This is a genomic window from Fibrobacter sp. (assembly GCF_017551775.1).
Taxonomy (GTDB): domain Bacteria; phylum Fibrobacterota; class Fibrobacteria; order Fibrobacterales; family Fibrobacteraceae; genus Fibrobacter.
In genome coordinates, this window is sequence record NZ_JAFZKX010000110.1 from 1 (window position 1) to 57,059 (window position 57,059).

The window sequence follows — 57,059 nt, forward strand, 5'->3', positions numbered from 1 at the left end:
CGAATACGACAACTACAAGGCTGCCGTTTCCAAGGCTCCGAACGGCTCTTCGGGCGACTACCCGTGGGCAAAGTTCAAGCAGGGTGGCTGGGGCAAGACTGTTGACCAGGAAACCGTCCTCCAGTCTACTGCCGCCATCAAGCTGAAGTTCGAAGGCACCGCCGGTACTTCCGGTGACTTCAACATCAGGCAGGTCGGTTCTCTCGGCAAGTGCAGTAGCTGCGGTAGCGCATGCGGTATCGGGGACGTCAAGACTGTTGTCGCTTCTTCCGTCAAGGCTCAACTCTCTGACCGCGTCCTCCACTTCCATGGCATCTCTTCTGCCAAGGCCGAAGTGACTAACCTTCAGGGCGAAGTCGTGAAGTCCGCCATCGTCAGTTCCACCATGGATCTCTCCGGCCTCGACGCTGGCATCTACATGGTCCGCATCGCTGGCAAGAACGTGAACTTCGCTCAGAAGATTGTTCTCAAGTAATAATCTGCTGATTGTAGAAATTCGGCATCCCGGTCTTTGAACCGGGATGTTTTTTGTATGTAAAATAAAATTTCTTTTCGCAATAAATGAATGTATATTCTTGCTAGGGAAAAATCTTTTTTTTTAAGGGGAGGTTCATTATGAACAAACGAAGAGCACTTGGCGTTTTTGCCTGTGCAGCCACGGCGGCTTTTGCCGCAGGCAATGTTTCCAATGTACTTTATTGGAATGGTGCAACAGATACCGAAAGTAGGGTTGAGACGGGTTCACCCAATCCTCATGCCGGCTATTGGTATGAATACAATGATTCAAATGACGGCGGAACGTCTAAATTTACATTCCCGTCAGATGTTGAAGAGAATGCCTACGGCAATTTCTTCGGCCCGCTTGTCGAGGCGTATGGGGGTGTCAAGGCCCATGTGGAGCTTGGTGAGGGTTACGATTATCCGTATGCCGGCCTTGGCTTCAACATCTGGAACGAAGAGCAGGATGGCGCGGACATTTCGTCTTGGGGCGGAATCGTGATTGGATATGAATCCACTCTTAGTTTCTCTGCCGAGCTCCAGGTCGAAAATGATAAGCTCGTGACCGAATACGACAATTTCAAGGCGCGACTTCCCAAGGCGCCTTCCGGTACTGAATATAGGCTTGATTGGTCAAAGTTCAAACAGGGTGGCTGGGGCAAGACTGCGCGTTTGAATTACGTTCTTGGTCACACCGCTGCTGTCAGGCTGGTGTTTGAAGGGAGCCCCGGCACGAGTGGCGACTTCCGTATAACCAGCATCAGGTCTATCAGGGGGAATGTCGATACGGTGATTACTCCGCGGCCCGATACAACTGTCATTGTGCCCGATACGACGGTTACTCCGCCCGATACGGGTTCCCATGTGGCGACTCGGTCCTCCGATACGCTCTATTGGGATGGCACTGTCGATACCGAAGGCAGGGTCTACACGGGTTCTGAAGATTTGACGGCCGGCTACTGGTACGGATTTGGCGATGCTAATGAATTTGGTTCTAGTTACTGGAGCCGAAATGACTCGTCCAAAATTACATACCCGTCGGATGTCGAAGAGAATGTCTACGGCAATTTCTTCGGACCGCTTATCGAGGCGTATGGCGGCATCAAGGGTAGTGTGATGCTTGGTGACGGCTATGACTATCCGTATGTCGGTGTCGGTTTCAACATCTGGAGCGAAAACCAGGAAGGCGTGGATATTTCGTCCTGGGGCGGCATCGCTCTTAAATATGAATCCACCCTCGGTTTTAGCGTAGAACTCGCGGTTGAAGATGAAAAGAACTATGTCCAATACGACAATTATATGGCGTCTATTCGCAAGTCTCCTACCGCTAGCGAAATTGTGCTTCCTTGGTCTAAGTTCAAGCAGGGAGGCTGGGGCACGGAAGTTAATAGGGATTCTGTCCTTGCCCGCGTGGCTGGTGTCAGGATCCGATTTGAAGGCACCGCTGGCACTTCTGGCGATTTCCGTATCATCGGCATCAGGTCGTTAGGGAAAGGTGCGGTTGTTCCGCCTGCTCCCGATACGACTGTCCATCCTGATCCTCACGTGACGGCACGCGTTTCCAATACGCTTTATTGGGATGGTGCTGTCGATACCGAAGGTCGTGTAGCAACTGGTTCGGGTGAATTGACTGCCGGTTACTGGTACGATTTCAGCGATTCTGAAGAAAATAATACTGTTTACTGTTACACACCTGACGGCACGTCCAAAATTACATACCCGTCGGATGTCCATGAGAATGTCTACGGCAATTTCTTCGGCCCGCTCGTTGAGGCGTATGGCGGTGTCAAGGGCCATGTGGCGCTTGGTGAAGGCTGTGATTATCCGCATGCCGGTGTCGGCTTCAATATCTGGAGCGAAAACCAGGAAGGCGTGAATGTTTCGTCTTGGGGCGGCCTTGTGGTTAAATATGAATCCACCCTCGGTTTTAACCTAGAACTCGCGGTTGAAGATGAAAAGGAGTATGTCGATTACGACAATTACATGGCGTATCTTCCCAAGTCTCCTGCCGTTAGCGAAATTGTGCTTCCTTGGTCTAAGTTCAAGCAGGGAGGCTGGGGCACGTTGGTTGATAGGGATTCTGCCCTTGCTCGCATAGCTGCTGTCAGGTTCAGATTTGAAGGCACCGCAGGCACTTCTGGCGATTTCCGTATCATCAGCGTCAGGGCGATTGGGGGAGGAACGGTTGTTCCGCCGGCACCCGATACGACTATCCATGTGTCGTCTTTGACTTCCTATGAGCTTTATTGGGATGGCACTGTTGATACCGAAGGCCGCGTGGAAACCGGTTCTGAAGAAAGGACCTCTGGTTACTGGTACGAATACGACGATGCAAATGACGGTGGTTCGTCCAAGATGATTTGGCCTTCCGATGTCGAAGAGAATGCTTACGGCAATTTCTTTGGCCCGCTTGTCGAAACGTATAACGGTGTCAAGGGTAGTGTGGTGCTCGGTGAAGGCTATGACTATCCGTATGCCGGTGTCGGCTTCAATATCTGGAGCGAAAACCAGGAAGGCGTGGATATCTCGTCTTGGGAAGGCATCGTGATTAAGTATGAATCCACCATAGGATTCCAAGTTGAACTTGGTGTCGAAAACCCAAGGGATATGACCGAATATGACGAATTCAAGGCTTATCTTCCCAAGTCTCCTACCGTTAGCGAAATTGTGCTTCCCTGGTCTAAGTTCAAGCAGGGTGGCTGGGGCAAGATTGCTGATATAAACAGTGTCCTTGGCAATACCGCTACGATCAGGTTCAAATTTGAAGGCACCGCTGGCACTTCTGGCAGTTTCCGCATCATTAGCGTCAGGTCGATTAAGAATGGTCCTAGCACGATTATCCCGCCCACACCGGTGAAGGAATTCGTTTCCAAGGGACTTTACTGGGATGGCGCGAAGGATGAACTGGGCAGGGTCAATACGGGCTCGAACACTGTGACTTACGGTTACTGGTACGAAGAGACCGACGAAAACGAGCATGGTCATTCCAAGTTCGTATGGCCGGCTAATGTCCATGAAAACGTGTACGGCAACTTCTTCGGACCGCTCGTCGAGACCTATCATGGCATCAAGGGCCGTGTGAAGCTGAATCGTGGTGCTCGTAATCCGTATGCAAGCCTCGGCTTCAACGTATGGAGCGAAAACCAGGAAGGTACGGATGTATCTGCTTGGGGTGGCATCGTGATCGAATATGAATCCACTGTCGATTTCTCTGTGGAACTCGTAACCGATGGCAACAAGAAGGACTCCTACTACGGTACCTATGCGGCGTCTGCTCCCAAGTCGTCCCGCCATCATACCCGTCAGTTGGTGCTTCCCTGGTCGAAGTTCAAGCGTTCTACTGGTTGGAACCGCTCGGTTGATAAGACTTCCGCCCTTAAGCACATCGCGGCAATTAAGATCAAGTTCGAAGGCCGTGCGGGCACCGTTGGCGATTTCCGCATAACCAAGATCAGGTCGATCAACAATAGCAGCGCTGTTGCCTTTAACAAGCCGGAACAACACGATATCGCATCTGTAAAGACCGTGGCCAGCCCGAAGGCGAATGCGGATATTACCCTTTCTGACCGCACGCTCTCGCTCCAGGGCATCACTGCCGGCAAGGTCGAGGTGAGAGACCTTAAGGGACATGTCGTGAAGTCTGTTGATGCAGGCTCCGCCGTGGATCTTTCCAGCCTCAAGGCCGGTGTCTACATGGTCCGCGTTGTTGGTCCGGGAATCGGGCTTGCAAAGAAGATTGTGTTGAAATAATCGGGTGATTTCGTTCACATATAGGCCCCGGGATGCGCTCTCGGGGCTTTTTTTTTGTTTATCTTGTAGATAAATCGCGAATAGTAAAGTATATTATGGGGTAAATAGATGAGGACTTTTGAAATGAAGAAAAAACTGGTTTTTTCGGCTCTGACAATCGGTGCCGCAATGTTGTTTTCTGCCTGTGACGAGGAAGGTCCCGTTACTCCGGAACCGGTGCCCCCTCCGGCGAGCAGCGCGACGCTCCCGGTTTCATCTTCGTCCGTTTCCGGCCCTGGAGTAGTGCAGATGCCTTACGGCCTTCTTCCTACTACGGCGAACGTTACTGCTACTGGGGAATGGTATACCGCATGGAAGACTACCTACTATAGGACTTACCAGCAAGAGGCTGCGCTTTATCCGGTGTTGGCGATGGACTGGACTTCTGTTTTCGGTACCTATGTCGCCGCAGGCATGTATCCTGCACGCATTATTTGGGATACCCAGAGCGACTCCTTCTGCGTTATCGACGAAAGTAACGACAACTACAAGAAGCGCGGTTGCACCGTGTCCGAGGCTATCGGTTACGGCATGTTGATTACGTTCTTTGCTAATGACATGGACGCCTTCAACTCCCTGTGGTACTACAGCAAGGGCTTCCGCGAATACCAGGGCGGCCCGAATCTGACCCCGTGGAAGATGGGTACGTATTCCTTTGAATCCCTCGTCATGCCTTCCAACGCCTCTTCGGCGACGGATGCTGACCTGGACATCGCGACTGCCTTGATTCTCGCCTATTACAAGACGGGAAACACCCTGTACCTGAACGACGCCCTCCTGATTGCCGGTGCCATTTGGGACAACGAAATCAGCCCGTCGTTGTTGATCTATTCCGGAAACATGGCTACGTGGAAAAAGGACGGAAGCGCCTACAACCCGAGCTACTTCTCACCGATCGCGCTTAAGCTGTTTGCCCTTATCGACAACACCCATGACTGGACTGGCGTGCTGAACACGATGTACACCTATATGGCGGGCGTGCAGGCGAAGGGCCCCGGACTTCTCCCGGACTGGAGCGATGCAAACGGCAACGCTGTCGACCCGAAGAACGGTTCCGCGACGAACACCTATTACAGGTTCTTCCACGAGGCCGTGCGCGTGCCGTGGCGTATCGCATGGGATTACTACTGGACGCAGGATCCGCGAGCCGTACAGCTGCTTATGGGCATGAACACCTTTATCTCGGGCAAGACGAATGGCAACCCGAGCAAGCTCACTTCAGAAGCCGGTACGCATATCTATTCTGCGGTAGCGGGTAAGGCCGACAGTACGCTCAAGAAGGAAAACCTGCAGCCGCACTTCCATGGCGCATGGTGCCTTACGGGTATGGGCGTGAACCAGGCGTGGATTGACGGCTGTACGACAGAATTCAACGCGAGGACGATTTCTGGCTTCAGCTACTTCCCGCACATCCTCATGACGATGTTCAGTGAGCTGCTGAACGGCTTCTTCATCAAGCCCGCGCTGCTCCCGCTGTAATCCTGGCGCATCATGCCGCGGTTGCATGGCTGCGCAATATGGTACGTCATGCCGCCGCCGGGCTTTGCCCGGCAAGGGCATCCACTGGCTTTTTAACGTCCTGCAACCTCGCAGGGCGTTTTTTTGTATATGGGCTTTGCGCAGCGCCCCCTCGCCGGCAAGCTCAACCCCAGATTGATATCTGGGGCTTCGCTTTTGCCGCGCGAAGTCCTTGCCTGCGACTCTCGGCTTTTGTACATGGGCTTTGCATACGCAAAGCCATGGTTTGGCGCCTCGGTCGCATGTGGGTAAAGAAAGCTCGGGGGCGAAAAAGAGATTGCATTGGCGTAAGTCAGCGCCCCCTCGCCGGCAAGCTCAACCCCAGATTGATATCTGGGGCTTCGCTTTTGCCGCACGAAGTCCTTGCCTGCGACTCTCGGCTTTTGTACATTTTGTACATATGGAAAATGATTCTTTGAATATGGATGCGGCGCAGGATAGCGCTGCAATCGGCGTGCAGGATTCTGCCGCAAACGCTGTGCCGGACTCCGCTCAGGCATCGCAGATAAGCATGCCCACTCCCGAACAGCTGGGCATTTCGGTGAAGGCCGGTCCCGAAGGCGGGATGCCCACGGTGACCGTGGGCGATACGTTCGATTTCCCGATCACGGTGAGTTGGAGCGTGCAGGGTAGCGCGCTCTTGGTGGTGCCTACGGGTTCCGCGAACGCGAAGGGCCTCACGCAGGTGGCCATGTCTCAGGAATCGGCGCGCTCCGTGAAAGACGGCAAGGAAATCGCCTCGATTACGTTTACCTACAAGATTGCGGCGCAGGATACGGGAAACCTGCATATACCCGCCATGCGGTTTGAAATCCCGACGCAAATGGGGCAGCCGCTCGATTTGCGGAGCGAGAGCGTGGATGTGCGTGTGAATGAACCCTTTAACCCGCTTCCGCTCGTGGTTGGCCTGGTTGTGGCCGTTTGCGTGCTTTTAGCGGGCCTGTGGCGCGCCCGCCGCCGTGCAGCGGCTCGTGCAGCCGCCGCCTCCAAAAATGCCGCCGAGAACGCCCTGCGCGAACGCATGATGGTCCTGAAACAGCGCGTGAATTCCGCAGACAGCCGCGAGTGGCTTTTGGAACTGGAAAGTATTTGCAAGGAATACGTTGCCGAAAAATTCGGGATTGCCGGTGAGGGTGCCGGAGATGCCTCCGCCGCCTCCGCTGTGAACCTGGACGCGATGGTTAAGGATGGCAAACTCGAAGGCTGGGAATCGCTGGTCGAAGAATTCGCGCACGCCCGCTACGGCGGCGGCAAGCGCGACGGGTTCGAAAATCGCGAAACCTGGAAGGGCGCCATGAAGCTCATGGGCGTATCCGAAGAAGAATAATCGGGTCCATGAATATCATCCGGGTTACCAAAGAGAGCGAGCGTGCGGGTGCGTATTACGTGCGCATCCAGGCGATGATGCGCAAGCACCAGATCCCGCTCGATGCCGAAATCGACGCGAAGGATGGCGCGGACTGCAACTATGTCCTCGCTCTCGACGATATTTACCCGGTGGCCACATGCCGCTGGTTCGGCATAGACGGCGAATCTGCGGAAGTCGGGCGCGTCGTCGTATTGCCGGAATACCGGGGGCAGCACCTGGGCCGTTCCGTAGTCGCCGAAGCCGAAAAGTGGATGCGCGAAAAGGGCTTCAAAAAAGCCGTAATCTCCAGCCGCGAAGGGGTCGAGAATTTCTACAAAAAAATGGGTTACCGCTTCGAAGAGACCGGTAAACCGCATCATGACACGTTCCAGTGCGTGTACATGGAAAAATCCCTCTAAATTGCCCTTCAGGGCGGAAAAAGGCCTTTTTTTCAATGGTCGTGTATGCAAATTAAATGTTTTTAATAACAAATTGCGTTAAATGTATTGCAAATAAGGTAAACTTTTGTTACCTTTCCCGCAAAAAAAACACATAAACTGCAATTCAAGGGGATTTTTATGAAAAAAATTCTATTAGTGTTGGCTGCGTCGTTGCTCGCGACGTATGCGATGGCGTCTGACTGGGTCCCGGGAGTGGAGGTTCTGACCGGTCATGAACAATACGAGAATAGAATCTTTGCCGATGCGCGCATGGGGGACGATATTGAACCGATTGTCGTGCGTTACACCAATGTTAGGCATCATGAGGAATATGGCTTTGAAGATATTGGCTTGACTGTGCAATGGAATAGGGATACTTGCACGATTTTCGGAAAGCTTAAAAAAAATTTGGATAATCGTAGAAAAGAAGCCGTCATTTTGTTACAGGGACCTAGTGTGACGGATACGGTCACAAGTATCATTACACTATTCTTGACGCCGGCAGGAGAACCGTACGCTAGGCTAGTTTCTGACAATATGGACCAGAGAATGGTCGTCGGTCGAGAAATCGAACCGATATATATTGAATATGGCAACGTCGCGCAGGTTATGCATCACACGGTCCCGTACGGACTCAATGTGGACGACAATCGGGATAAAGGATTAATCACAATCTCTGGAACCCTCCATGCATCGAATTGGCCTCACACGAGGAATTATGGGATTCGCATGCTCACGTGGGAATACGATACGCTTGATGTTTCGGGTAGAGCCTTTATATTTGCGAATAACGATTCCACTGACCTGAGAATTGCAAAAAATGATTCGCAACATGTGGTTGTGGGTGACACCCTGGATATGGTCGAGTTCTTCTTCAACAATATGGTGGGAGAACCTGAAATCCTCTCTCCCATAATTGAACGTTATTATTTGCACGTCGATCGCGAACGTGGGAGCATGTCTCTTCTCGTACTAACCAAGCCCGATCTGGATTATGGGGCCTATGAGATTAAGGTCATTGCCAGGGGCGAAAACAATAACGACACGGCGAGGGTGACAGTTTTCATGAGAGGTCCGCTGGTGCCTACTGAGATTTCCATGACTTCTGATAATGGCGATCAGCATCTAACTGCCGGTGAATCTATCAAGACGATGTATTTCAATACCAAGAACGCAGAAAGGGTGATTGTGGATGGTTTCCCGGGAACGGCCAATGTGAAAATTCAGGACGGCGTGGTGACTTTCAATGGAACCGTTGACCGCTCCGCCAATGGAAGGTACGCTGTCAGGGTTATTGCTGACGGCCCGGATATTGACGATACCGTCACGGTGTTTGTCACTGCAGATCCGTTGCCCATGATATTTGAACATGTCAGCGGTCCGGAAAGGCAGATGGTTATGCCCGGCGGTACTGTTGAACCTCTTGTGTTCCGCTATGACAACATTGCCTGGAACATTATTGAGAGTGATGGCCTCGGACTTGACGTTTCGATCGATACGGTGAATAATCTTCTCACGCTTTACGGCAATGCGAACCTCGATATTCCGTACGGGGAATACACCTATACCATCAACGTCGTAGGGTATGATTCCACCAGGGCGAGTTTCGTCGCAAAATACGATCTCGTAGAATCGCTGCCGTCCAGCTCCAGCGTGGAGTCCTCGTCCAGCGTAGCGTCTTCTTCCAGCGTGGAGGAATCTAGCTCTAGCATTGTGGCTTCCAGCTCCAGCATAGTGCCGTCCAGCTCTAGCGTCGTACCGCCGTCGAGCTCTAGCGAGAAGTCTTCCTCCAGCTCCGCAAAGTCCAGCAGCAGCGAGAAGTCTTCTTCCAGTTCTGCCAAGTCCAGCAGTTCCTCTGCAAAGTCCTCTTCTAGCAAGGCCAAGTCCAGTTCTAGCGAAAAGGGCGATGCAATTGTCGCTGCCGCTCTCCCGAACTTTGGGCTCGGCTACGTGAACAACGAACTGACGGTGACCTTGCCGAAGGCTTCGATGGTGCGCGTGCAGGTGTTCGACCTGATGGGCCACCGTGTAGAATCGTTCTCCGAATCGGTGAGCGCAACCAGGAGCTTTAGCCTTGCGCATCTGAACAAGGGTAGCTATGTGGTGCGTGTCGAAAGCGGCCGCATGGCACGCTCTGCAAAAATTGTGGTGAAGTAATCCGCTACTTTAGTGGATGTCCATCTTTGAAAAAAGATTCAGGACGGCGACACCAGAAACAATCAAAATGAGCCCTACGATGGCTCCGAGATCCGGCATCTGCTTGAAGAAGCAGATGCCGCTTATCGTTATGAGGGCGACGCCCAATGCCGACCAGGTGGCATACGCGATGCCGATGGGAACGGTGCGCAGGCTGAGGCTCAGCAGGTAGAGCGATACTACATAGCAGAGTATCGAAAAGATGGAAGGAACGATTTTCGTGAACTGCTCCGACATCTTGAGAAGTGTGGTGCCGGCAGTTTCTGTGATGATGGCTAGAAATAGAAAAAAGTAATTGAGCATGGAATTAATATACAAATTAATTTCTATATTGAAGAATATGCCGAGTTCACAAAAATTCAGAGACCATGTAGTGGAACAGTTCAAGGGAGAGCTCCGCGTGACCACCCGCAAGATGATGGGCGAGTACATCCTTTACGCCGACGGAAAAGTCTTCGGCGGAATTTATGACGACCGCTTGTTGGTGAAGCCCGTGCCCGCGGCATTGAAAATGCTCCCAGGTGCGAAAAAGCAGCTGCCCTATGAGGGCGCGAAGCCCATGCTCCGCATTACCGCAGAGCAGATAGAAGACAGCGCTTTCCTCGTGCAACTCCTGGACGCCATGCTTCCGGAAGTCCCTGCACCGAAGAAGAAATAATCTTTTTGTCACCTCGAACCTATTTCGCAATTGTCACCCTGGAGCAAGCGTAGCGCCGCGATAGGGTCCATTGGGCGGCATCGTTTTAAATCCCGATGAACGTACGGGATCAGCAGATGTTCGGTGTTCCATTTTGTGCAAAATAAGATATCTTCATGAATATGGAGATGTTTAGGGGGCTGGTTATGTTTTCGCCGAAACTGACATTGAGGGTTGTTCTGGTATGCGTGGGCATGCTGGTTTTCCCGGCGTGGGCGGGTTCCTCGAAAGCATCTAGCGAAGATGAAGCGCCTACCATGTTGGAAGTGGTTTTTGGCCTTGTTGATTGGGCAATCTCTTGCGACAAGGACGATACGCAATGCCAGCAGAGGAAGGCGGCCGACGAAAAACGGGCTGGCGAGGCGAGAGAGCGCGAACTCAAGGAGAAAAAGAAAAAGTGGAACGAGAAAAACCGGAGCTACAAGGACTATTATTTGGGATTGTCCTTGACGGCGCCGTTTGTTGCCGAAGATAGCGAGGTGATGTTCGGTCTGGAACTTGTTACGGGTCTAGTTTTCCGGTTTGGCGAATTTTACGCATCGATGGGCGGGGGCGCGAATGCGTCGATGGGTTTCTTCAATGGGGAGTTGTTCTACAGGCCTCCGATAGACATGAACGGCATCTGGAAAATTGCGCCTGAAATCGGTATTGGTTTGACATCCTATGAACCGTTCGATAGCGAAGATCGTGTTGAACCCCTGTACCATTATTCAGTGGGAGTGCGCTACGAGCATACGTTGCAGAGCAGGAAAAACATTATCGAAGACGAGGACGTGCTGATTAACGGCGTGAGCGTTGGCTGCGCCGTGTGGATGAACTATGCCGATTTTGCGGGCGTCAAGTGCGATGTCCGCTTCGGGCTGTATTTGTGATTCGCTTGATTTAAAGTTCCCACCAGGGGACTGCCCACACGTTTTCTGATAACTTGTATGGAACAGGAGTGTTGCAGGCGACTATTCCCATGGCGATGTTCTCTTTAGGGAAAGAGTCCTTGAAAGATGCGAAACCTTTTGCATCTTTCTTGGCTGGGTGTGAATCCAGTTTAATTTCTAGGGGGAATAGTTTCCCGTTGTATTCTAAAATCAAATCGACTTCGGCTCCTGCGTAGGTCCTGTAATGGTATAGCATTGGCCTTGCGCTCCAGGCGTTGATACGCTTGATGACTTCCATCACGACAAAGCTTTCAAAAATATGGCCGTACAACGGGTGAGACATTAGAACTTCAGGTGAGTAGATTCCTTGCAGCTGGCAAAGGAAACCCGTATCCACAAAGTAACCCTTGCTTTTGCCCGAAATTTTCTTGATGGGGTTCCTGTTGAAGGGCGGTATAGAAACCCACTGGTATGTCGCTTCGCAGATGTTTTTCCAGCGGAGAGCAGTCGTCCTGTCGATTCCGAGGTCGCGCCCCAGTTCGCTTTCGTTTACCTCCTGTGCCGAAAGTGCCGAAAGCAGCCGTACGAATCGGGAGAACAAGGTCAGATTTGAAATTTCGGCTATGGTACGGACGTCGCGCTCGATATAGGTGCGCATGTAGCCCGTGAAATAATCGGGGATGAGCGAGTCGGGCATGTCAAGGATGCCTGGCATTCCGCCTCGCCAAAGAAGTTTCGCTAACGCAGGGACTGATCCGTCACCAAAGTTGGAAAAATTGTCTGCCCCATCTTGCAACCATGCTTCCAATACGCCGCGTTCCTGTTTCTGGAACAATTCTTTATAGCAAAGCGGGTAGAGGTCGAGAACGGCGACTCGCCCCGCCATGGATTCAGCTGCGCCGCGGAGAACATTCAGGTTTTGCGAAGCGCTCAGGTAGAACATGGATTTGCGGGAATCGCTTGTATCGACAAATCGCTTGAGGGAGGCGAGCACTTGTGGAACATATTGCACTTCGTCCAAAAATCCGGGAATGGGCATCTGCCGCAAGAATAGATCCGGGTCGGCTTTTGCCCCGCGGATGTCTTCCACGGGGTCGAACGTGACCATGGACTCGCTTGGGACGAGTTCCTTGATAAGGGTCGTCTTGCCGACTTGCCTTGCGCCTGTCAGCAGTACGCAAGGAAAGTACTTGAATACGTTTTCGAGTCGGTTCTGGATGAAACGGTGCAGCATGTAGCCTCCATTTTTATGGATAATATGCATAAAATTATAGGTAAAATCAATATTTATCTATAAAAATATGGATTACTTCCATAAAATTAAAGGTAATTGCGTTTTCCGGGCTTTATTAAAAGGTGGTATTGTACCACCTTTTGGGCTGTTTCTTCTTTGAATATGTTTCTAAAATCTGTGTCTAGACACACTTTTTAGAAGTAAAATGAGGACTTTAATGTTTTTATCTTTGCTCAAGGAAGATATTCTGGGGTAAAATGCGCAAGATTCTTTTGTTGGCTGCGATGATGCTTGTGATGGCGGGGTGTTCCGGTCATCCTCCTTCCGCTGCTGCTTTTATGAGTATGAAGGAAAATGGGGCCTCCATTGTAGTTGGCGCTACGGCAAGAGTTGGTGATAATCATGAAGAGGGAAGGGTTGGAGATTATCATCATGGAGAGGGATATTGGAATTTCGATTTTTCAATGTTGGGTAGATTTGTTGATTTGCTAATTACTGGGATTGCGTTCGAAAATTATACGCCTAGAGGTATTTTTGGGGCGCATAGCCGATATGTCGGATTTCAAGGATGGGGAGGCGTGTCGATACATGCTGTTGATTATGAAAATAATCCGGTTTTTGGTGGGATGATGCTTATGGAAGAGTATCCCGTAAACGAATACCTTAGAGTTGGTCTAAGTGAATATGTTTCTCGTAATGCATATAGTATGAAAGATTTGTCTGATTTTCTGCCTGCTGCATGTTCCGGTTTTTATGGTGAAATCGGCGCAGGTGTTTATATGACATTTAGAAATTTGTCGTTGGAATTTCGATATGGCCGCGAACTTGAAAACCCGAATAATCGATTTTATTTTACGCTGAATTATCAATTCCAAATTATACGTATACGGGAAAAAAAGGAAAAATAACGGCGTCAGGGATTGAAAGATAAAATGCTTGGATTCCTGGGGGTAGAACCTTTTCGATTTTTTTACGGGAAAAGGTGGCTTATGCTCAGTTCAAGAATTGCCGCGAATGCGAGCAGGGTTATCCCGTACTTGGGTCGGAGTTTTTTGATTATGGGGAAAAAAGTGTTGATGATGTATAGGGTGGATGAAATGAAGAAGCCGGTGGCAATAAGATATGCGGGCAATCCGGCACCGGAGTATAACAGGCCGTTGTAATTGCCGCTGAAAAATATTTCCAGAGAATAGAAGAAAAAGAATGAGGCTATGCTTAGGGCTATCTTGAAGTGCTTGAGCCAATAGCTGGGAGTGTCGTTGCCTGATGAACTGTCGTCTCTCCAAATGTAAACTTTGAAGAAGGGAATGTAGGTCGAATACCAAAGGAAAATTCCGATTGCAGGGAGGTATTTGGCGAAGGACAAAAGCGGTCGTATTTTAATGTTCGAAATGAGCGAAGGATTGCGGACGATTTCGTCCATTAAGCAGCGACCTCCATGCCCTGATCCGAAGAGAAGCATGATAATGCAGAATACAAATGTGGCGGCGATGAGCAAAAGGAAGCCGATTAGCCCGGTTTTGTCGAAAGGATTTTCGATTCTTCTTTTTTCCTCTTCTCGTTCCCTGGCGTTTCTGATTCTCCGTTCGCGGTCTTCAAGCGCCTCGATGCGGGCCTTGACGATGTTTTGACGCTCGGGCGAGGGGTCTTTTTTGACGGCGTTGCGTTCTCGGTAAAGCATGGCAAGAGGCTTCTTGCGGATTTCGGCCTCGTAAATGCGGAGTTCTTTTTCGGTAAAAGATTTCATTTGTTGTCAATATATAAAAATGCTTGATTGTGCGGAATCGGGGCGTTGCGGGGTGTCCCCGCAGTGGGGGTACTGGAAGACCCGGCCCTTCGGCAGTGCTTCGACAAGCTCAGCATACCAGCTCAGGGACCTTGGCCGGGGCTGAAAGTAGGGGGAGGCCTCCCCCTTTTATATAATTCTGCCTACTTTCTACAGTCTATTTTGGGCGGACTTGCTTTTTTTTCGGCAAATTTTGTATTTTAATGTCCGTAAAAAATTTTAGAGGTACTCACATGGATATTCAAGAACTTTCGGAAAAGGTGCGTCAGCAGAGCGCATTCTGCATGAACTTGCTGCGTGAAGTGGAAGGAACAGTTATTGGTCAGAAGGCTCTGGTCGAAAGCATTCTGACGGGCATTTTGGCCGACGGTCACGTGCTGCTGGAAGGCCTTCCGGGTCTTGCCAAGACGACTGCGGTGAAGGCTTTTGCCGATGCCGTTTCGCTCGACTTTAAGCGCATCCAGTTTACGCCCGATTTGCTCCCGGCCGACTTGCTGGGTACCACGATTTACAACTCGAAGGAAGCGAAGTTCGAGACCCGCAAGGGCCCGCTCTTCACGAACCTCGTGCTCGCCGATGAAATCAACCGTGCTCCGTCGAAGGTGCAGAGCGCCCTCCTCGAAGCCATGCAGGAACGCCACATCACCATCGGTGACGAGACGTTCAAGCTCGACGAACCGTTCCTGGTGCTTGCTACGCAGAACCCGATTGAGCAGGAAGGTACGTATCCGCTGCCCGAAGCTCAGGTGGACCGTTTCCTGTTGAAGGTGAAGGTCAGCTACCCGAACAAGGCCGACGAAATGAAGATTCTCGATGCCGTTGCCGGTGCGGGCCTCCGTCAGCCGCAGGCTGTCGCCACGAAGGAAGACATTCTCGCCGCCCGCCAGCTGGTGAAGCAGGTGTACGTGGACGAACGTGTGCGCGAATACATCGTGAACCTCGTGCTCGCCACCCGCGATCCGGGTAGCATCAAGCGCAGCGACTTGGTCGGCTTCGTGGAAGTCGGTGCTTCTCCGCGTGCCTCTATCGGCCTCGCCCAGGCGGCAAAGGCCCATGCGTTCATTCAGGGCCGTGCCTACGTGACGCCGGAAGACGTGAAGGCCGTCGCGATGGAAGTACTCCGTCACCGCATCATTCTCAGCTACGAGGCCGAAGCGGAAGAAGTCTCCGCCGAAACCGTGGTGCAGAAGATTTTGGATTCTGTAGAGGTTCCTTAGTGAGCTATCAGATAAAGGGCGTTGCGGTCGTATAAAACGTTGCGCCTTAGTGTCATCCTGGCTGTTTGTCGACAGCCAGTTTTTTTATACCCCGCGCATGTCCGGATTCCAAACAATCTTGTGCATTTGCACCTGGAACCGGGCGTTGTTTTCGGTCATGGCCCTGCTGCCGAGCATCCATTCGACGATGCGCTCGTAGGGAAGGGTTCCGAAAACCGGAGAAATGAAGATGTGCGGCATTGCGTTTGCGACCTTGCTTTGCGAGAGCCGAACCACTACGGATTCAGCCTCCTCGAGATCTTCGATGCTCCCGACGACGAACTTGAGCGCATCCTGCGCGCCGAGCGTTTCGATGTTTTCCATCTTCATCTTCGAGGACATGCCGCTACTTTTGCATTTCCAGTCCATCGTGTAGAACAGGCCGGGCAGTTGCCACTTGCAAGGGACGGTTCCGTTCGTCTCGACATTCACGAGGAATCCGGACTTGCTCAGCCTGGCGAGCAGCTCGTCGACATCCTGGTGCAACAGCGGTTCGCCGCCCGTCAATGTAACGCTGTTTACGCTGGAACCGTCACGGTACGATTCTACTGCGGCGATAACCTCGTCAACGCTCATCGTCTTGTAATCGTCGCCTTCAACCGCATACATGGAATCGCAATAACTGCAGCGCAGGTTGCATCCGTGAAGCCTTACGAAAACGGCGGCAAGGCCCGTGCGCAGTCCTTCGCCTTCGATGCTCTTGAAAATTTCGGAGACTTTCATTTTTCGTATTCGACGGTGTTGCCTTCGCTTTCCTGGATTTGCACCTTGTAGCAGTGCGGCACGCGGTCGCAAATCCAGCGCGCGATGTTTTCGGCGGTGGGGTTGACGTCAATTACGTCGTTTAGGAACTGATGGTCCAGCTTGCCGTGAACCAGTTCTTTGATGCTCGAAAAGTCTACTACCATGCCGTTCTCGTCGAGCGTTTCGGACTGGCAATATACGGTGATAATCCAGTTGTGGCCATGCAGGCCGCGGCACTTGCTTTCGTACGGGAGCGAGAGCATGTGCGCTCCCGAAATTTCCATGCGCTTGATAACCTTGTACATGATTACGCTCCGTATTTCGTGGTGTCGGTGATGCCCGCTTCGGCGAGGGCCGCCTTGCGTTCGATGCATGTGGCGCATTTGCCGCAGTGGATTTCTTCGCCCTTGTAGCAAGACCAGGTTTCGCTGTAATCAATGCCGAGCGTTTTGCCGCGGCGGGCGATATCCGCCTTCGAAATTTCGGTGTAGGGGGCGTCGATGATGATGCCCGCGTAAGTGCCGGCCGCAATCGCGTTCGACATGTGGTCTACAAAAGACTTGCGGCAATCGGGATACACTTCGTGATCGCCGAAATGGTTCGCCATCATTACCTTGGTGAGCCCCTTGCTTTCGGCAAGGCCCGCCGCGACCGACAGCATGATTCCGTTGCGGAACGGCACCACCGTCGACTTCATGTTCTCGGAGGCGTAGCTGCCCTCGGGTATCGCGTCCGCGCCCGAAAGCAGTGACGACGAGAAGTATTCCTGCATGAACTTCAGAGGAATCGTGATATGCGGAATGCCAAGCTTTTCGCAGTGGAATTTTGCGAAGGGAATTTCTTTGTGGTTGTGGTTGCTGCCGTAGTCAAAAGAGACGGCGAGCGCGATTTCTGTCGCACGGTCGTAGAGCAGCGTGACGCTGTCCATGCCGCCGGACAAAATCAGCAGTGCGTTTTTCATCGGGGCTCCTAGTTTTGTTTAAAGTCAGGATGGGTTTCGAACTGACTGGTGCCAAATATAAAAATTACGGCTTGATGTTCAAAGACTTCTCGTAGATGAAGTCGACGTCTTCGGGGCTGATTGGGCCAGGAGCGAGGTCTAGCTTGGAGCGGTTCACCTTCATGGCTGCAGCGAACTTGTCGCGCATTTCCCGCGTGACGGCGTATGTCCCGATGAGGTTCTGGAGCATGGCGGTGAAATCGTCAATGTTCTTGAGACCCAGAAGCGAGAGGATTTTTTCGACATCGCCGGGAACGAATTTCGCGCATACCTCGGTGTATGCGGCAAGGAAGTAGCCTACCGCGGGCCCGTGCGGAACGCCTGCGTTGAGCGTGAGATCGTAGCTCATTCCGTGCGGCAATGTGGTGCTTGTGTGGGCGATGGACATGCCGGCGATTGTCGAGGTGAGCATGAGCTTTTCGTACAGGTTCGCGTCGATGTCCTTGTCGGAAAGGAGCGCGCTTTTGCATTCGCCCCAGAGCCTGAGCCCGTATTCCGGGAACATGCGGTTGAACGCGTTCGATTTGACGTTGAGGATGCTTTCGACCATGTGGGACAGGGCGTCGACGGCGGTATTTACAACTAGGGCCTTCTTTGCGGATGCGAGATACTTCCCGTCGACAAGCGCGAGCGCGGGGAAAATTCTGTGCGGGATGCTTTTCTTGAGATGTATCTTGTGGTTCGTGATGATGGCGACAGGTGTCGCTTCGGAACCCGTTCCGCAGGTGGTTGGGACTGCTACGACAGGCGCATGGCTTAGCGGACGGTTCGGTGCCTTGTGCAGGTCGTCTGCATCTACGCTTGGGTTCGAGAGGAGCAGCGCCGCGGCCTTCGCGGCGTCGATGGCGGAACCGCCCCCGATACCGATTACGAAGTCTGCTTCGAAATCCCTTGCTGCCTGTGCCGCCTTCCTCACCGTGTCCGTAGACGGGTTCTCTTCGACCTCGTTAAAAATCTGGAACGGGATATGCTCCGCATCCAATGCGCCGGTCACGTCGTCCAGGGAGCCGTTTGCCGCGGCGGAGTGGCGCCCCGTCATGATGAGCGCGCGCTTGCCGATTGCCTGAAAATCCTGTGTGTGGTTCTTGACGCAGTCGTTCTCGATGTAGATGTCTGTGGGAACAAAAAAGCGCATGCGTGACTCCTTGGACTTTTCCCCAAATATAGTTCATCGCCTTCCGGTATCGCGAAAATCGCCACAACCATGTGTAATGTTTCTTGCGCAAAAAGCTACATTGGCATACAGGCAAACAAACTTCAGGCAGGTCCGCTCATGGAAGAGACTTTCAAGACTAGAGGCGTATGCGCCACTACAATCCAGTTCACCCGCGATGGTGACAAGATTCGCAACATTCGCTTTACTGGCGGTTGCAACGGGAACCTCAAGGCTATTGCGAAACTCTGCGAAGGCATGGCTGCCGAAGATATCGCGGCAAAACTGCTCGGCAATACCTGCGGCGGCAAGCCCACTTCGTGCGCAGACCAGCTGGCGAGAGCGGTACTCGGGCGCGAACCGTAATATTATATTTAAAGCATGAGCGAAAATAAGATTCCCAATCCGAATACGGTGCACCCGATTGCGGGCTACGACAAGGAAATCTATGTCAAGCCCACCATCAAGAACCCGAACATCATCGTCGGGGATTTTACCTACATTGCGGACTCGGAATTCGAAAGTCACGTGACGCACCATTACGACTTTATCGGCGACAAGCTCATCATCGGGAAGTTCTGCCAGATAGCCGCGGGCGTGGAGTTCGTGATGAACGGCGCGAACCACCAGATGAATGCGGTTTCGACTTTCCCGTTCTACACCCTCGAAGGCTGGAATATGCAACCGCCTGCTGCAAGCGATATGCACTTCAGGGGCGATACCGTCATCGGGAACGACGTGTGGATTGGGCAGAATGCGACCATCTTGCCGGGCGTGCGTATCGGCGACGGCGCCATCATCGGCGCGAACAGTGTCGTCGGCAGCGACGTGGAGCCCTACACGGTCGTGGTCGGGAATCCGGCGAAGCAATTGCGCTACCGCTTTGACGAGGAGTTGACGGAACTGCTCCTGAAATTCAAGTGGTGGGACAAGCCCGTCGAAGAAATCAACGCGCTGATTCCGGTACTCACGAACAGCGATTTGGACTGGGTGAAAAAAGAACTGAAAAAGAGAATGAGCGACGAGTAAACTTTGGGTGGGAACGAAGTGTCGTTGAAAAGAAAAAGAGTCACTTGTCTGCTTGTCGTTATCGCCATCCTTGCGGCTTCTTTTCTGGTGATGGACTGGCTGCTCTTTTTCCGTTGTGGCGCGGTCGAACAATGCCTCGTTGGGGGGAGCGCTTACCAGAATGTCGCGAAGTTCGCGGTCACGGTCATCGCCGCGCTTGTCGTTTTCCTCATCGGCAAGGATTGCCTTTCTTCAAGGGACAGGACGTTCTTGCAGGCGGCATTTGTGATGGCTGTATGCGCCGATTTCTGCATGAAGATTGTTTCCGGCTACGCCCTGGTGGGCATCGGCTTTTTTATGGCGGTGCAGACGCTGCTTATCGTTCGGCATACGCGTAGGAACGATGGCGACAACAGTTTCCCGCGGATATTGTGCATCCCGTTCGGTGCGGGGTTGCTCGCGGCGGCGCTTGCCGTGTCGGGCGTATTCAGTGGCCCGAAGCTCCCGATAGTGGCCGCATACGGCGTGTTCGTCATCTGCTCGCTCATTGCTGCCTGCGGGGCTTCCCAAAAAGGCTTTTTCCCCGCAGGGAACGCGCGGCAAATCAAGTGGGGGATGATTCTGTTCTTCTGCTGCGATGTGTGCGTTGGCGTTTCGGGTTTGGTCTCGGCAGACCATAGCGTCCAGGAAGTTGTCGCCACGGTGGCGCACAACCTCGTTTGGATGTTCTACACTCCGGCGCTTGTCCTGCTTGCCCTTAGCGGCTACAGGCAGGACGCCTGATTACTTGTACGGTTTGCTGTCCAGCGGTTCGGTGCAGCCCCATTCCTTGGCGAACTCCTTGAATTTCTTTTTCAGCACGAGCTTGAACAGGAGTTTGATCAGTATGCGGAACGGACACGGAATCTGCTCCGGCCCGGTAAACTTCTTTACCTCCGGCGCAAGGAAACCGCCTTTTTCGATGAAGTATTCGCCCATGCCGCGGTAGGGCAACAGAACAGCCTTGGTCTGTTTCTCGTTGAACATGCGGATCATGAAGCTTCCGCCCCTCACGAGGCATCCGCCGTAAGTGCAGCCGAACTGTGCGGGTAGCGATTTCAGGAACTTTTCGCCCAGACGGAGCTGGTGGCCTTCTTCGAAACCGCTGTGCAGCATGAACGAGAGCTGTGCCGGCTGCTGGCGTTTCGTGGGGAGCGTTTCCAGAAATTCGAGCAAAGTGCCGGGGACGCATTCCACATAGAGCGGCAATGCAATGATGATGCGGCTGTTTGTCATGAACGCTTCGCGCGCGGCGTCCCACTCCGAACGGTTCGAAAGCGAATAGAGCTCGTAGGTGGCTTTCGCTTCGTCCAGCCCCTTGGTGAACGATTGCAGAATCTTGTCCGTGTTGCTGAACTTTCTGGCGCGCGGGCTTCCGTTGATGATGACGATGTGCTTGATTTGCGTGAAGTCGTTCGGTGTTTTGGCTTGCGCGATTTCGCGCGAAGTCTCGACTTGTTGAGCAGCGCTGCTTGATTCCTTGTCCAGCGCAATTACGCCAAGCGAATGCCCGCCGATGTTTGCCGCCGTGCGTTCGCACCAATCTTCGAGCAGTTTCTGGTCTCCGTTGCCTTTGTAAATCAGGCCCACGTTCATCGCATGGTAACGTAGCTCATGGCGCATCCATCCGCCGCGGAACGTGAGGTACATGTTCAGCATCGGCATGATGCGGTCCAGAACCCTTTTGCCGCGGTAATCGACGAACCCGAAGCGGGTATCCGATACAATCCACAGGTTGTCCGTTTTCACCAGCTTCTTGACGATGCTTTCGTAGTCGTCCTTGATGCTGCATACGCCCGGAGTCTTGAGCCAGCACTGGTTACAGCCGATGCAGTGCGCAATTCTCATGCTTGCGGTGTTTATGATTTCGACTTTGGTGCCCTTGCCCGCGACAATCGCATTGATCTGCTCCGAGTAATCACCCGATTCCAGTGTGTTCAATACTAAGGTCATATGCATTCCTTTTTTGTCTTTTAATATAACATAAGAAAATCAACTGAGCTTGTTTCCCAACCAGTGCGCAAATCTCAGGTTTGCCGCAATGGTTGCAAGCCCGATTGCCGCCAACAGGGCGATTTTCCCGTAACTTGTTTCGCCGCAGATGTTGTCTATGCAAAAAAGCGAGTAGGGAATGAGCAGGATAGACGTGATAAGCCCGGGAATGTAATCCCTTACGATGATACCTTGAACAAGATGGATAACAAAATGGATGGAGAAAGCCAGGAACAATGCAATCCACAATTCATTGGCGTACGGCCCGCCGACGAGAATATATGCTGTCGCGATGAGCAACAGTACCAGCTCTTCAAGGACGGCGATTGAGAACGCCTTGGTCGAAAGGCCGCTTAAGTGAAAGACGATGCGCTTGGCTCTTGGGAATCTCCTGAGCAAATCCTCCTTGTGCGTCGACATCCATTTGTGTTGCACGACGATTTCTTCAACGTCATGAACGATGAATGCGAGAGGGAAGGAAATAATCAAAAACAAGTCCATAGGGAGTCCTAGTACATCTATCATCATATGTAACACTTCTGGTTGTAAAAAGTGTCACCGCCAGATAAAAAATCCACCCCAAAAGGTATGGGGTGGACTGTAGGTGCTATTCTATGGGAATCTGGATGACCGAGAGCCATTTTTCGGGGTCTTCTTGGTTCCAGGCTCCGTCGATATAGCTGGTGCGGGGTTTGCCCGCGATTTTGTAGCCCTTTTCTTCGATATAGCGGAATGCTTCGATGAACGACTCGTAGAATCGTTCGTAAGGGCCGACGTGCTTCATGCAGAGCGCCTTGGGCACGGCCGGAATGCGCTTGAAATGAATGATGTCGCTGTCGGTTCCCATTTCTTCTACTTGTTCGCAGTATTCGATATCAACATCTGTCGGCGTGTATTCCTTGTTGTGCTCGATGGTAAAGCAATAGCCGGGTTTGGGGCACTTGCAATTGAGGCGCTTCATCTCGGGGCCGATTTTCTCGTAGCACATGGGGCCAAGCGCTTCGAAGTTGGGGATGATTTCTCGATGACTTGCCACGATGATTTCTGGCAGAGGCTGGACACTGAATTTTTCCATGGTGTTCATTTCCTTTAGAGAATTCTTCCAGTTGAGCAGTTGGTCGCGGCGGGCAATCAAAAGTTTTAGTTGCTTTTCCGTTTCCTTGATTTTCTCTTCCATCTGATGGATGTTTGGCGTGTGCGAGTTATCTTCGTACAGTTCCTTGACTTCATCCAGCGAGAATCCGAGCTTTTGCAAGTCGCGGATATTTTGCAACTTCTGCATCTGATCGATACTGTAGTAACGGTACCCCGTCCAATTGTCCACGTCGTGGGGCAATAGCAGACCTTTCTGTTCGTAGTGACGCAAGGTTTTTACTGTCACTCGCATCAACTGGGAGAACTCTCCGATTTTAAGTTTGGTTTTGTAGTTTGTCATCGTACGATTTTGGTTAGGATTCGAATCTGCTATAAATATAAGGCCAGCCCTAAGGGACGAGTCAAGAGGGAAATGTCAAAAAGACTAGAAAAAAATCGCCGTGGATGCCGGCGATGTTTTCTATTCGAATATTTTTGCGGTTCCCTACATTCTCGCAGCTTTCGCTCTACGGCGGAAGTGCTCGATAAGCGGGGCCACGGTTTCCTTGAAGTCGTCGTGCGTCTCGATGCGCACGAAGTCGATGGACATGCGCTGGAACAGTTCCTTGGTCGCCTTGCCCTGGCGCTTGGCTTCGCGGGCGAACGCTTCGCGGAAGGCTGCATCGCCGGTGTCGATAAGGAGCGTCTCGCCGGTTTCGGGGTCCTCGAGTTCTACGAGGCCCGCGGGCGGGAGTTCCATTTCGCGCGGGTCCACCACGGAGACCGCAAGCACGTCGTGGCGCTTGCGCAGGATCTTGAATGCGTTCTCGAAACCTTCGTCCAAGAAGTCGCTCATCACCACGACGACGGCACGACGGTTCAGAATCTTGCCGGCATATTCCAGCGCCACCTGCGTGTTCGTGCCGTGGTGCTGCGGCTTGAAGTAAAGGATTTCACGGATAAGCCGCAGCACGTGCTTGCGGCCCTTCTCCGGCGGGATAAACAGTTCGACCTGGTCGGTGTAGATTAAAAGCCCCACCTTGTCGTTGTTCTTGATGGCGGCAAAGGCGAGCAAGGCGGTGAGGGTCGCCATGACCTCTCCCTTCATCTGCTTGCCCGAACCGAATTCCGAACTGCTGGACGCGTCGACCATCAAGAGCATGGTCATTTCGCGTTCTTCGATAAACTTCTTCACATAAGGCGTGCCGGTACGTGCCGTCACGTTCCAGTCGATGGTGCGTACGTCGTCGCCCGGCATGTACTCGCGGACCTCGCTGAATTCCATACCGTTCCCCTTGAAGGAACTGTGGTAGGCGCCGGTCATCACGGTGTCGAGCGTGCCGCGAACGGAAAGTTCGATGCGGCTGACTGTCTTTAAAACTTCTTTATCAAGCATTTGCCTAGAATATACAAAAAACTGCGCAGAAGAACCAGAAGTCATGCTGGCCCTGCCCACCGTCATGCTGACGCTTGGTCACCCTGAGGACGCTCAGGGCAGCATCAGAAATAAACCTTCCGGCCCTGCCCTTCGTCAGGGTGACGATGGAACAAAAAAGCCTCCGGCATTACTACCGGGGCTTGGGTATTTTAAGGAGAACGATGAATGGAGTATATCTATGAATCGCGGGTTAACCGATGGTCAACTTGCGAGCCGCGGCCTGAGCCTTTTTCGACAAGTCGAATTTCAGGATGCCGTTTTCCAGCGAGACCTTGATGTTCTCGGTGTCGATGTCGTCGGCAAGCCTGAAGCTGCGCTCGAAGGTGAACTTTTCGTCTTTGCTGCGGACGCGCGTCGCCTTCACGGTGATGATGTTCTTTTCGACCTGGATGTCCATGTCTTCTTTCTTCACGCCCGGGAGTTCGACTTCCAATGCGAAGCCGTTTTCGGTCTCGTAGTAGTCGGCCTTCGGCGTGTAGGTGCATTCGCCCTTGGCGGCTTCGGCGTTCAAGTTGTCAAGGAAGTTCTGGATACCATAGAATGCAGTGGGAAGAATCTGAGCGTTGATCATAATTTTACCTCTTTTGGTTGCGGACCCGGTTTTTGGCCTGGCCCATTGTTTCTTGTTCACTCTCCTATAAGCGAACTTCGTGCCAAAAAGGGAATATGACGTACAAATCTGCAAAAACTGTCTTTTTTCGCCGAAAAACGCCACTTTTGTGCCAAAACCATGCCAAACCCGCATCAATCCATTTCATAAAAAAACGCGCCTGTTTCACTCACGAAACAGGTGCGCTTTTCAAAATGAACGGAAAATTTCCGGTGAACCTGGGATAGAACGGGGCTAGAACTGCGTGATAAATTCCCAGGCGGTGGGTGTTGTCCACACCTTGCCGTCGTCGCTGGCGTTGTATGCGTGTTTACCGTCGAATGTGCACCACTTCACGGGGAAGCGCGGGTCGACCGTCTTGTAGTCGTAGCACACATGATTGCCGGTGCCGGAGTATTCTTCGGCTTCTTCGTCTCTGGCGTCAGTGAAGTTGCCATCCGCGTCAGGTTTTCCGTTGTTCTTCAGGATCCTGTCGCGGGCACTGCGGCCGAGTTTGGGCGTACAAAGTTCGTCTCCCATGCCGACAGTCCCCATCCAGGCGATGGGAAGTCCCTTGTTCTTGGGCAAGTAAATCACTTGGTCCATCGTGGCGAATACCACCACGCCGCGCAGGCGGTCCTGGAAATCCTGTGCAAGGGAGTTACTGAACATGGCGCCGAAGCTGAACCCGACGGAGAACACGCGCGATGTATCGACGCAGAGGTTCTCGTTCAGGTAGGTGAGGAATTCGCCGAAGAAGACGTGGTCCTTGTCGTCCCCGCATCGCCATGGATTCTCTGTTTCTTTCCCGGATCTATCTGTTTCGGTCGTGTAGCCGTGCGGCGCCACGAAGATGGTGTTTTCCTTGGCGCCCGACTGGTTGCGTAATCCGTAGTAGGATTCCCTCTTTGCCACAGCCTCGGCGGAACCGCCCATATAGTGCATGCCGAACACCAGGCGGTAGGGCTTGTTCTTGTCGTAGTTCTCGGGCATGGTGAGATAGACTTCGTGCTCAACGCCGCCGCCTGTGAACTTGAAGTAGTCCTTGAGCGTATTGTCCTTGCCACAGCCCTTACTCGGGGTGGGGGCGTTACCCATGGCATAGCCGAATGCGTAGGTCTGCTCGGTGGCTGCCGCGGTGAGTTTCAGTTCGAGAGTCGTGTCGAGCGTGGTGAGCGGGACGGTGAGCGTGTCGAAACCTTCGGCGACAACCCGGAGCGCTTCATCCTTCTGGATTTCCTTCAGCAGGGCGCGGCCGCTCTCGCTGAACGTGGCGCTGTAGTTGCCGTTCGCGGTAAAGCGGATGGCCTGCTTCGCGCTGCCTACGGAGACCTGTGCCACATAGGCGCCCCTGGCCTTCACGCCGGAAGTGAGGTCCACCTGGCCGGAACCGTAGAGGGTCTGCTTGAATACCTGGTTGCCCATGAGGTCGAAAATCCTGACCGTCACGGGGGAGTTCCCGCTTTGCGAGAACGAGAGTATACCGGAATTTATGCTGATGAAGCCCGGAGTGTGCGAGGCTGCGATGGCCTCGGGCGGTGTGGATTCATCTTCATGAATGGAGAATTTGCCGTCGTTGTCCGTGACGGTCGATTTGTTCTCCTTGATGAGGGTGACTTGCGCCCCGGCAACGGCCTTGTTCGAATTGTCCTTGACGGTTCCGCTGATAGTATATGCGGAAGCCGCAGTGAATGCTGTTGTCAGCATGACAGGAATAATAAGTGAGTATGCTCTCCTCATGTCGACTCCTTTCCCATACCCTGTTAAGTGTGCCCCTTTAATTTATAAAAAAAACATACAAAAAGATTGCGATAATTAAAAGTTTACGGGGTTTCAGTCGTAATTTGTCCAAAAAAGGCAAAAAAAACATAAAAAAGTGAACGGCCCCCGTTGCCGGGGACCGCTCTGGGTTTGGTTATGGAGAGTACTATCTAGAACTGTTCGAAGAATTTGTGAACTTCTTCGGGGACCCAAGTGTTCTGCCAGTTGCCGTTGTCGTAAGCGGTCCACTGGTGCGGTCCGTTCCAGCTGCAGAACTTGACCGGGAAGCGTTCGTCAACCGTCGTGAAGTCGTAGCAGAGGTGACCGCTGCCGCCGACTTCCTTCGGAGTTTCAGCGCTGGCGTCAGAGAAGTTTCCGTCGGCGTCAGCCTTTCCGTTGTTCTTGAGGATTCTCTTGACGGCGCTGTTCTTGGCGCGGTTATAGTCGCAAGTACCGTCGTTCTTGCCATGCACGGCCATCCAGGCAATCGGCTTGCCCTTGTTCGTCGGCAGGTAGATGTTGTAGTCGGCGGTGGCGTAGACGGCCACGGCGCGGATGCGGTCCTGGAAGTCCTGTGCGAGGGAGTTGGTGACCATGGCGCCGAAGCTGAACCCTGTCACGAACACGCGGGAGGTGTCGATGCAGTAGTTTTCTTCGAGGAGCGTCAGGAGTTCGCCAAAGAAGATGTGGTCCTTATCGTCACCGGTGCGCCACGGCATAAAGTCGGTATCGCCACGCGGTGCAACGAAGATATAGTTGTTGTCCTTGTCGAGGTTCTGCTGACCATAGTACGGACTCGGGTGATCCTGGTCCGGAGTATGGTTCGTGAAGTCTTCGGCGTTGGAACCCATGCAGTGCATGGCGAAGAGAATCTTGTACGGTTTGGTCTTGTCGTAGTTCTTCGGAAGCGTTATCCAGAATTCGCGATTGAGGCCGGCGCTCGTCATGCCGTACTTCTTGGCGTTGCTGTTTTGGCCTGTGGACTGGAGCTTGGAATCGACACCGCAGCCCTTACTCGGGGTCGGGTCGTTCTTCAATGCATAGCCGAACTTGTAGGTCGGTGCGGGCGGCACGGTCTTCTTCAATTGCACGTTGACGGTCGTGTCGAGAGTGCCGAGAGGTACGGAAAGCGTGTCGAAACCTTCGGCGACAAACTGGAGCGTTTCACCCTGCTGGATTTCCTTGAGGAGGGCGTGTCCCTGTGCGTCGAAGGAAGTGGCGTAGCTGCCGTTCGTGGTGAAGCGGATGTTCTGCTTCGCGCTACCCATGGTAACCTGCGCGTAGTAGGAACCCATCGCGTTCGTGCCCGTGCGGAGGTCGACTTCGCCTGCGCCGTAGAGCGTCTGGTTCAGCACCTGGTGGCCGACGGCGTCAAAAATCCTGACCTGTACGGGTGCGTTGCCGCTCTGCGAGTAAGAAAGAATACCGGAATTGATGCTGATGTAACCGGGCTTGACGGCGGATGCCTGAATCCCGATAGGCGGTATTTCGGCCTCGTCTTCGTGGATGGTGTACTTGCCGGCTTCGTCAGTCGTGGCGTTCTTGTTTTCCTTGACAAGAGTTACGGCTGCGCCCTTGATGGCCTGGCCGTCTTCGTCAGTTACTTTACCGGATACTGTATAAGCAAATGCAGAACTTACTGCAAGTGCAGAAATAAACAACGGAAGATGTTTCATCTTCGACTCTCCTTTGTTGTGCTGAAACCCATAACACATGGTGAAAATAATCAAAAAAATTAGAAAAATGCCGTTTTTTTGCAAAAAAGCCATGGACAATTTATCCATAGCTTGTAAAATGTTTGTTTACAAATGCAAAATCTAGTCGAGTTTTCCCTGGTACAGGTCGAGAATTTTGCGGGCGAGGAGGCTCGAATATTTGGCGTTCACGAGGGTCACCTGGGCCTTTTCGAGGTTGTTCTTCTGGGTGAGGTAGTCGGTGTAGGTGAGGGCGCCCGCGTTGCGCTGTTCTTCGGCGACCTGGAGCGCCTCGGTTTCGGCCTGAACCTGGAGCATGGCGGCCTTCCACTGGAGGTCGGCGCTCACCGCGTTGACGTAGAGCTTCTCGACGCTGTTCTCGAGGCTTTTGGCCGTCTCCTGCATGGAGAGCCGGGACTGCGTCTCGTTGACCTGGGCAAGCAGGACCTTGTTTTCGGTTGCCCCGCCGTCGATGATGGGGATGTTTATGCCCAGCGAGATGGAGTTCTGCCAGCCTTTCTTGAGCTGGTCACCATAGGCGCCGGATTCCCAGGCCTGCAGTCCGGTGCTGGAATTTGCCCCGAGGGTCACCGAGATGGAGCTGCCCTTGCCTGCGACTTCGGTATTCTTCTTGGCGGCGCGGATGGCGATGCTGTCGGACTTGAGGCCCGGGTGCGCTTCCTTGACGGCACCCTGCAGTTCGGCGAGCGTCGGCAGCGCCTCGATGGAATCGGGACTTTCGATGGCCAGTTCCGGAGCCGCGACCTCGAACTCTTCGCCGTCGGGCAGTTCCAGGAGCTGGCGGAGCGTCGTCTTCGCCGTGCTGACGGAGAGCTGCGCCGAGAGTTCGGCGACCTGCTTCTGCAGCACGTTGGACTGGCTCTGCGTGAGGTCCTTCTTGGTGATGGAGCCCGCTTCGAAAAGTTTGCCGAAATGTTCGAATTCTGCGGTGGAAAGTTCGACGGACGCGTGCGCCGTGCGCAGGTTCTCGCTTGCGGCGAGCAGGTTCATATAGGCGTTCAGCACGCTTTCCTGGACGTTGCGTTCCGTCTGCTTCGTCTCGAACTTTGTCGCCTCGCGGTTGAGGCGGCTCGCTTCCACGTTCAGGCTGCGGGAACCGCCGTCCCATAGCGTGTACGAGCCCGAAATGCCCACGCTCAGGCGGTAATGGTCTTCGTCGTCGACAAAGGGATGGTCGAAAAGGGTGTTCTGTATGCTGGCGGAGAGGGTCGGGTAACGGCCGACTTCTGCCTGTTTGACGTTAATTTCGGACTGCTGCTCGCGGAGTTTCGCGGATTCGAGCGAGAGGCTCTTTTCCTTTGCCTGCTTGAGGCATGCGTCGAGAGTCCACGTGTCTGCGTGTACCACTGCCGCCGTCGCGATAATCCCGAGAATGATTGCCTTCGTGTTGTTCATGCTATTTAGATGCGCGGGGACGCAAATCCGTTGCCCCGGGATGATAAGATAATAAAAAACGAAAAAGGCCCGACAATGCGGACCTTTTTCGAGTGGACGGTACTGGATTTGAACCAGTGACCTCTGCCGTGTGAAAGCAGCGCTCTAAACCAACTGAGCTAACCGTCCGAAAGAGTAGCGCAAATATATAAAAGGAATTGCCGGTTGTCAAGGGGTTGCCGCTTCGCGACCGTTCCTTGGGCTAACCTAGTTACTGGTCGCTAGTTTATAGTTTGGCGGCGTAGCCGCGATTATTTAAACTAATAACTAGTAACTATTGACTAGTAACTGCACCGCAGGCGTTACAGGTACTTGTCCTCGGCGGCGCGGAGGATGGTCAGGAATTCCGTGGGGGTTTTCGAGGCGATGAGGTCCTTGCGGACGTTTCCGTCGGCCAGGAGGCGGCTCACGGAAGAGAGCGCCTTGAGGTGCGGGCCCACGGTGTTGCCCGGGCTCACGATAAGGATGAGCAGGTAGACCGGTTCCCCGTCGAAGGACTGGAAATCGAGTCCCTTCTCGACCGTGGCGGCGACCATGCACATACGGTCGACGTAGTCGATCTTCGCATGGGGAACTGCAAGTCCGCATCCGATACCTGTGGAACGGCTCTGTTCGCGGTTCCAGACGGCCTCGAATATCTCGTCCCTGTGCTCGAGCTTGTAGGCATTGCACAAGGTGTCCACAAGCTCGTTCAGGATGGCTTCCTTGGTGTCGCTTGCGGAATTGATCAAGATACAATTGTCGACGAATCTTTCAGAAAGACGCATGTTCCTTATTCCTTGTTTTCTATTCCATGTAATATTTTAGAAAAATAAACGCTTTTTTTGGGGCATTGTAGCGTTTAAATAAGATTTTGGCCGAAAAATGTATGAAATTTGCGAAAAAACTAGAACTTTTGGATAAAACCGAGCGTTTCGAAGGGAGAATTCAGGTTTTCGAGGTTCTTGAGGGCCTTTTCTGAGGAGGCGACGTCTATCTGGCCGGGGGCCTGCGCCTGCCCGATGGAGGCGTACGTGAGGTTCGCGCCTTCTTTGAGCGACCAGATGCGGCTCGCCTTTCCGGTTTCGCCCATCCCGAAGGCGGCGAAAAGTTCGAATTCGTGCGCATGGATGCGGGTGAATTTGTACAGGCGTTCGCAGTCGTTCTCGCTGTTGCTCATGGCGGCGATCTTGAGACCGTCGGCTTTGACGCGCAGGCAATCGCGGGCGAAGTCTTCCAGTTCCTGCTGGTTCGGGATGCGCAAAAAGTTGTGCTGCGAGATGAGGATGTGCGTCTTGCGGAGGTCGGCGATGTTCCTCAGGTCGTGCAGGCAATGCAGACAGTCGTGTTCGAGGTCGAGCCAATCGGGCGCTTCGGGCGCCTTGAGGATCTCGGACCAGCGGGGAAGCCTGCTGTAGGCGAGCCTGTCGGGATATTCGCCGCCATCGCGCTCCAGGCGTATTGTGCCTATCTGCATGGCGTGCGGCGCGACTTTGCGTACGCGTGCCGAAAGTTCGGGCCAAACCTTTTCGTCAAAAAAGTCGTACCGGATTTCGAGCGCGTTGCATGCCTCGATGTCCAGGAATACGGGGTGCATCGGGTCCGCTTCGATCGCGGAGAGCGCTTCTGGGCCGACAAGGCCTACCAGGTATTTTTTTTCGGATTTGACCATGCTGCAAAAGATAGCATTTTTGTGCGGGCCGGTTATGTTGCTCCCTGCGGGGAAAAAGCGATAATAATGCGTAGAAAGGGCGGTGTTTCGCATGGCGGCGGCTGTGCGGTTCTTTCAAGATTTCTAAATTTTGGGCATAAAAAATAAAGGATGCTTTATGGCAGATTGTAACGAGAAGAAAGAAAACCAGGTTCCCGATATGATGAAGAAGGCCGAGGAGTTCCTCGCGTCCAAGCGCCGCATTTTTTTGTGGGGCGGAGTCGATGACGAGAGCGCCGAACGCATCGTGAAGCAGCTCCTGTACCTTGATTCGCTGAACCACGACGACATCGTGTTCTTCATCAACAGCCCGGGCGGCGTGATTTCGAGCGGCCTTGCCATCTACGACTGCATGAATGCCATCCAGAGCGACGTGGTTACGGTTTGCTGCGGCCAGGCTGCCTCGATGGGCGCCGTGCTGCTCACCGCCGGTGCGAAGGGCAAGCGCGTCGCATGGCCGAACGCCCGCATCATGATTCACCAGCCGCTCATCCACGGCGAGATTGTGGCGCCTGCGAGCGACATCCAGATTCAGGCCGAAGAAATGCTGCGCATCCGCGGCATCACGGGCAAGATTTTGGCCGAGACCTCGGGACACACCATCGAGGAAATCGACCGCGACACCGAACGCGACAACTTCATGAGCGCCGAAGAGGCCAAGAAGTACGGCCTTGTGGACAAGGTCGAGAGCCTCGTTTAATACGGAAGTTTTGTAATGGGATTTTTTTCCGCTATCAAGAGCGGGCTTGCCAAGACCCGCGACGCCCTCATGGGCGAACTCAAGGGCATTGTCGGTGCTGGCAAGATTACCGACGATACGCTCGAGGAACTCGAGGAACACCTGATTAAGGCGGACGTGGGCGTGGAAGCCGCGTTCCTCTTGACGGATGCTCTGCGTGAACAGGCGCTGGGCAAGTCGCTTACTACCGAGCAGGTGCTCGACATCATGCGGAACGAGGCGGAACGCCTTCTGAAGGACCCGCCGCCGTTCGAACTCAAGGGCAAGCCGCACGTGGTGCTGGTCATCGGCGTGAACGGCGCCGGCAAGACGACCACCATCGGCAAGCTCGCCGCCCGCTGGATTGGCGAAGGCAAGAAGGTGATGATCGCCGCCTGCGATACCTTCCGTGCCGCAGCCATCGAACAGCTCGAGACATGGGCCGAGCGTAGCGGTGCCGAGTTCGTGAAGCATCAGGAAGGCTCCGACCCTGCGGCAGTGGCGTTCGACGCCTGCCAGGCCGCCGTTGCCCGCGGGTGCGATGTGGTGCTGATTGACACCGCGGGCCGCCTGCACAACAAAGATTACCTGATGGAAGAGCTCAAGAAGATTGTGCGCGTGGTGAAGAAGGTGAACCCGGATTTCCCGCACGACATGTGGCTCGTGATTGACGGCAACACCGGACAGAACACCATCAACCAGACGAAGATTTTCAACCAGAGCTTCCCGCTGACGGGCCTCGTGGTCACCAAGCTCGACGGGACCGCGCGTGGAGGTGCGGTTCTCAGCATCGCGAGTTCTCTGCAGATTCCCATCCGCTGGATTGGCATGGGCGAGCGCATCGACCAGCTCGTCCCGTTCAGCAAGGCCGAATACGTGGAAGGCCTTTTCGAGAACGCGCTGGAAGAGCAGCCTTAGCGCGGGGAACCTTCACGATGATGCGCCGGCTTTCCTCATTCGCCTTGTTCGCCGCATTCGCGGTTGCTGTCGCGACTGCTCCGGCGGTGCTTGTGGGGTGCGGGAACGATGCGCCTACGCCCGATGAACGGCTCGTGAGCGCCTATGTCGAGGTGCGCATGGTGGAACAGACGTACGGGGGCGAATCCCCGGCGGCTCGGCTTGCGCGCAAGACCGTTCTCGAAAAATACGGTTATACCCGCGAATCATTTGCTGCGGCCTGCGACAAGGTGCTGGATGACGAGACCATGTGGGTGCCCTTCCAGCAGGCGGTTGTCGACCGCATCGACTCGCTGCTCGGGATTCCGAAGGCGACGAAGGACCCGAAAAAGAAAGAGGACAAGAAATGAGCCGCAACGTCGTGAAATGCGCAAGGATTATGGCCGCGGCGCTACTCCTTATGGCGTGCGCCTCCTTTGCCGCCCCGAAGAGCCAGCCGCTTGTCAAGTGGATGGACTATACCGCGGCGCTCGAGAAGGCGAAGAAGGAACCGAAGCTCATATTCGTGGACATGTATGCGGACTGGTGCATCCCGTGCCGCGCGATGGACGCGACGGTTTATTCCGACCCGTCGGTCGCTTCGCTTCTGAACAACAGGTTTTACGCGGTCAAGCTCGATGCCGAATCGCAGGATTCCATCGTGTGCGACGGTCAGAAGAAGACGGTCAAGCGTTGCTACTTCGATGTGTGGGAATTGAGCGTGTTGCCGGCCTTCGTTCTCGTGGCGCCGAAAGGTCTTACTATATTGACGGTATCGGATTCCATGAGTCCGCAAGATATGAAGTCTCTTCTTTTGCAGTTCTTGATTAAAGAAGAGGAGTGGATAAAAAGATGAGCGGTGATGTCTATTTCTATTTGCAGGTGGCGTTCTGGGCGCTAGTGTTCCTGCTGGCGCTGTGCTACGGGATTTTCCCCGTGACGCTCCCGTTCGTGAGCGAACTGTTCAAGCGCCGCCACCGCGACATCGACGAGAACTTTGAACTGCCGAACGTGTCGCTTTTGATTTCGGCGTATAACGAGGAAGGCGTCATCGAACGCAAGATCCAGAACATTCTGGAAATTGACTACCCCAAGGAAAAGCTCGAGGTGCTGATTGGCGACGACGGTTCCGCCGACCGTACCGCGGAAATTGTCGCAAAGTACGCGGACAGGGGCATTACGCTCGTGAAGGCTCCGAAGAACGCGGGCAAGGCGGCGATGCTCAATCGCCTGCATAAAATCGCGAAGGGCGAAATTCTCGTGTTCTGCGATGCGAACACGATGTTCTTCCCCAATGTGGTCCGCAAGCTCGTGGCGCCTTTCGAAGACCGCAAAATCGGTTGCGCCTGCGGGCACCTTATCCTTTCGGACAAGAGCGGGAGCGTGCTCGGTCAGGGCGAAAGTTCGTATTGGGACCTGGAATCCGAAATCAAGAAGTTCGAGGGAATCCTCGACAGGCTTATCGGCGGTAACGGAGCCCTTTACGCCATCAGGCGCGAGCTCTACACGGAACTGCCCGTGAAGAAGAGCGTCATGGACGACTTCTTCATCACCACGAAAATTCTGCAGAAGGGCGGCTACTGCACGTTCGTCTCCAGCGCCATCGGTACGGAACAGACCTCCAAGGAAAGCATCGGCGAATTCCGCCGCAAAGTGCGCATCGGCCGCGCGAATTTCAACTACCTGTGGTCTTACCTGCCGCTGCTGAACCCGTTCCGCCCGCTGCTCGCCTACCTGTTCTTCTCGCACAAGATCCTGCGCTGGTTCTCTCCGCACATCCTTATTCTCTTGTTTGTGCTGAACGCGCTGCTGCTCCCCTGTGGCGTGGTGTACTGCGTGAGCTTTGGCCTCATGCTGATTACGACGCTCCTCTGCGCGATGAAGGTTGTCCCGAGCGGTTATTACTTCATGTCGATGAATCTCGCCCTGCTGAAGGGATTCTTCCTTTCGTTCTGCCGCGAAAAGAGCGGCGGGTGGGCGCGCGAAGCCCGAACTGATGAGTGAGCCTTTTAGGCGGCTGTCGAAGAAGTCGCTTTTGACGGAAGGGAATTAGGAATTATATTTTAGCTGGAGTATCCGCGGTATGAAAAAATTCCTGGCAGCCATCTTGTTCTCTATTGCATTCACCGTCGTTCCGGCGAACGCCTTCACCATGGACCTGCAGGGCGGTATCGCTAACCACGTGAGCGAACTCACGAAGTTCAACATGAGCTTCTATGGACATTGGTGGTACCCGATCGACCAGATGCTCTTCGTGGGCGTCGGCGGCGGTTACCAGGAACTCGACAACGTCGGGTACGTTCCGCTTTCTGGCAGCCTGTGGGTGCGCCTCCCCATCGGGCGGCAGGTGCTCCCGGTAGCGACCGGCGATATCGGGTACATGATTGGCAAGCGTCACCAGATGTTCTGGCGCGCGGGCGGCGGAATCGATATCAAGAACGGTGACCTTTCTTCCATCCTGGTGATGGCCGGGTACCAGTTCCTCAACCATGTCGGGCATGGGTACATCTATTTCCACGCGGGAATTCTCGTAGAAATTTAAAACAGCTGCCGACGCCGATGGCGCCTTTGATTTTTTTTGGGGAAAGTATGAACTTTGCAAAAACAACCGCATGTGCTTTTTTAGCGCTTGTCGCAATTGCATCTTTTGCTGCAAAACCTGTAGGTAGAGGCAAACTGAATTCGCTTAAAGAAACATTATTGAAAAAAGGAAAGCCGTTCCAGATAAAATATGCTGGTGGCATCGACATGGGTGAGTACATGGATGATGACGAGGATTCTGAAAGGACTGTTTTCTTGCTTGATTCTCTAGTGAAAGCGCAAAGAAACAATCCTCTTAAAAAACAGGGGCGTTAACATATGAGAATTTTTGTTTCTATTTTGCTTCTAACCATCTCTAGCGCATTATGTGCGGAGCGAAATCTAGAGTGTTCCTCGTTTGAAAAAAATGCAACAGTGATGTCGGATGATGTAATTCGATCGTTGAGCAAGGTTGTTGACGATTCACTTTACTCAAGATGGAAAGATAAAAACTTTATTGTTGACTACAGGCATTGGTATGCTTGTGCTTGTGCCTGTGAGGATAAATATGAGCTTCAGTCAAAAAAAAATCAAAATTTAAGTTGGATTTTTAATTATTGTGCTCTCCCGGATTCAATGGTTGTCTTTTATGAGGACAGCTTGGAATACATGATTTTAAGGAAAAATGAAAAACTTTATCTTATGATAGAAAAACTAAAAGATGAAATTGACAGATACGATAGTCTTTTATGTGATTCTGCTGCATCTTTTGGGCGCGGCTTTATTTTTAAATGAATAAATACATCCTTCTGTTTTTTTTAACTCCAAATAGAGAGAAATAAAATCTATGAAGTTTTTTTGGGGGGATTTCTTTCTTTTGATTGCGATAATTTGTGCAATAAAGACAAAACATATTGGTTATAATGGATATAATATGGTAGAACATTAAGTGATCTCGAGTGGTCTGAACCGAAAAAAAATGGTAGATTACATTATGGGGAAGAATGATAGTTACCGAGAATTTTATGATGATAATGAAATCTGCAGAGAGAGGGATAAAAATTTTTATCACGCTTTTCTTTATCTTTTTGATGCTTCTAGAATACTCTTGCGAAAATGGGGGCCGTTATCCCGTTATGAAAGAGAAGCAATTAGTTGAAGATATGTTCAAAGAAAAAAAGATAGAATGTGAAATAGCGGCAAAGGAAATGTCCTGGCTCGAAGAACCTATAGATGTATCTTTTTGGAAAGTATTTATCCTCGGCTATCATGGAATGTACCGCGTATATGATGTTCTGTATACAAATGAATTGGGAAGAAAAAATAAATTCATTACATATAAGTTTCCATTCACATATGGACTTGATGTTCCTGTTGAAGAGACCTCTCTTCTCTTTGAAGAAACTCGCGATGCGATTAAGATTTATTATGATAAAGAACCTGTCGGTGGCTTTGTTGTTGAAAACAACCCTTTTTCCAAAAAGATTCTATTTGAGCAAAAGAGTAATTTCAATGATATTGTAAGAACTGATGAAGCGTGCTATTACTGAAAGAAAGGATGACTATGAAAGAAAAAAGTTTAATTGATAGGTTATTGTCCTTGTCTGCATCAGTAATGCTGTTTTTATTTTCATTGCGGTATATTGTATGTTTCTTTTATTTTGAAGAAAATACGTTTTGGTTTACTATACTTTGTTTTTCTGGATTTCTGTACTTGTTGTCTTCAATTCTTTTGATGCTTGATTTCTTTAATGTGAATTTAAAATGTGTAAAAGGAAAATTTTGGCTTCCCCTGTTTTTGGCAGGTTTTATTCCAAAGTGCCTTATCCTTTTTCTTGTGCCCGCTTTTCAACTTGCCCCTTTTTTCCTTGAAGAACTTAAATTGTTCGGTTAAAAAATGAAATGTTTTTCTACTATATTTAACCTTAATTGAAAAATATAAAATTATTCATTGGAATAAGGAATCGAATTTGCCCCGAGCAGAATTTTAAGCAGGCTTGTTCTTGTTTGGTTAATTGTGTTTATTGGTTGGTGTTAATTTTAAGGCTGTTGAGGATTGTGCGAATGAAATTCCGATTAAATAAGAAAAACATTGGAGAGCCAGTACGTGAGAAATATTAAAAAATTTTCTTTTGGAAAGAAAATAATTTATTTAGTGCTTTTTTTTCTTGTCATTATTTCGTGTTTTATTTTTAAAATAAAACAATTTTCATTTTGCATGGACTTAAAGAATTGTCCAATTGACAATGGAATCTTATTGTATGAAAATTATTTGGACTCATTAGAGTTGTTTATTGTAAAAGGTGGAGAAGGGAATGCAGTGGATTATTTTTTGTATAATGGATTTCAAATTTATTGTGTTTCCGATACATCCTCTTCAATATTGAACCCTCAAGGAGTGTGGGATGGCAAATTTGAAGGTTCAAGTCTTGTTTATTTAAGACCATATATTGCAGATGATGTTTTATTACTCAGAATTAGGAAAAAGTTGGATTTATTTTATTTGGTCGAAATAAATGAAAACTTGGTCGATGTTACATACCAGTTCTTCACAACTCATAGTTGTGGTAAAAAGTTTGTTAACTAACTAAATAAAATTTTGTATTTTCCAATTATGACAATATAGAGGAAAATTAATTAAAGACTACTGTTTTTGATGAAAGCGACTGTTTTTAACAAATATGTTTATCTGTTTTGGGAAAACCTCACTAAAATAGGTGTGGTTTTGTTTACGCTGGTATATGTTTTCTTTTTAGGCATGTGTTGCGGGACCGAATACTCTGAGGGACTGCCTTACACTCTGTTGAAGTCTCGAGACACTGATGGTCAACTTTCCTCTTGTGAAATTGAAGGGAGAAAAATATATCATTACAAGAAAACGAAAAAGATTGATGGCTTGCAATATTATTATCGAGGCGATAAAGACGTTAAGGATGAGTGGGGGCTTGTGTATGAAGATGAAAAAGGTCACCATCCGTTAGTATCTGTTTTAGTCCCCTTTCAACAATCGTCTGGTTTAGTGTTTTTCGTTTTCGATAAGCCCAATGAGTATACGGTCTATTATTATTTAAACAAGGAGGGTGATCAAATTGACAGTATTTGGGTTGACGTGCAGCCCTTTTCGAAAGAAGTTGTGCTCAGAAAATTAAATCCGCCTGATTTTAACGAACCGTATATGGAGAATGCGACTTGTTTTGTAGATAGGGGGCAAAGATGATATCAAAAATATTGTCCATTCTGTGTATTTTAGCGCTGTGTGTCGATGCTGTAATTGAGATTCAGCATTTTTTGTTGGACGCCTCTTTTGATAGTTTTAGCTTAATTTGGGTAATGCGTTGTTTTGTTATTCTGCTTATGATTGTTTCGGCTGTAGCCCTGTTTGTTGAAACGATAAATGTACGTGTTCGGTTTTTACCAAGAAAGCTATGGCTTGTTCTTGTTTGGTTAATTGTGTTCGTTGGTTGGTGCCAATTGTAGTGCCCGCCGAATTGATGCAAAAATTGCAACTTTAAATCGTAAAAAGCTTATAAGCTCCTGAAAATTTCCTATGATTGGAGTGGTGTTACAATTTTAAACCATAATCATATTGTATGTGGATTAGTATTTAATTTATGAAAATATTTGAAGCCATCCTTAAATTTTTAATAGTACTTGGTTTTATTATTGGAACAATTTTGTGGTATTTTATTTTGCCCGGAACAGATAAAGGGGTCGATAACTTCCTCAAATCTATTCCATCAGAAGAAAAGATGGAAAGAGTATGTAAAATTGAAGGCAAAAAGGTGCAACAAAACAACGAGAGATTACCTCCTAGTATGTTGAACAGATACTTTAATGGAGGTCATTGTTTTTATATAGAAAGTTCGTTTTATTATACAGATACTACAAAGTCGAACGAGTTTGGCGAAATTTTAAACTTTCGATCTCCGCTCATTTGTAATGGCCTTGGTGGTCTTTCAAAGATTGCCATTGAGGAATACCCTGACAAATTTATTTTCTATTACACAAAAGAATCACAGGATGGTTTCTCCGTTATTCATAACCCGTTTTCTAAAGAAATCGTATTTGAGCAGGTATCTGATTCAGAATTGAACAAAATTGAAAATAAACTTTGTGAGTTTGGAATATGAAATTGAATGTTTTGACAGATAAGGTTCTTTCTGCTCTATGTTTTTTTGTGTTGTCTATAGATGCAATAAGGGATTTGTATTTTTATATCTGTTATCGCGAACAATTTTTTGCAAAGGTTCTTTGTGCTTTTTCAAGCTGTTTTTATCTTGTCTCTGCCGTGTATCTTGTTCTTGATCTATTCGGTGTAAAGAACGTTCGTTCATATATGTGGATGTGTTTTTTTGCATTTGGTCTTGTACTAGATGCGCTGTATTATTTGATTGCTATTGTTGCTAGTTGACCTTAGATTATATAAGTGGATGGAATATTCTCCGCTTGAGAACGCGTGAACTATTTTAATCCGATTTTCGGAATGGGAACTTCAGAATGTTTTATTTTGTGATTTATTTTATTGCAAGTATTCCTTTTATTGCCGTGTTTCAAATTCATGTTTTCGCATTGAATAAAACGAAGAAATTTAAGTTCTGGCATTTTTTTTACAAATATTAACAGCCCCTATTAGTGTTTTTTCTTTTTTTGGTCCAGCTTTTTTAGGACTTTGTATAAATGATTCTGAGATTAGAGAAGGAATTGCTATTTACACGACTTCCTTAGTTAGTCTGTTTAACATGAGCGTTTTTTTTTATGAATTAGTTAAATATGGAAAAGAAAAATATAAGAAGTAACTGGATTATGTAGAAGTTCAATAAGAGAGCCGCATGGTAGCTATATCCATAGCTGAATTTTCCCCAAAAGGTCGCCCCAAGCGCCTGAAAATTCCTATGATTGGAGAGGTATGCCTGTTGAATTCATGCAATATCCTCCGCTTGAGAATACGGGAGTATCCGGTGATACTTTGTTCAGGCTGACGGTTGCCTACGACTACCGCAGTTTCGGCGAGCAGGTTGTTCTCTCGGAACCTGCCGACAAGGTGACCGAGAACTTCACCGGCAAGGAACTGGATGACGAAACCGTACCGAACTACTTCGGCGCGAGATATCTCGACCCGATTGATGCCGATGCCACTTATATAGACAACTATTCTGGTCAAATTGAGTGTCAAATAACAGGAAAGTTTAATGGCAATTCTAGTCCTGCACAGAATTTGCTACATGAAATGGTTAGTCATGGCATTCCAATAATGTTAGATGACAGAGATTCCACAGCATCTGCTGTTGAAGAGGAACAGAAGGCTGTTGATGGTGTTTTCCCTGTTGATGTACCTGATCATATAATAGACCGACGTTATGAGGAATAATGAAAATCTTTCTACAGCTAATCATACTTGCTTCTTTAGGTGAGTTTGCATATTGCAAATGTGTTGGCCGAATAGAGGACAATATCCCTAGTGGTATTATGCTTAAAATACAAAGCAATCAAAAAGATGGGCAATGCTGGACGAATGCAGTTGGTTATATCTATCAATTAACGGAAAACGAAAACAATATATTTATAAAACTGTTGCCCCCAACAGGTAAAATAGTTGGTAATAATACGAAGGAAGTATGGCATGTAGAATTTCACCGTATAAAACCAATTCAAAAAAACGATTATGTTGTTCTTGAATGGAAAAATATGGGGAAAAAGGCGAATAATCAACATGATTTTCGTAGAGATAATTTCGCTCCTATCGATAGGATAAAGAAGGGACAAAAATTGATTATAGATATACCTTGTCTCGACGAAAAAACTGCTAAAGAAGCGCGGCCTTTTAATATATCAAAACCTTTGTATCCGACGCTTCGTTGTGAAATTGCTCCGGCTGACAAGGATTATTTTAGCGAATAAAAATTCCAAGCGCCTGAAAATTTCCTATGATCGGAAAAAGGTCTTGCCCGTTTACGATTTGACGGTAAATGATACCCTGTACAAGATTAAGCCGAATCGGATATATTCGGCCGATAGTTTAATAAAGCGCTTCGTCGACGTAGATGCTGGTATCTATAGGAATATCGCCGAGGCTGGGGAAGAATTCAATGTTCTCCGTTTTTTGTTTGTCGAGGCATGATTTCTTGATTGTATTGAATGATGCTGCGATATCCATTACCGACATGCATTCGTCTTGCAGACATGCGCTAAAGCCTATGGTGGGCGTGTAAGAAGTGCCGGCTTTCTTTATGTGCTGGCTGGGGCTTGCGATAAAGAATTCTTGGCTTACTTCGATAAGGCATCCCTTGTTGATGCGGTACGATATATAACTGGTGGTGGTGTCGCGGCCGTTGTTATCGGTGTATCTGTAGGCGTAGTTCCAGGTATCCTGATTCATGATGTCAAGGCGGTCACAGAAGGTCCCCGTCGGGTCGAAACGGTATTGCTCGTTGGTGGCCCAGCCGCTCGATGATGAACTTTCCGGTGTCGGTGTCGAGCTTGTATCTAGGGACGACCAGGTTACGGGACTGGGGCATTCGCCGTAATAACTGGGACGCCCGAGGGCTTCATTCTTGGTTATAAATTCGCTTGCAATGTCACCTACGCTGCTGGAACTTGTTTTCCCTGAATTGCCGGAGCCGTTGTTCCCTGAACTGCTGGAGGTAATGTCGCTTTCTGGTTGTTCCTGATTGCTGGGAGACGTGCTTGAGCCGTCGTCGCAGGCGATGAATGTAGTCATTGCGAATGTAAAGAAGAACCCCAAAAGAACTTTGTACATACAGAAAATCTCCTTGGCCCATAATTTACAAAAAAAGAAGAATCCCCGCCTAAAAAATGAAGGCGGGGATTCTTGATAAAGGCGGTAAACGACTACAGCACGCCGTGGCAGGTGCGGCTGATGACGTCGTCCTGCTGTTCCTTCGTCAAGGAGAGGAACTTGACGGCGTAGCCGGAAACGCGGATGGTGAAGTTCGCGTATTCGGGCTTTTCCGGGTGGGCCTGCGCGTCGAGGAGCTTTTCCACGCCGAACACGTTCACGTTCAGGTGGTGTGCGCCCTGGTCGAAGTAGCCGTCCATCACGGTCACGAGCTTCTGGGAGCGTTCCTCGTCGCTATGGCCGAGGGCGTTCGGGCTGATGGTCTGCGTGTTGCTGATGCCGTCGAGCGCGTACTCGTAGGGGAGTTTCGCGACGGAGTTGAGCGATGCCAAGAGGCCGTTCTTTTCGGCGCCGTAGCTCGGGTTTGCACCGGGAGCGAACGGGGCGTGGGCCGGGCGGCCATCGGGGAGGCTGCCGGTTGCCTTTCCGTACACGACGTTGCTGGTAATCGTGAGGATGGAGGTCGTGGGTTCCGCATCACGGTAGGTGTGGTGCTTCTTGACCTTTCCGATGAATTCCTTGAGGAGCCATACTGCGATTTCGTCGGCGCGGTCGTCGTCGTTGCCGTACTTCGGGAAGTCGCCTTCGACTTGGAAGTCCTTGGCAAGGCCGTTTTCGCCGCGGATGACCTTGACCTTTGCGTACTTGATGGCGCAGAGGCTGTCGACCACGTGGCTGAAGCCCGCGATACCCGTCGCGAACGTGCGGCGCACATAGGTATCGATGAGGGCGAGTTCCGCGGCTTCGTAGTAGTACTTGTCGTGCATGTAATGGATGAGGTTCAGCGTATTCACGTAGATACCCGCGAGCCATTCGAGCATGATGTCGTACTTGTGCATCACTTCGTCGTAGTTCAGGTAGTCACCCGTAATCGGGGCGAGTTCGGGGCCAATCTGCATGCCGGGCACGAGACCTGCTTCTTCGTCCTTGCCGCCGTTGATGGCGTAGAGGAGGGCCTTGGCGAGGTTCGCGCGGGCACCGAAGAACTGCATTTCCTTGCCGGTCTGCGTCGCGGAAACGCAGCAGCAGATGCTGTAGTCGTCACCCCAAACCGGGCGCATCACGTCGTCGTTTTCGTACTGGATCGAGCTGGTCGTCACAGAAATGAACGCGGCGTATTCCTTGAAGTTTTCGGGCAGGCGCTTGGTGTAGAGAACGGTGAGGTTCGGCTCCGGAGAGGGGCCCATGTTCTCGAGCGTATGCAAGAAGCGGAAGTCGTTCTTGGTGACCATGGAGCGTCCGTCCTGGCCCATGCCGGCGACTTCGAGGGTTGCCCACACCGGGTCGCCGCTGAAGAGCTGGTTGTAGGACTCGATACGGGCGAATTTCACCATGCGGAACTTCATGACCATGTGGTCCACGAGTTCCTGCGCTTCGCTTTCGGTGAGCGCGCCGTTCTTGAGGTCGCGTTCGATATAAATGTCGAGGAAGGTCGAGATGCGGCCCACGCTCATGGCGGCGCCGTTCTGCGTCTTGATGGCGGAAAGGTAGCCGAAGTAGAGCCACTGGAAGGCTTCGCGGGCGTTGGTGGCGGGCTTCGAGATGTCGAAACCGTAGCTTGCGGCCATCACCTTCATGGCCTTGAGGGCCTTGATCTGTTCTGCAACTTCTTCGCGCAGGCGGATGACGTCGTCGGTCATGGTGCCGTCGCCAACGTGGGCGAGGTCATTCTGCTTCTGCTTGATGATGTAGTCGATACCGTAGAGGGCAACGCGGCGGTAGTCGCCCACGATGCGCCCGCGGCCGTAAGTATCCGGAAGACCGGTGAGCAAGTGAGCCTTGCGGACGGCGCGGATTTCGGGAGTGTAGCAGTCGAACACGCCCTGGTTGTGCGTCTTGTGGTAATCGGTGAAAATCTTGTGCAGCTCGGGGCTCGGCGTGTAGCCGTACTGCTGGCAGGATTCTTCTGCCATCTTGATGCCGCCGAACGGCATGAATGCGCGCTTGAGCGGCTTGTCGGTCTGCAAGCCCACGACCTTCTCGAGGTCCTTGAGGGATTCGCTGATGTAGCCCGGCTTATGGCTCGTAATCGTCGAAACGATATCGGTGTCCATGTCGAGCACGCCGCCCTTCTTGCGTTCTTCGGCCTGCAGCTTCTGGAGCTCGCCCCAAAGTTTTTCAGTGGCGTCGGTCGGACCCGCCAAAAATTCCTTGCCGCCTTCGTATGCGGTGTAGTTACGTTGGATGAAATCGCGGACGTTGATTTCGCTCTGCCAGAGTCCGCCGTTAAAGCCTTTCCAAGCTTCACTCATTATGTACCTCTTTGCTCGGAACCCTACACCCATATAAGCGGGTCCGAGGCTTTTGTTTCTTTGTTTTTTCTTACAATGCAATATAGAAAGTTTGCGGTCCTGGGTACGAGGATTGAATTGTGGAAATGGCGCTGCCGGCAGGGGCCTGCAACGCGGGTCTCTCGTAACCTTTTACAAATCAATGAATTAGGTTTGCAGTGTGAGGGAAATCACTCGAACCGGAGCGCCTCGATGGGGTCTAGCCGGCTCGCCTTGCGGGCAGGGTACCACCCGAAAAATACGCCGGTAGCAAAGCATACGCCGAAGCTCACGATGACGCTCATCGCCGATACGCTCATGGGCCAGTTCATCACGTTCTTCACGATTTCGGAGGCGGCGACTCCGAGCGCGATTCCGATGGCACCGCCGAGCAGGCTGATGATGACGGATTCGAAGAGAAACTGGAGGAGAATGTCGCGGCCGCGCGCGCCGATGGCCATGCGGAGCCCGATTTCCTTGGTGCGTTCGGTAACGGAGACGTACATGATGTTCATGATGCCGATGCCGCCTACAAACAAGCTAATGCCCGCGATGGCGGTGAGCACCAGCGAAAGCAGGTCCGACGTGCTCGTGACCATCGTAATCATTTCTTCTTGCGTGAAGATGCGGAATGGGTCGGTGGGCTTTGTCCAGCTGCGGCGTTCCTTGAGGATGCCCATGATTTCTTCGGTCGCCTTCTCGGCATAGCCTTCGCCGATGGAGTTCGCGAGAATCTGGCGTATCTTGGTCGTCGCGCCGAAGCGTTTCATCACGGTCTGGTAGGGCGTGAAAATCACGTCGTCCTGGTCCTGCCCGAAATCGCCTGAGCCCTTCGCCTTGAGGGTGCCGATGACTTTCAGCGGGATGTTCTTGTAGCGGATGGTTTTCCCGATGGGGTCCGTGTCCGCGAAGAGGTTCTTGACGACGGTCTGCCCGATGACGCAGACTTTCGCCATGCGGTCGGTTTCGTCGTCGAACATCACGCCGTCAGCGATTTCGTAGTTGCGTATCTTGAGGTAGTCGGCCGACACGCCGGAAAGGCTCGTGGGGGAGTTGTTGTTCCCGACGATCGCCTGCCCGCCCACGGAAATCAGGGGCGAAACGGCGTCGATGTAGGTGGCTTCCTTGCGGAGCGCTATCACGTCTTCTTCTTCGAGCGTCTCGGTGGAACTGCTCGCGTCCATCTGCACGCCGCCGCGCCTGCTCTGGTTCGGCATGATGGTGATGGCGTTCGTGCCCATCGCGGTCATCTGCTCCTTGATGGATTTTTTGGAGCCTTCGCCCATCGCGACCATGGTGATCACGGCGGCAACGCCGATGACGATGCCGAGCACGGAAAGAAAGGTACGCATGCGGTTGCGGAGCAGCGCCTTGAGGGAAATCTTTATGAGAGTAATCGGGCCCATTATTCCTCCTCGTCAAATTGTTCCGGCGGAGGGAGCGCCTCGAAGGCGGCTTTCGCGTCTTGCATGTCGTTCTTCACGTCTTTTTTCAAAAGCCCGTCGCGGAGCGTGACGGTGCGTTCGCTGAAGGTCGCTATGTCGGGTTCGTGCGTCACGAAGGCGATGGTTTTGCCCTGCCGGTGCAGCTGCTGGAAAATCATCATGATTTCGTAGCTGGTACGCGTGTCTAGGTTTCCGGTCGCTTCGTCGGCGAGGATAATCACGGGGTCGTTCACCAGGGCGCGGGCGATGGCCACGCGCTGCTGCTGGCCGCCGGACATCTGGTTGGGCAGGTGGTTCATGCGGTCTTCGAGGCCCACCATCTTGAGTGCCGCTATGGCGCGGCGGTGGCGCTCGTCGGCGGAAATTTTCGGGTTGTACAGGAGCGGCAGTTCTACGTTCTCGATGGCTGTGGTACGGCTGAGCAGGTTGTAGCTCTGGAACACGAAACCGATTTTCTGGTTGCGGATTTTCGCGAGGGCGTCGCCCTTGAGCTTTTCGGTGTGTTCGCCGTCCAGAATGTAGTGGCCGGAGGTCGGCCGGTCCATGCAGCCGAGGATATTGAGCATCGTGGACTTGCCGGAACCGGATGTTCCCATGATGGTCACGAATTCGCCGGGGTAGATATCGAAACTCACCCCGCGCAGGGCATGCACGGTTTCTTCGCCCATTTTGAAGTCGCGGCGGAGGTTTTGTATCGAAAGTATGGGATTTTTTTGTGTCATTTTCATTAATTTAGATGCTCTTGCCGATGTTTCCGTTGCATTTCGGCCCTAAGATAAATATCTTTATAGAGGTTGTGTGGCGAAAAGCTGGTTGCGAAGGCTAACCAGAAGTCGCCACGTTTTGTTTTTTTTCTAGCTTTCTTGGGTAGTATGCGCTGTCCCTGAAATTGCGTATGTTGTCGCATGACAAGGACTTGGAGATATTGTTGATGGAAAATAAGGTTGCACAGAGTGCCGTCGCTCCGAAGCCCGATGACGATGAAATCGATATTCTAGAAATATTGGTTTTTCTCAAGAGCAAGTGGCGATTCTTGATAATCTTTTTGATTCTGGGCGTCATCGCCGGCGGGATCGCGTCCATGTGGATGCGTCCGGCCTATAGCAGCGATATCTTGCTCCAGGTCGATGTCAAGGGCAACAAGTCTGTCAAGGCGCTCGGCGAAATGGGCGCCCTTCTGGATGCGTCTTCCCCGTCCGAAGCCGAAATGCAATTGCTCAAGAGCCGCATGGTGCTCGCTTCCGTGGTGGAAGAGGAACGCATCTGCTTCTCGGCCAATCCGCTCAACAAGATGGACCGCCTGCTGCACCGCGAAGGGCGAATGGACCTCGAATACCTGAAGATCCCGAAGTCCGTAAGCCAGGCGGGCATGAAGATTTACGCCCGTGTCCTCGCCGATACGTCCTCGTTCGAAATCTTGGACGACGACGAGAAGGTGATTCTGAAGGGTGTCGTGGGCGAGACGTACCGCCAGCCCTATGCGGGTGATTCGCTCATCGTGTGCGTGCGCTCCATAAAGGCGACTGCGGGCCAGATGTTCCTGCTTGCGGCTATCCATCCTCAGATTGCGGTCGCGGGCCTCCTCAAGAGCCTGAACGTCGCCGAGGAGGGCAAGAATTCCGGCATCATCCGCGTGAAGATGACCCACAAGTATTCCGACCGCGTGGCGGAAATCCTCAATTCGGTCGCCAATACCTACCTCAAGCAGAATATCGAGATGCGTAGCGCCGAGGCGAAGAAGACCCTCGAGTTCCTGGAAGAACAGCTCCCGGGCGTGAAGGCAAAGCTTGATTCCGCGGAACACAAGCTGACCTCGTACCGCCATACGAAGGGCACGATCGACCTTTCGGGCGAAACGCGCGTGCACCTCCAGAAAGATGTCGAACTGCAGCAGAAGCTCCTGGAACTCGAACAGAAGAAGCAGGAGGCGCTCAGGCTGTTCCAGGCGGAACACCCGACCATCCGTACCATCGAGCAGCAGCAGGCCAAGCTCAGGGGCGAACTCGCGAAGCAGCAGAAGGCTGCGGCGAAGCTCCCGCTCACCCAGCAGGAAGTCCTTTCCCTGCAAGAAGAGGTGGAAGTCAACAACAGGCTCTACACGAACCTCCTGAACAATATCCAGCAGCTCCGCGTGGTACAGGCGGGCGAAGTCGGGAACGTGCGTATTGTGGACCGCGCCTATGTGCCTATCAAGCCCAGCAAGCCCAACCGCAAGCTCATCTTCTTGGGCGTGGTGTTCGGCTTCCTACTTTTCGGCTGCGCTCTCGTGCTCGTGCGCCGCATGACCCAGAACGGCGTCGCCAGCAGCAGCGAACTTGAACTTGCGACTGGCATCGGCGTATACGGCAAGCTCCCGTTGATAGGGAAGGATACCGTCAACAACGTGCTCAAGCCTGTCGTACACGAAAACCCCGACGAACCTTTCGCCGAAGGCATTCGCGCCCTCAGGACCGCCCTCGAGTTCTCCCTGATGATGGACAAGGACAAGGTGCTCATGGTTACGGGCCTTGTCGAGGGCGTGGGCAAGTCTTTCGTTTCTATAAACCTCGCGAGTTCCTTCGCCATGTCGGGCAAGAAGGTGCTGCTCGTGGACATGGACCTTCGCCGTGGCCACATGTTCGAACGCAGCCACAAGGGCCTCTGCGAGATGCTCCGTACCGACAATTACTCCGACGAGTACATCGAGAAGGTTTTCGAGAACTTCCATGTGCTGGCCTCCGGCAAGCGCGTGGTGAACCCGGGTGACCTGCTTGGCAAGGACCGCTTCGGGAAGTTCCTCGATATCGCCCGCTCCCAGTACGACCTGATTATCCTGGATACGCCGCCGGTGTTCCAGTGCAGCGATGCGCTGCTCGTCGAAAAGTACGTAGACCATATTTTGTGCGTGCTCAAGCATGCCTCGCATTCCATGGAAAGCATCCAGGATGCGCTCGCCATGTTCGACCGCAGTACAGACAAACCTTTGCCGAAGGCGTTCGTGTTCAACAAGTGTGAACGCAACCGCTCGGGGTATGGCTATGGTGGAAACTATGGCTATTACCACAGGAAGTATTAACACACAAAGGAGAATAGATGAAGAAATCAATCGTTCTTTCACTACTAGCCGTTGGCCTGGCCTTCGCCCAAAGCGGGTTGATGGCTGGATCCGACGGTCTTCACCAGCAGAACGCCTACACGCTGGGCCAGTGGAATCTCGCCATTGGCGTGGGCGGCGACCTCGCGCTGGATTCCTGGAGCCTGAGCCGTGGCGGTGCTTATACCTCCAACGGCAAGACCCATGGGCTCAACGAATGGGACGGCTCCCTTTCTGGCAGAGTCAATCTGGGACTCGGTTTGTTCGACTTCTTGGATGTGGGTGCTAGCCTTCCGCTTTACTACGAGCACGCTAACGATGAGTCTGGCGTTGCTGGGTGGTACGAAATGTGGACGACCAGCCGTGGCGACCTCGACCTGTGGTTGAAGGCCCGCATCCCGTTCGACGACGACCGCGTTTTCGGACTTGCTGCCATGTTTGACTTCTACATCCCGACGGGTGAAACCTCTGCGGGTATGCGTCCCCGCCACGCCTGGTACCTGAACGACCAGGGCATCACGCATCCGTTTACCGCCGATGCGTTTGCGGTGGCCGGAACCCTCGTGATGACTCTCGACTTCTCCAAGGTGAACGTGCCCTTCCGCTGGAACGGCCATGCCGGCTTCGTGTATGCGACTGGCGAAGGCGAAGCCAATACGTTCGTCTATGGCACGGGCATCAACTGGCTCCCGCTCTCCTGGTTGGACGCCTTTGTTGAATACTCTGGCGAATTCCGCGTAGAGAAGACGGGCTATCCGCGTGACCCGCTGGAAGACCCGATGCTCATTACTCCGGGTCTCCGCTTCCACCTGCCGGCGAACATCGACTTCGCTATTGGTCTGGATGTGGCTGTTCGCGCTCTCAGGAACTTCCGCTATGACTACCAGAAGGAAATGAAGAACGTCGACGACTACACCGTCCACTACATGGATGAAAAGGGTCACAGGGCTACTTACGGTTATGTCCCGACTCCGCTCTATGCCGGTACTGCCGCCCTCACCATGCGCTTTGGCGACAACAAGAAGGATTCCGACGGCGATGGCGTGCTCGACAGCAAGGATAGCTGCTCCAGCACTCCGTCCGGTGCCGTGGTCGACTCCGTGGGTTGCCCGCTCGACGGCGACAAGGATGGCGTTCTCGATGGATTCGACAAGTGCCCGGGTACTCCGGAAGGCGCAACCATCGACTCTGTCGGCTGCCCGTTCGATTCTGACAATGATGGCGTTTACGACGGTATCGACAAGTGCGCCAACACCAAGCCCGGTGCAAGCGTCGGTATCAATGGCTGCGAAGGTGACTTCGACGGCGACGGTGTGGAAGATTCCTTCGACCGCTGCCCGAATACCAGGGCCGGCGCTCCGGTTGACTCCGCAGGCTGCCCGCTCGATAACGACAAGGACGGCGTTGCCGACGATCTGGACAAGTGTGCCGATACTCCGGCTGGCTTTACGGTCGATTCTACCGGCTGCCCGCTTGATGCCGACAAGGATGGCGTGCCCGATGTTCTCGACAAGTGCCCGAATACTCCGGCTGGCGTGCCTGTTGATACTCTTGGCTGCGCTGCTGATGCCGACAAGGATGGCGTTGCCGACGCTATTGACAAGTGCCCGGGTACCAAGCCTGGTGCTCAGGTGAACGCTGAAGGCTGCGAAGGCGACTTCGACGGCGACGGAATTCCGGATGCCGTTGACCAGTGCCCGAATACCAAGGCCGGCGTGCCTGTCGATACTACTGGCTGCCCGTCTGATGCTGACAAGGATGGCGTGTTCGACGTGAACGACAAGTGCCCGAATACTCCTGCCGGAACGACGGTCGACAACACCGGTTGCGCCGCTGACTTCGACAAGGATGGCATCTCCGATGATCAGGACAAGTGCCCGAACACCAAGCCCGGCGTGAAGGTCGACACGAACGGCTGCCCGCTCGATGAAGACAAGGACGGCGTGCCCGATGGCATTGACCAGTGTGCCGGTACTCAGAACGGTGCTCCGGTTGACTCCGTGGGTTGCCCGCTCGATACCGACAGGGACGGCGTGGCCGATTACCAGGACAAGTGCCCGAACACCATCGAAGGTGTGAAGATCGACAAGAAGGGCTGCCCGGTCAACAAGAAGGAAGATCTCGAACGCCTCAAGAAGGGCATCCAGTTCAAGACCGGTTCTTCCAAGCTGACCAAGGCCAGCTACAAGACTCTCAACCAGATTATCAAGTTGCTGCAGAAGTACGAATCCGCCAAGCTCGAAATCCAGGGTCATACCGACAATACGGGTTCCGACGTGGCCAACAAGAGGATTTCTCAGGAACGTGCCGATGCCGTGGCCAGCTACTTCACCCAGAAGGGTATCTCTGCTGACCGCATTCGCGCCATGGGCTACGGCTCCGAAATGCCGATTGCCGACAACAAGACAAAGTCTGGCCGCTCCAAGAACCGCCGCGTGGAACTCGTCCCCTTCCAGGACTAACCGCGACTAGGTTCTAGGAATTCCTAGAAATTGAAAAACGTCCGCTTCGGCGGGCGTTTTTTTTTGTATTAGAGTTTTTTTATTTCTTGAAAACCCACTTTTTGTAGAGGGTGTAGCTCACGAGCACGTAGACGATGTTTGCCACGATGTTGGCGAAGAACGTTGGCTTCATGAACTGCGAAATCCACACGGTGAACTCGTGGAGCGCCCCCACATGGGCGAGCATGTACTTTGTGCCTTCGAGTGCCGCGAGGTTGAGCCCGTAGCTGCACAGGAAAACGATTGCGAATCGGAGAACTTCGGTGCGCTTCTGGTTGTGGCTCTTGAAATTCCAGATGCGGTTCATGAGGTAGCTGTTGATGCCGCCCGCGACGAACCCGAGGAAATTCGAAAGTTCGACGTTCCAGTTCAGCCACTGGTGCAGAATCCACACGGTGGCGAGCGTGATGAGCGTGTTCATGACGCCGATGGCGTTGTATTTGATAAAGTGAAGCACAGACGGGAAGATAGTAAATCTATCTTTAGCGCATGAATTGGATTGAAGGCAAAAAGTGCGATGCCGCTGCTGCGGCCGAAATGATTCAGGACGGTGACATTCTCGGGGTTTCGGGCTTTACGCTCGCCGGTTACCCCAAGGCGGTCCCGCTCGCGCTAGCCGCCCGCGCCGAAAAACTGCATGCCGCGGGCGAGAAGTTCCAGGTGACGCTCTATGCGGGCGCTTCTACCGGCGACAGCTGCGATGGTGCTCTCGCACGCGCGGGCGCTCTCAAGCTCCGCATGCCTTACCAGAGCAACCCGAGCCTCCGCAAGGGAATAAACGACGGGAGCATCCGCTACATCGATGCGCATCTAGGCAAGATGGGCTACCTCGTGCGTACGGGTACCATACCTGCGCCTACTGTCGCCGTGATCGAAGTGAGCGCCATATTGCCGGACGGCCGCGTGTGCCTTTCTACTTCGGGCGGAAATTCCGTATGCTACCTGGAAATGGCCCCGAAAATCATCCTGGAACTGAATACGCGCCTGGGCGATAGCTGCATCGGCATGCACGATGACGCCCTGCCCGAACTTCCGCCGCATGCGAGGCCCCTGCCGGTATATTCCGCAGGCGACCGCGTCGGCAACGATTTTGTCAAGATAGATACGAATAAAGTAATCGCCATCGTCGAAAATGACGGTTTTGACGAGGTGACGCCTTTTGTGCAGCCCGACGAAGTCTCGAAGAACATCGGCGAACGCATTTTGGACTTCATCCGGTTCGAGGAATCGCACGGCAGGCTCCCGAAGGGAATGGCCTACCAGAGCGGAGTCGGGAAGGTCGCGAATGCGGTGCTTTGCGCGATGGCCGACGATGACCGCCTCGGGCGTATCGACCTGTTTACCGAAGTCATTCAGGAGGCGGTGCTCCCGCTTTTGAAGAAGGGCAAGCTCGGGGTGGCGAGCGGTACGGCGCTCACGCTTTCACAGGCCGCCCAGCAGGAATTCGTGCAGAACGCCTCCGAGTGGAAAAAACATTTTGTGCTGCGCCAGCAGGAAGTGAGCAACAGTCCCGATGTCATCCGCCGCGTGGGCGTGATTTCGATGAATACGGCCCTCGAAGCCGACATTTTCGGGAACGTGAACAGCAGTCTCGTGTGCGGCTCGGCGATGATGAACGGGATTGGCGGCGCGGCGGATTTCGCCCGCAATTGCGCTCTCGGGTTCTTCTTGACGCCGTCTGTCGCAAAGGGCGGCGCCATCAGCAGCATCGTGCCCTACGTGAGCCATGTGGACCATACGGAACACGACACCCAGATTTTCGTGACGGAGCAGGGCCTTGCCGACCTCCGCGGGCTTTCTACCGAAGAACGCGCAAGGCTCATTATCAAGAACTGCGTACACCCCGATTTCAAGGACGAAATGACCGAATTCTTGGAATACGGCCTGCGCCATGCCAAGGGACAGCACCTGCCTTTGCCGTTGGACAGGGCTTTCGAGATGCATTTGCGCTTCTTGGCGACCGGAAACATGAAAAAATAATAAGGCCATCCTCCTACCTATGTAAAAAAATGTTATTTTAAGGGTGTACACTCCCGCATGGGAGTGTGGATTGGGTAGGATTTTATGGCAAAGAAAAGAGGAGACTTTAGGGATTCAGTTCCCGTGTGGTTCGTGCTATGCGCGGCGTTTTTCCTGTGCGCTGCTTGCGGCGGTGATTCGGGTGCTTCTTCTGACCCCGAAGAAGATGAGGAAATTTCTTCAGCCGTAGACGAATCCCACAGGTTTTCGGGGAGAAGTTCTTCTTCGCGCGGTTTCTTCTATTCATCGAGGCATCATTCTTCTTCCTCTAGGGGCTCGGGTCGAGATACTATTGCGGATACGATCCTCAACGTGAAATCGTCTTCTTATAAGGTTTCCCGTGTGTTCCTGGGTGATTATATTGCGCCGCTCTTTGATTCCAGGAATGCTACCACGACGGCTCAGGTTTTCGACAAGAATGCGACATCTTGCAAGTTTGCTTTGGCATCGGACAAGGGCTGCACATTCTCCGAATCCGGAATCGAGGTCTCGTTCGACAACTTTGCGTTCTTGGATCCTTCTGCTACAGGGAAAATCTCGCTTTCTGCAATCAAGCAGGTTTCAAACGAAGATAGCGTTGGCGTGGATTTCTTTACGCACCTGCAGGCGGTTCGCGCAAGCATCCATATGGAAAGATCGACCTATGCGAGTTCCTCGGACCCCCTGAAGGCTTCCCTAGATGCGGGTGCTAGCGATATTTGGAAGTCATTCGACATGGATGCTCCCGTTGGTTCGAAAGATTCCGCTGGTGCGATGCTCGCCCTGCATATGATGATTTACGAAGCCCTGCTGGACAAGGGTGCTACCTTCCTGGATTCTATTGCGAATAATATTGGGACGAGCGGCCGCTGGAAAAGTTCCTCGGTGCCCGCCTCCATTGCGGATTTGATGATCTTGGCCGATGCCGTGGATGGCTATGCGGGCCTGCGCAGTAAGTTTGCGGCGACAAGCGGTGCGAATTCCGGTTTCGAGAAGCACCTGCAGACGTTCTACCAGCAGGAATTGGGCGTCGAAGCCTGCAAGGCTAGCAATGCGAACAAGATTCTCAAGGTGACGAACACCCATAGCCGCTATGCGGTGACGGACATTTCGGACTATTCGAAGGTCAAGGAACGCTTTGCCTGCAACAGCGCTGGCAAAATCTTCCTCGTGCCCGACAGCCTCAAGGATTTGTACGGCCTCGGCACCGGCAAGGAAGGCGATGTGCGCGTGGGCGGCTTCACCGGGAACCACTATTATACATATGAGAAGGGTTCCTGGAGGACTGCGACCGCACTGGAAAAGGATTCTTACTTTGTCCTGACTTCGGCGACGTCCGTCTTTACCGACATCAAGGATGTCTATGAAGGAATCAAGCCGAACGAGCGCGTTATTTTCGTGCTGAGGCATGCGGAACGCGGTGACGACACGAGCAAGGGCGGGACGCTTACCTCGAACGGCAAGACCCAATCGAGCGACGTGGGCAAGAGGCTCACCAAGTTCTCCGAAGATTTCGTGCTCGGCGCGTCGGAATTCCTGCGTGCGCATCAGACCGTGGAGAATATCGCAATCGGGCGAGGCCAGCAGTCCTCTATCCGTGACACGTTCCCCGAACTCAACGACGACTGGTACATTAAGGACATGGATGCTAGCGAGAAGGCGAAGTCCGAATGCGGTGGCGGTTGGGAACTGACTTCCAAGTATGCCTACACCGGCGCTTACACGACCGGACCCAACGCCGCGTTCTACAAGCTGAACGAACGTTCCGTGGAACTCATCGAGGACGTGCTCCTTGCCAAGTACAACGACCCGTCGCAGAGGTTCATTATCTTGAGTTCGCACGACAAGGTGATGGTGCCCTTGGTTGTCTACTGTACCAATTTCAAGGTAAACCTCAAGAAACATGATGGCGGAAAATGGCTCAACTATCTGGCCGGAATCGCCATAATCATCGATGAACTCGGGAACCGGCGGTATGTCCCCATAAAGGGCCTTAGTTCGGCATATATGTAGTTGATTTTTTGAGGGGAATTACTATTGTTCTTTTTTATGAAGACGTATTGGCCATTAGCACTAATCGCCCTTTTTCTCGTATGCTGTACTTCTGAAAATCCGGCATCAGACGACCCCGTAGACGGGGATTCGTCGTCGAGCAGCTATGAGGTATCGGGGTCGAGCGGTGGTCATCATCATCACCGCAGTAGCAGCAGTTCTGGCGCCAATCCGGGAAAGCCCGACGTTGTCCAGGATACGCTTATTCACGATACGACGACGGTGAGCGATGTGGACGATCTTCCCGAATGTACTTCCGCCAAAGAGGGCGAATCATTCTTGGTGAAAAGCGAGAACATCCTCCGCTTTTGCGTGGGCGGGGAATGGATCGCCTCCGATGTGGTGAAGGAATTTTTTGAATTGGGATGCCGCGACGGCATGCTCGTGCTTAATGGCGCCGGCGAGGAGACTGTAGAATCGAGCTCGTCGCATGGCACTACCTCGCCCTGGGGCGGGAACTACGGCAATTTCGGTGGCCAGAACAATTCGACCATCGATTCGCTTTCCGAACCGCGCATGGTTGGCGTTCATATTTCGGGTGCCGCACAGAAGGGCCCGTTCCGTTACGGGACTTCGGTAAAGATTGTGGAACTCGACAGCATGCAGCGTCTGGGCGATTCCAAGCGCACCCACAGGACCTGCATTACGGATGCCTCCGGAAATTACAGTTTCGACAGCGTCGACCTCGTATCCCCGTACCTGCGTATTGAAGCGAACGGGTATTTCCAGAACGAACTTACCGGCGGAATCTCGTCGCATACGGTTACGCTGAAGGCGGTCGTAGACGTGACGAACCGCGATACGGTAAACGTGAACATGCTGACGCACATGGAAGCCGAGCGCGTGCTGAAACTCGTGGAGAACAGCGGCAACAACCAGCCTATACGCACGGTGAAGGCGCAGGCCCTCAAGGAAATCCTTTCTTCGTTCGAAATAAGACTCGGCGGATCGTCTGGCGGAACCGGCGGCGGTGGCTATGGCGGCTTTGGCGGTTGGGGCCAGCAACAGCAGACGACTACCTCTACGGATGGCCGCTTTGCGGAAGATATCAGCCTGTTCGACGGTGACGAATACAGCGCGGCTCTCCTTGCCGTATCCATCATGATGCAGCGCAAGGGGTCTGGCAGCGAAATGCTCCAGTACGCATCGGGTATCGCTGAACGCATTAAGGGCAACGGCAACTGGGACGACAACAACGCGAAGGCGGACCTTGCCGACTGGCTCATGGTGCTTGATACGAGCGGAGCGTATGAGACCATCAGGTCGAATGTGGCGAGCTGGAACAAGGGAACGGTCCCTGATTTCGAAAAGCACCTGCGCAATTTCTGGACGGGCATTTACCAGTTCGGCAGTTGCAGTTCCATGAATGCGGGTACGGTCAAGTACGTGAACAACAGCCTGAGCAAGTTCTTTATCTCG

General features: G+C 52.4%; 55 protein-coding genes and 1 tRNA gene (1 of these 56 running past the window's edge). 33 read left to right on the forward strand and 23 right to left on the reverse strand.

Annotation, left to right across the window (positions count from 1 at the left end; all coding sequences use genetic code 11):
* The 6 genes from IK012_RS12770 to IK012_RS12795 form a co-directional block, all read left to right on the forward strand.
* Window positions 1-475: T9SS type A sorting domain-containing protein (locus IK012_RS12770; RefSeq protein ID WP_290955210.1), on the forward strand; the 475-nt coding region annotated here is incomplete at its 5' end.
* Window positions 476-615: 140 nt separating this feature from the next.
* Complete coding sequence (locus IK012_RS12775) at window positions 616-4,248, forward strand: T9SS type A sorting domain-containing protein (protein ID WP_290955211.1); 3,633 nt, start codon at window positions 616-618, stop codon at window positions 4,246-4,248.
* A gap of 123 nt (window positions 4,249-4,371) precedes the next feature.
* The gene (locus IK012_RS12780) at window positions 4,372-5,766 is read left to right on the forward strand and encodes a glycosyl hydrolase family 8 (protein WP_290955213.1); all 1,395 of its coding nucleotides are present in this window, start codon (window positions 4,372-4,374) and stop codon (window positions 5,764-5,766) included.
* A gap of 439 nt (window positions 5,767-6,205) precedes the next feature.
* The gene (locus tag IK012_RS12785; RefSeq protein ID WP_290955215.1) at window positions 6,206-7,132 is read left to right on the forward strand and encodes a BatD family protein; all 927 of its coding nucleotides are present in this window, start codon (window positions 6,206-6,208) and stop codon (window positions 7,130-7,132) included.
* Window positions 7,133-7,140: 8 nt separating this feature from the next.
* Window positions 7,141-7,572, forward strand: a complete 432-nt coding sequence (locus IK012_RS12790) for a GNAT family N-acetyltransferase (RefSeq protein WP_290955217.1) — start codon at window positions 7,141-7,143, stop codon at window positions 7,570-7,572.
* Window positions 7,573-7,731: 159 nt separating this feature from the next.
* The gene (locus IK012_RS12795) at window positions 7,732-9,750 is read left to right on the forward strand and encodes a T9SS type A sorting domain-containing protein (RefSeq protein ID WP_290955219.1); all 2,019 of its coding nucleotides are present in this window, start codon (window positions 7,732-7,734) and stop codon (window positions 9,748-9,750) included.
* Window positions 9,751-9,759: 9 nt separating this feature from the next.
* Here the strand turns inward: IK012_RS12795 and IK012_RS12800 are convergent, their stop codons facing one another.
* The gene (locus IK012_RS12800; RefSeq protein WP_290955221.1) at window positions 9,760-10,092 is read right to left on the reverse strand and encodes a multidrug efflux SMR transporter; all 333 of its coding nucleotides are present in this window, start codon (window positions 10,090-10,092) and stop codon (window positions 9,760-9,762) included.
* A gap of 37 nt (window positions 10,093-10,129) precedes the next feature.
* Between IK012_RS12800 and IK012_RS12805 the strand changes: the two genes are divergently transcribed.
* Window positions 10,130-10,447, forward strand: a complete 318-nt coding sequence (locus IK012_RS12805; protein ID WP_290955223.1) for a TfoX/Sxy family protein — start codon at window positions 10,130-10,132, stop codon at window positions 10,445-10,447.
* A gap of 185 nt (window positions 10,448-10,632) precedes the next feature.
* Window positions 10,633-11,358, forward strand: a complete 726-nt coding sequence (locus IK012_RS12810; protein WP_290955224.1) for a hypothetical protein — start codon at window positions 10,633-10,635, stop codon at window positions 11,356-11,358.
* 10 nt (window positions 11,359-11,368) lie between these two features.
* On the opposite strand, the gene IK012_RS12815 is transcribed toward IK012_RS12810, so the two are convergent.
* Window positions 11,369-12,592 carry an ATP-binding protein gene (locus IK012_RS12815; RefSeq protein WP_290955226.1) on the reverse strand — a complete coding sequence of 408 codons (1,224 nt, stop codon included), beginning with the start codon at window positions 12,590-12,592 and terminating at the stop codon, window positions 11,369-11,371.
* A 257-nt stretch (window positions 12,593-12,849) separates the two neighbouring features.
* Between IK012_RS12815 and IK012_RS12820 the strand changes: the two genes are divergently transcribed.
* Window positions 12,850-13,500, forward strand: coding sequence for a hypothetical protein (locus tag IK012_RS12820; RefSeq protein ID WP_290955228.1), 651 nt, complete (start codon window positions 12,850-12,852; stop codon window positions 13,498-13,500).
* Between the two features lie 62 nt (window positions 13,501-13,562).
* Here IK012_RS12820 and IK012_RS12825 read toward each other — a convergent pair whose 3' ends face one another.
* Window positions 13,563-14,273: a hypothetical protein gene (locus tag IK012_RS12825; RefSeq protein WP_290955230.1), complete on the reverse strand. Its 711-nt coding sequence runs from the start codon at window positions 14,271-14,273 to the stop codon at window positions 13,563-13,565.
* A gap of 338 nt (window positions 14,274-14,611) precedes the next feature.
* Between IK012_RS12825 and IK012_RS12830 the strand changes: the two genes are divergently transcribed.
* Window positions 14,612-15,595 (forward strand): MoxR family ATPase, encoded by a 984-nt coding sequence (locus tag IK012_RS12830; RefSeq protein ID WP_173378522.1) that lies wholly within the window; start codon window positions 14,612-14,614, stop codon window positions 15,593-15,595.
* Between the two features lie 84 nt (window positions 15,596-15,679).
* Here IK012_RS12830 and IK012_RS12835 read toward each other — a convergent pair whose 3' ends face one another.
* The 4 genes from IK012_RS12835 to IK012_RS12850 all read right to left on the reverse strand — a co-directional run bounded on the left by IK012_RS12835 (window position 15,680) and on the right by IK012_RS12850 (window position 18,513).
* Window positions 15,680-16,357, reverse strand: a complete 678-nt coding sequence (locus IK012_RS12835) for a radical SAM protein (protein ID WP_290955232.1) — start codon at window positions 16,355-16,357, stop codon at window positions 15,680-15,682.
* Entirely contained in the window at window positions 16,354-16,683 is a 330-nt protein-coding gene (queD, locus tag IK012_RS12840; protein WP_290955234.1) for a 6-carboxytetrahydropterin synthase QueD, read from the reverse strand. Before queD ends, IK012_RS12835 begins: the two co-directional genes overlap by 4 nt.
* 2 nt (window positions 16,684-16,685) lie before the next feature.
* Window positions 16,686-17,339, reverse strand: coding sequence for a 7-cyano-7-deazaguanine synthase QueC (gene queC, locus IK012_RS12845; protein ID WP_290955236.1), 654 nt, complete (start codon window positions 17,337-17,339; stop codon window positions 16,686-16,688).
* A 64-nt stretch (window positions 17,340-17,403) separates the two neighbouring features.
* Window positions 17,404-18,513 (reverse strand): iron-containing alcohol dehydrogenase family protein, encoded by a 1,110-nt coding sequence (locus IK012_RS12850; RefSeq protein ID WP_290955238.1) that lies wholly within the window; start codon window positions 18,511-18,513, stop codon window positions 17,404-17,406.
* Between the two features lie 138 nt (window positions 18,514-18,651).
* Between IK012_RS12850 and IK012_RS12855 the strand changes: the two genes are divergently transcribed.
* From IK012_RS12855 to IK012_RS12865, 3 genes are read left to right on the forward strand one after another with little or no spacing between them, the layout of a single operon-like run.
* Complete coding sequence (locus IK012_RS12855) at window positions 18,652-18,897, forward strand: TIGR03905 family TSCPD domain-containing protein (RefSeq protein WP_290955240.1); 246 nt, start codon at window positions 18,652-18,654, stop codon at window positions 18,895-18,897.
* Between the two features lie 15 nt (window positions 18,898-18,912).
* The gene (locus tag IK012_RS12860; protein WP_290955242.1) at window positions 18,913-19,560 is read left to right on the forward strand and encodes a CatB-related O-acetyltransferase; all 648 of its coding nucleotides are present in this window, start codon (window positions 18,913-18,915) and stop codon (window positions 19,558-19,560) included.
* A gap of 24 nt (window positions 19,561-19,584) precedes the next feature.
* Window positions 19,585-20,322: a lysoplasmalogenase family protein gene (locus tag IK012_RS12865; protein WP_290955243.1), complete on the forward strand. Its 738-nt coding sequence runs from the start codon at window positions 19,585-19,587 to the stop codon at window positions 20,320-20,322.
* Here IK012_RS12865 and IK012_RS12870 read toward each other — a convergent pair whose 3' ends face one another.
* The 11 genes from IK012_RS12870 to IK012_RS12920 form a co-directional block, all read right to left on the reverse strand.
* Window positions 20,323-21,531: an NAD(P)H-dependent oxidoreductase gene (locus IK012_RS12870; RefSeq protein ID WP_290955245.1), complete on the reverse strand. Its 1,209-nt coding sequence runs from the start codon at window positions 21,529-21,531 to the stop codon at window positions 20,323-20,325.
* Window positions 21,532-21,570: 39 nt separating this feature from the next.
* The gene (locus tag IK012_RS12875) at window positions 21,571-22,098 is read right to left on the reverse strand and encodes an HXXEE domain-containing protein (RefSeq protein WP_290955247.1); all 528 of its coding nucleotides are present in this window, start codon (window positions 22,096-22,098) and stop codon (window positions 21,571-21,573) included.
* 79 nt (window positions 22,099-22,177) lie between these two features.
* Entirely contained in the window at window positions 22,178-23,005 is an 828-nt protein-coding gene (locus IK012_RS12880) for a MerR family transcriptional regulator (RefSeq protein WP_290955249.1), read from the reverse strand.
* 144 nt (window positions 23,006-23,149) lie between these two features.
* Window positions 23,150-24,040 (reverse strand): DUF58 domain-containing protein, encoded by an 891-nt coding sequence (locus tag IK012_RS12885; protein ID WP_073115520.1) that lies wholly within the window; start codon window positions 24,038-24,040, stop codon window positions 23,150-23,152.
* A gap of 232 nt (window positions 24,041-24,272) precedes the next feature.
* A complete protein-coding gene (locus IK012_RS12890; protein ID WP_290955251.1) occupies window positions 24,273-24,653 on the reverse strand; it encodes an Hsp20/alpha crystallin family protein in 381 nt (126 codons plus the stop codon).
* 273 nt (window positions 24,654-24,926) lie between these two features.
* Window positions 24,927-26,378, reverse strand: a complete 1,452-nt coding sequence (locus tag IK012_RS12895; RefSeq protein WP_290955253.1) for a carboxypeptidase regulatory-like domain-containing protein — start codon at window positions 26,376-26,378, stop codon at window positions 24,927-24,929.
* A 224-nt stretch (window positions 26,379-26,602) separates the two neighbouring features.
* Complete coding sequence (locus IK012_RS12900; protein WP_290955255.1) at window positions 26,603-28,108, reverse strand: carboxypeptidase regulatory-like domain-containing protein; 1,506 nt, start codon at window positions 28,106-28,108, stop codon at window positions 26,603-26,605.
* Between the two features lie 141 nt (window positions 28,109-28,249).
* The gene (locus tag IK012_RS12905; protein ID WP_290955257.1) at window positions 28,250-29,542 is read right to left on the reverse strand and encodes a TolC family protein; all 1,293 of its coding nucleotides are present in this window, start codon (window positions 29,540-29,542) and stop codon (window positions 28,250-28,252) included.
* Window positions 29,543-29,635: 93 nt separating this feature from the next.
* Window positions 29,636-29,710, reverse strand: a tRNA-Val gene (locus IK012_RS12910).
* Between the two features lie 173 nt (window positions 29,711-29,883).
* Complete coding sequence (locus IK012_RS12915) at window positions 29,884-30,348, reverse strand: PTS sugar transporter subunit IIA (protein WP_173379630.1); 465 nt, start codon at window positions 30,346-30,348, stop codon at window positions 29,884-29,886.
* A gap of 119 nt (window positions 30,349-30,467) precedes the next feature.
* Complete coding sequence (locus IK012_RS12920) at window positions 30,468-31,232, reverse strand: type I 3-dehydroquinate dehydratase (RefSeq protein WP_290955259.1); 765 nt, start codon at window positions 31,230-31,232, stop codon at window positions 30,468-30,470.
* Between the two features lie 157 nt (window positions 31,233-31,389).
* Here IK012_RS12920 and IK012_RS12925 point away from each other — a divergent pair, with 157 nt between their 5' ends.
* The 15 genes from IK012_RS12925 to IK012_RS12995 all read left to right on the forward strand — a co-directional run bounded on the left by IK012_RS12925 (window position 31,390) and on the right by IK012_RS12995 (window position 41,343).
* Complete coding sequence (locus IK012_RS12925) at window positions 31,390-31,971, forward strand: ATP-dependent Clp protease proteolytic subunit (protein WP_173379628.1); 582 nt, start codon at window positions 31,390-31,392, stop codon at window positions 31,969-31,971.
* Between the two features lie 15 nt (window positions 31,972-31,986).
* Window positions 31,987-32,907 carry a signal recognition particle-docking protein FtsY gene (gene ftsY / locus IK012_RS12930; RefSeq protein ID WP_173379627.1) on the forward strand — a complete coding sequence of 307 codons (921 nt, stop codon included), beginning with the start codon at window positions 31,987-31,989 and terminating at the stop codon, window positions 32,905-32,907.
* 17 nt (window positions 32,908-32,924) lie between these two features.
* Window positions 32,925-33,296 carry a hypothetical protein gene (locus IK012_RS12935; protein WP_173379626.1) on the forward strand — a complete coding sequence of 124 codons (372 nt, stop codon included), beginning with the start codon at window positions 32,925-32,927 and terminating at the stop codon, window positions 33,294-33,296.
* The gene (locus tag IK012_RS12940) at window positions 33,293-33,781 is read left to right on the forward strand and encodes a thioredoxin family protein (protein ID WP_290955263.1); all 489 of its coding nucleotides are present in this window, start codon (window positions 33,293-33,295) and stop codon (window positions 33,779-33,781) included. The genes IK012_RS12935 and IK012_RS12940 overlap by 4 nt, the downstream gene beginning before the upstream one ends.
* The gene (locus IK012_RS12945) at window positions 33,766-34,929 is read left to right on the forward strand and encodes a glycosyltransferase family 2 protein (protein WP_290955264.1); all 1,164 of its coding nucleotides are present in this window, start codon (window positions 33,766-33,768) and stop codon (window positions 34,927-34,929) included. Before IK012_RS12940 ends, IK012_RS12945 begins: the two co-directional genes overlap by 16 nt.
* Window positions 34,930-35,008: 79 nt before the next feature.
* Window positions 35,009-35,467, forward strand: coding sequence for a hypothetical protein (locus tag IK012_RS12950; RefSeq protein ID WP_290955265.1), 459 nt, complete (start codon window positions 35,009-35,011; stop codon window positions 35,465-35,467).
* A gap of 47 nt (window positions 35,468-35,514) precedes the next feature.
* Window positions 35,515-35,781: a hypothetical protein gene (locus tag IK012_RS12955; protein ID WP_290955266.1), complete on the forward strand. Its 267-nt coding sequence runs from the start codon at window positions 35,515-35,517 to the stop codon at window positions 35,779-35,781.
* 3 nt (window positions 35,782-35,784) lie between these two features.
* Complete coding sequence (locus tag IK012_RS12960) at window positions 35,785-36,240, forward strand: hypothetical protein (protein WP_290955267.1); 456 nt, start codon at window positions 35,785-35,787, stop codon at window positions 36,238-36,240.
* A gap of 239 nt (window positions 36,241-36,479) precedes the next feature.
* Window positions 36,480-36,995 (forward strand): hypothetical protein, encoded by a 516-nt coding sequence (locus tag IK012_RS12965; protein ID WP_290955269.1) that lies wholly within the window; start codon window positions 36,480-36,482, stop codon window positions 36,993-36,995.
* Window positions 36,996-37,663: 668 nt separating this feature from the next.
* Window positions 37,664-38,032, forward strand: a complete 369-nt coding sequence (locus tag IK012_RS12970; protein ID WP_290955271.1) for a hypothetical protein — start codon at window positions 37,664-37,666, stop codon at window positions 38,030-38,032.
* 69 nt (window positions 38,033-38,101) lie between these two features.
* Window positions 38,102-38,662: a hypothetical protein gene (locus tag IK012_RS12975; protein WP_290955273.1), complete on the forward strand. Its 561-nt coding sequence runs from the start codon at window positions 38,102-38,104 to the stop codon at window positions 38,660-38,662.
* Window positions 38,659-38,922, forward strand: coding sequence for a hypothetical protein (locus tag IK012_RS12980; RefSeq protein ID WP_290955274.1), 264 nt, complete (start codon window positions 38,659-38,661; stop codon window positions 38,920-38,922). The genes IK012_RS12975 and IK012_RS12980 overlap by 4 nt, the downstream gene beginning before the upstream one ends.
* Window positions 38,923-39,056: 134 nt before the next feature.
* Window positions 39,057-39,575, forward strand: a complete 519-nt coding sequence (locus IK012_RS12985) for a hypothetical protein (protein ID WP_290955276.1) — start codon at window positions 39,057-39,059, stop codon at window positions 39,573-39,575.
* A 776-nt stretch (window positions 39,576-40,351) separates the two neighbouring features.
* Window positions 40,352-40,813, forward strand: coding sequence for a hypothetical protein (locus IK012_RS12990; RefSeq protein ID WP_290955277.1), 462 nt, complete (start codon window positions 40,352-40,354; stop codon window positions 40,811-40,813).
* Window positions 40,813-41,343 (forward strand): hypothetical protein, encoded by a 531-nt coding sequence (locus tag IK012_RS12995; protein ID WP_290955279.1) that lies wholly within the window; start codon window positions 40,813-40,815, stop codon window positions 41,341-41,343. Before IK012_RS12990 ends, IK012_RS12995 begins: the two co-directional genes overlap by 1 nt.
* A 118-nt stretch (window positions 41,344-41,461) precedes the next feature.
* On the opposite strand, the gene IK012_RS13000 is transcribed toward IK012_RS12995, so the two are convergent.
* From IK012_RS13000 to IK012_RS13015, 4 genes are all read right to left on the reverse strand, one after another.
* The gene (locus IK012_RS13000) at window positions 41,462-42,202 is read right to left on the reverse strand and encodes a hypothetical protein (protein ID WP_290955281.1); all 741 of its coding nucleotides are present in this window, start codon (window positions 42,200-42,202) and stop codon (window positions 41,462-41,464) included.
* A gap of 92 nt (window positions 42,203-42,294) precedes the next feature.
* A complete protein-coding gene (gene pflB / locus IK012_RS13005) occupies window positions 42,295-44,553 on the reverse strand; it encodes a formate C-acetyltransferase (RefSeq protein ID WP_290955283.1) in 2,259 nt (752 codons plus the stop codon).
* Window positions 44,554-44,762: 209 nt separating this feature from the next.
* Window positions 44,763-45,977 (reverse strand): ABC transporter permease, encoded by a 1,215-nt coding sequence (locus IK012_RS13010; RefSeq protein ID WP_173345780.1) that lies wholly within the window; start codon window positions 45,975-45,977, stop codon window positions 44,763-44,765.
* Window positions 45,977-46,738, reverse strand: coding sequence for an ABC transporter ATP-binding protein (locus IK012_RS13015; RefSeq protein ID WP_290955286.1), 762 nt, complete (start codon window positions 46,736-46,738; stop codon window positions 45,977-45,979). Before IK012_RS13015 ends, IK012_RS13010 begins: the two co-directional genes overlap by 1 nt.
* A 209-nt stretch (window positions 46,739-46,947) precedes the next feature.
* Between IK012_RS13015 and IK012_RS13020 the strand changes: the two genes are divergently transcribed.
* The gene (locus IK012_RS13020) at window positions 46,948-49,071 is read left to right on the forward strand and encodes a polysaccharide biosynthesis tyrosine autokinase (protein ID WP_290955288.1); all 2,124 of its coding nucleotides are present in this window, start codon (window positions 46,948-46,950) and stop codon (window positions 49,069-49,071) included.
* Between the two features lie 17 nt (window positions 49,072-49,088).
* Entirely contained in the window at window positions 49,089-51,551 is a 2,463-nt protein-coding gene (locus tag IK012_RS13025; RefSeq protein WP_290955290.1) for an OmpA family protein, read from the forward strand.
* Between the two features lie 79 nt (window positions 51,552-51,630).
* Here IK012_RS13025 and IK012_RS13030 read toward each other — a convergent pair whose 3' ends face one another.
* A complete protein-coding gene (locus IK012_RS13030; protein WP_290955292.1) occupies window positions 51,631-52,047 on the reverse strand; it encodes a GtrA family protein in 417 nt (138 codons plus the stop codon).
* Between the two features lie 32 nt (window positions 52,048-52,079).
* Here IK012_RS13030 and IK012_RS13035 point away from each other — a divergent pair, with 32 nt between their 5' ends.
* From IK012_RS13035 to IK012_RS13045, 3 genes are all read left to right on the forward strand, one after another.
* On the forward strand, window positions 52,080-53,570 hold the full coding sequence (locus tag IK012_RS13035; RefSeq protein WP_290955294.1) for an acetyl-CoA hydrolase/transferase C-terminal domain-containing protein: 1,491 nt from the start codon (window positions 52,080-52,082) through the stop codon (window positions 53,568-53,570).
* Between the two features lie 84 nt (window positions 53,571-53,654).
* Window positions 53,655-55,601 (forward strand): histidine phosphatase family protein, encoded by a 1,947-nt coding sequence (locus IK012_RS13040; protein WP_290955296.1) that lies wholly within the window; start codon window positions 53,655-53,657, stop codon window positions 55,599-55,601.
* Window positions 55,602-55,637: 36 nt separating this feature from the next.
* Window positions 55,638-57,059: the 5' portion of a histidine phosphatase family protein gene (locus IK012_RS13045; RefSeq protein WP_290955298.1), read on the forward strand. It continues 876 nt past the right edge of the window; only the first 1,422 of its 2,298 coding nucleotides appear in the window; the start codon lies at window positions 55,638-55,640; its stop codon lies off the right edge, out of view.

Bases quoted from the DNA above. Each gene is read 5' to 3' on its own strand.
- IK012_RS12775 (WP_290955211.1), top strand. From the start codon at position 616: ATGAACAAACGAAGAGCACTTGGCGTTTTTGCCTGTGCAGCCACGGCG.
- IK012_RS12780 (WP_290955213.1), top strand. From the start codon at position 4,372: ATGAAGAAAAAACTGGTTTTTTCGGCTCTGACAATCGGTGCCGCAATG.
- IK012_RS12785 (WP_290955215.1), top strand. From the start codon at position 6,206: ATGGAAAATGATTCTTTGAATATGGATGCGGCGCAGGATAGCGCTGCA.
- IK012_RS12790 (WP_290955217.1), top strand. From the start codon at position 7,141: ATGAATATCATCCGGGTTACCAAAGAGAGCGAGCGTGCGGGTGCGTAT.
- IK012_RS12795 (WP_290955219.1), top strand. From the start codon at position 7,732: ATGAAAAAAATTCTATTAGTGTTGGCTGCGTCGTTGCTCGCGACGTAT.
- IK012_RS12800 (WP_290955221.1), bottom strand. From the start codon at position 10,092: ATGCTCAATTACTTTTTTCTATTTCTAGCCATCATCACAGAAACTGCC.
- IK012_RS12805 (WP_290955223.1), top strand. From the start codon at position 10,130: ATGCCGAGTTCACAAAAATTCAGAGACCATGTAGTGGAACAGTTCAAG.
- IK012_RS12810 (WP_290955224.1), top strand. From the start codon at position 10,633: ATGTTTTCGCCGAAACTGACATTGAGGGTTGTTCTGGTATGCGTGGGC.
- IK012_RS12815 (WP_290955226.1), bottom strand. From the start codon at position 12,592: ATGCTGCACCGTTTCATCCAGAACCGACTCGAAAACGTATTCAAGTAC.
- IK012_RS12820 (WP_290955228.1), top strand. From the start codon at position 12,850: ATGCGCAAGATTCTTTTGTTGGCTGCGATGATGCTTGTGATGGCGGGG.
- IK012_RS12825 (WP_290955230.1), bottom strand. From the start codon at position 14,273: ATGCTTTACCGAGAACGCAACGCCGTCAAAAAAGACCCCTCGCCCGAG.
- IK012_RS12830 (WP_173378522.1), top strand. From the start codon at position 14,612: ATGGATATTCAAGAACTTTCGGAAAAGGTGCGTCAGCAGAGCGCATTC.
- IK012_RS12835 (WP_290955232.1), bottom strand. From the start codon at position 16,357: ATGAAAGTCTCCGAAATTTTCAAGAGCATCGAAGGCGAAGGACTGCGC.
- queD (WP_290955234.1), bottom strand. From the start codon at position 16,683: ATGTACAAGGTTATCAAGCGCATGGAAATTTCGGGAGCGCACATGCTC.
- queC (WP_290955236.1), bottom strand. From the start codon at position 17,339: ATGAAAAACGCACTGCTGATTTTGTCCGGCGGCATGGACAGCGTCACG.
- IK012_RS12850 (WP_290955238.1), bottom strand. From the start codon at position 18,513: ATGCGCTTTTTTGTTCCCACAGACATCTACATCGAGAACGACTGCGTC.
- IK012_RS12855 (WP_290955240.1), top strand. From the start codon at position 18,652: ATGGAAGAGACTTTCAAGACTAGAGGCGTATGCGCCACTACAATCCAG.
- IK012_RS12860 (WP_290955242.1), top strand. From the start codon at position 18,913: ATGAGCGAAAATAAGATTCCCAATCCGAATACGGTGCACCCGATTGCG.
- IK012_RS12870 (WP_290955245.1), bottom strand. From the start codon at position 21,531: ATGACCTTAGTATTGAACACACTGGAATCGGGTGATTACTCGGAGCAG.
- IK012_RS12875 (WP_290955247.1), bottom strand. From the start codon at position 22,098: ATGATGATAGATGTACTAGGACTCCCTATGGACTTGTTTTTGATTATT.
- IK012_RS12880 (WP_290955249.1), bottom strand. From the start codon at position 23,005: ATGACAAACTACAAAACCAAACTTAAAATCGGAGAGTTCTCCCAGTTG.
- IK012_RS12885 (WP_073115520.1), bottom strand. From the start codon at position 24,040: ATGCTTGATAAAGAAGTTTTAAAGACAGTCAGCCGCATCGAACTTTCC.
- IK012_RS12890 (WP_290955251.1), bottom strand. From the start codon at position 24,653: ATGATCAACGCTCAGATTCTTCCCACTGCATTCTATGGTATCCAGAAC.
- IK012_RS12895 (WP_290955253.1), bottom strand. From the start codon at position 26,378: ATGCTGACAACAGCATTCACTGCGGCTTCCGCATATACTATCAGCGGA.
- IK012_RS12900 (WP_290955255.1), bottom strand. From the start codon at position 28,108: ATGAAACATCTTCCGTTGTTTATTTCTGCACTTGCAGTAAGTTCTGCA.
- IK012_RS12905 (WP_290955257.1), bottom strand. From the start codon at position 29,542: ATGAACAACACGAAGGCAATCATTCTCGGGATTATCGCGACGGCGGCA.
- IK012_RS12915 (WP_173379630.1), bottom strand. From the start codon at position 30,348: ATGCGTCTTTCTGAAAGATTCGTCGACAATTGTATCTTGATCAATTCC.
- IK012_RS12920 (WP_290955259.1), bottom strand. From the start codon at position 31,232: ATGGTCAAATCCGAAAAAAAATACCTGGTAGGCCTTGTCGGCCCAGAA.
- IK012_RS12925 (WP_173379628.1), top strand. From the start codon at position 31,390: ATGGCAGATTGTAACGAGAAGAAAGAAAACCAGGTTCCCGATATGATG.
- ftsY (WP_173379627.1), top strand. From the start codon at position 31,987: ATGGGATTTTTTTCCGCTATCAAGAGCGGGCTTGCCAAGACCCGCGAC.
- IK012_RS12935 (WP_173379626.1), top strand. From the start codon at position 32,925: ATGATGCGCCGGCTTTCCTCATTCGCCTTGTTCGCCGCATTCGCGGTT.
- IK012_RS12940 (WP_290955263.1), top strand. From the start codon at position 33,293: ATGAGCCGCAACGTCGTGAAATGCGCAAGGATTATGGCCGCGGCGCTA.
- IK012_RS12950 (WP_290955265.1), top strand. From the start codon at position 35,009: ATGAAAAAATTCCTGGCAGCCATCTTGTTCTCTATTGCATTCACCGTC.
- IK012_RS12955 (WP_290955266.1), top strand. From the start codon at position 35,515: ATGAACTTTGCAAAAACAACCGCATGTGCTTTTTTAGCGCTTGTCGCA.
- IK012_RS12960 (WP_290955267.1), top strand. From the start codon at position 35,785: ATGAGAATTTTTGTTTCTATTTTGCTTCTAACCATCTCTAGCGCATTA.
- IK012_RS12965 (WP_290955269.1), top strand. From the start codon at position 36,480: ATGAAATCTGCAGAGAGAGGGATAAAAATTTTTATCACGCTTTTCTTT.
- IK012_RS12970 (WP_290955271.1), top strand. From the start codon at position 37,664: ATGGACTTAAAGAATTGTCCAATTGACAATGGAATCTTATTGTATGAA.
- IK012_RS12975 (WP_290955273.1), top strand. From the start codon at position 38,102: ATGAAAGCGACTGTTTTTAACAAATATGTTTATCTGTTTTGGGAAAAC.
- IK012_RS12980 (WP_290955274.1), top strand. From the start codon at position 38,659: ATGATATCAAAAATATTGTCCATTCTGTGTATTTTAGCGCTGTGTGTC.
- IK012_RS12985 (WP_290955276.1), top strand. From the start codon at position 39,057: ATGAAAATATTTGAAGCCATCCTTAAATTTTTAATAGTACTTGGTTTT.
- IK012_RS12990 (WP_290955277.1), top strand. From the start codon at position 40,352: ATGCCTGTTGAATTCATGCAATATCCTCCGCTTGAGAATACGGGAGTA.
- IK012_RS12995 (WP_290955279.1), top strand. From the start codon at position 40,813: ATGAAAATCTTTCTACAGCTAATCATACTTGCTTCTTTAGGTGAGTTT.
- IK012_RS13000 (WP_290955281.1), bottom strand. From the start codon at position 42,202: ATGTACAAAGTTCTTTTGGGGTTCTTCTTTACATTCGCAATGACTACA.
- pflB (WP_290955283.1), bottom strand. From the start codon at position 44,553: ATGAGTGAAGCTTGGAAAGGCTTTAACGGCGGACTCTGGCAGAGCGAA.
- IK012_RS13010 (WP_173345780.1), bottom strand. From the start codon at position 45,977: ATGGGCCCGATTACTCTCATAAAGATTTCCCTCAAGGCGCTGCTCCGC.
- IK012_RS13015 (WP_290955286.1), bottom strand. From the start codon at position 46,738: ATGACACAAAAAAATCCCATACTTTCGATACAAAACCTCCGCCGCGAC.
- IK012_RS13020 (WP_290955288.1), top strand. From the start codon at position 46,948: ATGGAAAATAAGGTTGCACAGAGTGCCGTCGCTCCGAAGCCCGATGAC.
- IK012_RS13025 (WP_290955290.1), top strand. From the start codon at position 49,089: ATGAAGAAATCAATCGTTCTTTCACTACTAGCCGTTGGCCTGGCCTTC.
- IK012_RS13035 (WP_290955294.1), top strand. From the start codon at position 52,080: ATGAATTGGATTGAAGGCAAAAAGTGCGATGCCGCTGCTGCGGCCGAA.
- IK012_RS13040 (WP_290955296.1), top strand. From the start codon at position 53,655: ATGGCAAAGAAAAGAGGAGACTTTAGGGATTCAGTTCCCGTGTGGTTC.